The sequence below is a fragment of the Chengkuizengella axinellae genome, from assembly GCF_030730905.1.
In the GTDB taxonomy this organism is placed as follows: Bacteria; Bacillota; Bacilli; order Paenibacillales; family KCTC-33759; genus Chengkuizengella; species Chengkuizengella axinellae.
On the sequence record NZ_JAVAMP010000018.1, the window covers coordinates 1 to 57,671 of the forward strand.

At 33.4% G+C, this 57,671-nt stretch carries 61 protein-coding genes and 2 pseudogenes (1 of these 63 running past the window's edge); 13 read left to right on the top strand and 50 right to left on the bottom strand.

All coding sequences use genetic code 11. The annotated features are described in order from the left end of the window. Positions 1-164 precede the first annotated feature (164 nt). From Q5Y73_RS21680 to Q5Y73_RS21715, 8 genes are all read right to left on the bottom strand, one after another. The gene (locus Q5Y73_RS21680; RefSeq protein ID WP_305994017.1) at positions 165-311 is read right to left on the bottom strand and encodes a hypothetical protein; all 147 of its coding nucleotides are present in this window, start codon (positions 309-311) and stop codon (positions 165-167) included. 57 nt (positions 312-368) lie between these two features. After that, complete coding sequence (locus tag Q5Y73_RS21685) at positions 369-1,121, bottom strand: hypothetical protein (RefSeq protein ID WP_305994018.1); 753 nt, start codon at positions 1,119-1,121, stop codon at positions 369-371. Between the two features lie 557 nt (positions 1,122-1,678). After that, a complete protein-coding gene (locus Q5Y73_RS21690; protein WP_305994019.1) occupies positions 1,679-2,632 on the bottom strand; it encodes an NAD(P)-dependent alcohol dehydrogenase in 954 nt (317 codons plus the stop codon). A 362-nt stretch (positions 2,633-2,994) separates the two neighbouring features. Next, positions 2,995-5,640 (bottom strand): winged helix-turn-helix domain-containing protein, encoded by a 2,646-nt coding sequence (locus Q5Y73_RS21695; protein ID WP_305994089.1) that lies wholly within the window; start codon positions 5,638-5,640, stop codon positions 2,995-2,997. Between the two features lie 431 nt (positions 5,641-6,071). Continuing rightward, positions 6,072-6,467: an NUDIX hydrolase gene (locus Q5Y73_RS21700; RefSeq protein ID WP_305994020.1), complete on the bottom strand. Its 396-nt coding sequence runs from the start codon at positions 6,465-6,467 to the stop codon at positions 6,072-6,074. 130 nt (positions 6,468-6,597) lie between these two features. Beyond that, positions 6,598-7,539 carry a 3-oxoacyl-ACP synthase III family protein gene (locus Q5Y73_RS21705; protein ID WP_305994021.1) on the bottom strand — a complete coding sequence of 314 codons (942 nt, stop codon included), beginning with the start codon at positions 7,537-7,539 and terminating at the stop codon, positions 6,598-6,600. 303 nt (positions 7,540-7,842) lie between these two features. Further along, the gene (locus Q5Y73_RS21710) at positions 7,843-9,309 is read right to left on the bottom strand and encodes a protein adenylyltransferase SelO (RefSeq protein ID WP_305994022.1); all 1,467 of its coding nucleotides are present in this window, start codon (positions 9,307-9,309) and stop codon (positions 7,843-7,845) included. Positions 9,310-9,708: 399 nt separating this feature from the next. After that, the gene (locus Q5Y73_RS21715; protein WP_305994023.1) at positions 9,709-10,131 is read right to left on the bottom strand and encodes a VOC family protein; all 423 of its coding nucleotides are present in this window, start codon (positions 10,129-10,131) and stop codon (positions 9,709-9,711) included. Positions 10,132-10,244: 113 nt separating this feature from the next. Here Q5Y73_RS21715 and Q5Y73_RS21720 point away from each other — a divergent pair, with 113 nt between their 5' ends. Both Q5Y73_RS21720 and Q5Y73_RS21725 read left to right on the top strand, forming a co-directional pair. Beyond that, positions 10,245-10,550 carry a DUF2087 domain-containing protein gene (locus tag Q5Y73_RS21720; RefSeq protein WP_305994024.1) on the top strand — a complete coding sequence of 102 codons (306 nt, stop codon included), beginning with the start codon at positions 10,245-10,247 and terminating at the stop codon, positions 10,548-10,550. Positions 10,551-10,891: 341 nt separating this feature from the next. Continuing rightward, positions 10,892-12,178, top strand: coding sequence for an MDR family MFS transporter (locus tag Q5Y73_RS21725; RefSeq protein ID WP_305994025.1), 1,287 nt, complete (start codon positions 10,892-10,894; stop codon positions 12,176-12,178). 51 nt (positions 12,179-12,229) lie between these two features. On the opposite strand, the gene Q5Y73_RS21730 is transcribed toward Q5Y73_RS21725, so the two are convergent. From Q5Y73_RS21730 to Q5Y73_RS21755, 6 genes are all read right to left on the bottom strand, one after another. Beyond that, entirely contained in the window at positions 12,230-12,805 is a 576-nt protein-coding gene (locus tag Q5Y73_RS21730; RefSeq protein WP_305994026.1) for an AAA family ATPase, read from the bottom strand. A 57-nt stretch (positions 12,806-12,862) separates the two neighbouring features. Further along, positions 12,863-13,342 (bottom strand): GyrI-like domain-containing protein, encoded by a 480-nt coding sequence (locus tag Q5Y73_RS21735; RefSeq protein WP_305994027.1) that lies wholly within the window; start codon positions 13,340-13,342, stop codon positions 12,863-12,865. A 218-nt stretch (positions 13,343-13,560) separates the two neighbouring features. Beyond that, positions 13,561-13,686, bottom strand: coding sequence for a hypothetical protein (locus Q5Y73_RS21740; protein WP_305994028.1), 126 nt, complete (start codon positions 13,684-13,686; stop codon positions 13,561-13,563). 415 nt (positions 13,687-14,101) lie between these two features. Then, positions 14,102-14,704 (bottom strand): VOC family protein, encoded by a 603-nt coding sequence (locus Q5Y73_RS21745; RefSeq protein WP_305994029.1) that lies wholly within the window; start codon positions 14,702-14,704, stop codon positions 14,102-14,104. A gap of 162 nt (positions 14,705-14,866) precedes the next feature. Beyond that, complete coding sequence (locus tag Q5Y73_RS21750) at positions 14,867-15,637, bottom strand: aminoglycoside phosphotransferase family protein (protein ID WP_305994030.1); 771 nt, start codon at positions 15,635-15,637, stop codon at positions 14,867-14,869. A 237-nt stretch (positions 15,638-15,874) separates the two neighbouring features. After that, complete coding sequence (locus Q5Y73_RS21755; protein WP_305994031.1) at positions 15,875-16,819, bottom strand: patatin-like phospholipase family protein; 945 nt, start codon at positions 16,817-16,819, stop codon at positions 15,875-15,877. Positions 16,820-17,102: 283 nt separating this feature from the next. On the opposite strand from Q5Y73_RS21755, the gene Q5Y73_RS21760 reads away from it, so the two are divergent. Further along, positions 17,103-18,401 carry an MFS transporter gene (locus Q5Y73_RS21760; protein ID WP_305994032.1) on the top strand — a complete coding sequence of 433 codons (1,299 nt, stop codon included), beginning with the start codon at positions 17,103-17,105 and terminating at the stop codon, positions 18,399-18,401. An 81-nt stretch (positions 18,402-18,482) separates the two neighbouring features. Here the strand turns inward: Q5Y73_RS21760 and Q5Y73_RS21765 are convergent, their stop codons facing one another. From Q5Y73_RS21765 to Q5Y73_RS21810, 10 genes and pseudogenes are all read right to left on the bottom strand, one after another. Next, the gene (locus Q5Y73_RS21765; RefSeq protein ID WP_305994033.1) at positions 18,483-18,908 is read right to left on the bottom strand and encodes a VOC family protein; all 426 of its coding nucleotides are present in this window, start codon (positions 18,906-18,908) and stop codon (positions 18,483-18,485) included. 199 nt (positions 18,909-19,107) lie between these two features. Then, entirely contained in the window at positions 19,108-19,527 is a 420-nt protein-coding gene (locus Q5Y73_RS21770; protein ID WP_305994034.1) for an HXXEE domain-containing protein, read from the bottom strand. Between the two features lie 210 nt (positions 19,528-19,737). Then, positions 19,738-20,232, bottom strand: a complete 495-nt coding sequence (locus Q5Y73_RS21775) for a hypothetical protein (protein ID WP_305994035.1) — start codon at positions 20,230-20,232, stop codon at positions 19,738-19,740. Between the two features lie 13 nt (positions 20,233-20,245). After that, the gene (locus Q5Y73_RS21780; RefSeq protein ID WP_305994036.1) at positions 20,246-21,007 is read right to left on the bottom strand and encodes a hypothetical protein; all 762 of its coding nucleotides are present in this window, start codon (positions 21,005-21,007) and stop codon (positions 20,246-20,248) included. 53 nt (positions 21,008-21,060) lie between these two features. Further along, positions 21,061-21,501 carry a GNAT family N-acetyltransferase gene (locus Q5Y73_RS21785; RefSeq protein ID WP_305994037.1) on the bottom strand — a complete coding sequence of 147 codons (441 nt, stop codon included), beginning with the start codon at positions 21,499-21,501 and terminating at the stop codon, positions 21,061-21,063. A gap of 172 nt (positions 21,502-21,673) precedes the next feature. Then, positions 21,674-22,327, bottom strand: a complete 654-nt coding sequence (locus tag Q5Y73_RS21790) for a metallophosphoesterase family protein (protein WP_305994038.1) — start codon at positions 22,325-22,327, stop codon at positions 21,674-21,676. Positions 22,328-22,407: 80 nt separating this feature from the next. Beyond that, positions 22,408-22,503, bottom strand: a pseudogene (locus Q5Y73_RS21795) (NAD(P)-dependent alcohol dehydrogenase); the annotation flags it as partial. A 105-nt stretch (positions 22,504-22,608) separates the two neighbouring features. Continuing rightward, the gene (locus Q5Y73_RS21800) at positions 22,609-23,343 is read right to left on the bottom strand and encodes a toast rack family protein (RefSeq protein WP_305994039.1); all 735 of its coding nucleotides are present in this window, start codon (positions 23,341-23,343) and stop codon (positions 22,609-22,611) included. A gap of 73 nt (positions 23,344-23,416) precedes the next feature. After that, the gene (locus tag Q5Y73_RS21805) at positions 23,417-23,893 is read right to left on the bottom strand and encodes a DUF4386 domain-containing protein (RefSeq protein WP_305994040.1); all 477 of its coding nucleotides are present in this window, start codon (positions 23,891-23,893) and stop codon (positions 23,417-23,419) included. A 797-nt stretch (positions 23,894-24,690) separates the two neighbouring features. Next, entirely contained in the window at positions 24,691-24,834 is a 144-nt protein-coding gene (locus tag Q5Y73_RS21810; RefSeq protein WP_305994041.1) for a hypothetical protein, read from the bottom strand. 76 nt (positions 24,835-24,910) lie between these two features. Between Q5Y73_RS21810 and Q5Y73_RS21815 the strand changes: the two genes are divergently transcribed. The 3 genes from Q5Y73_RS21815 (at position 24,911) to Q5Y73_RS21825 (ending at position 26,565) form a co-directional block, all read left to right on the top strand. Continuing rightward, positions 24,911-25,387, top strand: coding sequence for a DUF4489 domain-containing protein (locus Q5Y73_RS21815; RefSeq protein ID WP_305994042.1), 477 nt, complete (start codon positions 24,911-24,913; stop codon positions 25,385-25,387). Positions 25,388-25,590: 203 nt separating this feature from the next. Then, on the top strand, positions 25,591-26,055 hold the full coding sequence (locus tag Q5Y73_RS21820; protein ID WP_305994043.1) for a DUF4489 domain-containing protein: 465 nt from the start codon (positions 25,591-25,593) through the stop codon (positions 26,053-26,055). A 27-nt stretch (positions 26,056-26,082) separates the two neighbouring features. Further along, positions 26,083-26,565 (top strand): DUF4489 domain-containing protein, encoded by a 483-nt coding sequence (locus tag Q5Y73_RS21825; protein ID WP_305994044.1) that lies wholly within the window; start codon positions 26,083-26,085, stop codon positions 26,563-26,565. 75 nt (positions 26,566-26,640) lie between these two features. On the opposite strand, the gene Q5Y73_RS21830 is transcribed toward Q5Y73_RS21825, so the two are convergent. From Q5Y73_RS21830 to Q5Y73_RS21860, 7 genes are all read right to left on the bottom strand, one after another. Next, positions 26,641-28,170, bottom strand: a complete 1,530-nt coding sequence (locus Q5Y73_RS21830; RefSeq protein WP_305994045.1) for an acyl-CoA carboxylase subunit beta — start codon at positions 28,168-28,170, stop codon at positions 26,641-26,643. Between the two features lie 45 nt (positions 28,171-28,215). Beyond that, positions 28,216-28,998: an enoyl-CoA hydratase gene (locus Q5Y73_RS21835; protein WP_305994046.1), complete on the bottom strand. Its 783-nt coding sequence runs from the start codon at positions 28,996-28,998 to the stop codon at positions 28,216-28,218. Between the two features lie 2 nt (positions 28,999-29,000). Next, positions 29,001-29,906: a hydroxymethylglutaryl-CoA lyase gene (locus Q5Y73_RS21840; RefSeq protein ID WP_305994047.1), complete on the bottom strand. Its 906-nt coding sequence runs from the start codon at positions 29,904-29,906 to the stop codon at positions 29,001-29,003. A gap of 26 nt (positions 29,907-29,932) precedes the next feature. After that, complete coding sequence (locus Q5Y73_RS21845; RefSeq protein ID WP_305994048.1) at positions 29,933-30,145, bottom strand: acetyl-CoA carboxylase biotin carboxyl carrier protein subunit; 213 nt, start codon at positions 30,143-30,145, stop codon at positions 29,933-29,935. Positions 30,146-30,275: 130 nt separating this feature from the next. Continuing rightward, positions 30,276-31,631 (bottom strand): acetyl-CoA carboxylase biotin carboxylase subunit, encoded by a 1,356-nt coding sequence (locus Q5Y73_RS21850; protein WP_305994049.1) that lies wholly within the window; start codon positions 31,629-31,631, stop codon positions 30,276-30,278. Positions 31,632-31,805: 174 nt separating this feature from the next. Continuing rightward, positions 31,806-32,948 carry an acyl-CoA dehydrogenase gene (locus Q5Y73_RS21855; protein ID WP_305994050.1) on the bottom strand — a complete coding sequence of 381 codons (1,143 nt, stop codon included), beginning with the start codon at positions 32,946-32,948 and terminating at the stop codon, positions 31,806-31,808. A gap of 292 nt (positions 32,949-33,240) precedes the next feature. Continuing rightward, the gene (locus tag Q5Y73_RS21860) at positions 33,241-34,227 is read right to left on the bottom strand and encodes a phosphotransferase family protein (RefSeq protein WP_305994051.1); all 987 of its coding nucleotides are present in this window, start codon (positions 34,225-34,227) and stop codon (positions 33,241-33,243) included. 274 nt (positions 34,228-34,501) lie between these two features. On the opposite strand from Q5Y73_RS21860, the gene Q5Y73_RS21865 reads away from it, so the two are divergent. Together Q5Y73_RS21865 and Q5Y73_RS21870 are read left to right on the top strand one after the other, a co-directional pair. After that, on the top strand, positions 34,502-35,191 hold the full coding sequence (locus Q5Y73_RS21865) for an AzlC family ABC transporter permease (protein WP_305994052.1): 690 nt from the start codon (positions 34,502-34,504) through the stop codon (positions 35,189-35,191). After that, the gene (locus tag Q5Y73_RS21870; RefSeq protein WP_305994053.1) at positions 35,184-35,498 is read left to right on the top strand and encodes an AzlD domain-containing protein; all 315 of its coding nucleotides are present in this window, start codon (positions 35,184-35,186) and stop codon (positions 35,496-35,498) included. The genes Q5Y73_RS21865 and Q5Y73_RS21870 overlap by 8 nt, the downstream gene beginning before the upstream one ends. A 27-nt stretch (positions 35,499-35,525) precedes the next feature. Here the strand turns inward: Q5Y73_RS21870 and Q5Y73_RS21875 are convergent, their stop codons facing one another. Continuing rightward, on the bottom strand, positions 35,526-36,335 hold the full coding sequence (locus Q5Y73_RS21875) for a hypothetical protein (protein WP_305994054.1): 810 nt from the start codon (positions 36,333-36,335) through the stop codon (positions 35,526-35,528). A gap of 219 nt (positions 36,336-36,554) precedes the next feature. Here Q5Y73_RS21875 and Q5Y73_RS21880 point away from each other — a divergent pair, with 219 nt between their 5' ends. Then, complete coding sequence (locus Q5Y73_RS21880) at positions 36,555-37,088, top strand: dihydrofolate reductase family protein (protein ID WP_305994055.1); 534 nt, start codon at positions 36,555-36,557, stop codon at positions 37,086-37,088. A 100-nt stretch (positions 37,089-37,188) separates the two neighbouring features. On the opposite strand, the pseudogene Q5Y73_RS21885 reads toward Q5Y73_RS21880, so the two are convergent. From Q5Y73_RS21885 to Q5Y73_RS21935, 11 genes and pseudogenes are all read right to left on the bottom strand, one after another. Further along, a pseudogene (locus Q5Y73_RS21885) lies at positions 37,189-37,507 on the bottom strand (DUF4180 domain-containing protein). 25 nt (positions 37,508-37,532) lie between these two features. Then, positions 37,533-39,266: an aromatic amino acid hydroxylase gene (locus Q5Y73_RS21890; RefSeq protein ID WP_305994056.1), complete on the bottom strand. Its 1,734-nt coding sequence runs from the start codon at positions 39,264-39,266 to the stop codon at positions 37,533-37,535. Positions 39,267-39,448: 182 nt separating this feature from the next. Beyond that, positions 39,449-41,011 carry an ATP-dependent acyl-CoA ligase gene (locus Q5Y73_RS21895; RefSeq protein WP_305994057.1) on the bottom strand — a complete coding sequence of 521 codons (1,563 nt, stop codon included), beginning with the start codon at positions 41,009-41,011 and terminating at the stop codon, positions 39,449-39,451. 57 nt (positions 41,012-41,068) lie between these two features. Further along, positions 41,069-42,220, bottom strand: a complete 1,152-nt coding sequence (locus tag Q5Y73_RS21900; RefSeq protein WP_305994058.1) for a homogentisate 1,2-dioxygenase — start codon at positions 42,218-42,220, stop codon at positions 41,069-41,071. Between the two features lie 13 nt (positions 42,221-42,233). Beyond that, entirely contained in the window at positions 42,234-43,142 is a 909-nt protein-coding gene (locus tag Q5Y73_RS21905) for a fumarylacetoacetate hydrolase family protein (protein WP_305994059.1), read from the bottom strand. After that, the gene (locus Q5Y73_RS21910) at positions 43,139-43,765 is read right to left on the bottom strand and encodes a flavin reductase family protein (protein ID WP_305994060.1); all 627 of its coding nucleotides are present in this window, start codon (positions 43,763-43,765) and stop codon (positions 43,139-43,141) included. Before Q5Y73_RS21910 ends, Q5Y73_RS21905 begins: the two co-directional genes overlap by 4 nt. A gap of 42 nt (positions 43,766-43,807) precedes the next feature. Next, positions 43,808-44,923, bottom strand: a complete 1,116-nt coding sequence (gene hppD, locus Q5Y73_RS21915) for a 4-hydroxyphenylpyruvate dioxygenase (protein ID WP_305994061.1) — start codon at positions 44,921-44,923, stop codon at positions 43,808-43,810. A gap of 100 nt (positions 44,924-45,023) precedes the next feature. Continuing rightward, positions 45,024-45,617: a histidine phosphatase family protein gene (locus Q5Y73_RS21920; protein ID WP_305994062.1), complete on the bottom strand. Its 594-nt coding sequence runs from the start codon at positions 45,615-45,617 to the stop codon at positions 45,024-45,026. Between the two features lie 292 nt (positions 45,618-45,909). Beyond that, complete coding sequence (locus Q5Y73_RS21925) at positions 45,910-46,863, bottom strand: GGDEF domain-containing protein (RefSeq protein WP_305994063.1); 954 nt, start codon at positions 46,861-46,863, stop codon at positions 45,910-45,912. A gap of 183 nt (positions 46,864-47,046) precedes the next feature. Beyond that, a complete protein-coding gene (locus Q5Y73_RS21930) occupies positions 47,047-47,805 on the bottom strand; it encodes a TSUP family transporter (protein WP_305994064.1) in 759 nt (252 codons plus the stop codon). Positions 47,806-47,969: 164 nt separating this feature from the next. After that, complete coding sequence (locus Q5Y73_RS21935) at positions 47,970-48,941, bottom strand: MraY family glycosyltransferase (RefSeq protein WP_305994065.1); 972 nt, start codon at positions 48,939-48,941, stop codon at positions 47,970-47,972. Between the two features lie 324 nt (positions 48,942-49,265). Here Q5Y73_RS21935 and glxB point away from each other — a divergent pair, with 324 nt between their 5' ends. Next, a complete protein-coding gene (gene glxB / locus Q5Y73_RS21940) occupies positions 49,266-49,649 on the top strand; it encodes a methylglyoxalase (RefSeq protein WP_305994066.1) in 384 nt (127 codons plus the stop codon). Positions 49,650-49,683: 34 nt separating this feature from the next. Here the strand turns inward: glxB and Q5Y73_RS21945 are convergent, their stop codons facing one another. The 6 genes from Q5Y73_RS21945 to Q5Y73_RS21970 form a co-directional block, all read right to left on the bottom strand. Beyond that, a complete protein-coding gene (locus tag Q5Y73_RS21945) occupies positions 49,684-50,676 on the bottom strand; it encodes an NAD(P)-dependent alcohol dehydrogenase (protein WP_305994067.1) in 993 nt (330 codons plus the stop codon). A 186-nt stretch (positions 50,677-50,862) separates the two neighbouring features. Next, entirely contained in the window at positions 50,863-51,549 is a 687-nt protein-coding gene (locus Q5Y73_RS21950) for a DUF4386 domain-containing protein (protein WP_305994068.1), read from the bottom strand. A gap of 54 nt (positions 51,550-51,603) precedes the next feature. Beyond that, complete coding sequence (locus tag Q5Y73_RS21955; protein WP_305994069.1) at positions 51,604-51,846, bottom strand: hypothetical protein; 243 nt, start codon at positions 51,844-51,846, stop codon at positions 51,604-51,606. A 6-nt stretch (positions 51,847-51,852) separates the two neighbouring features. Then, positions 51,853-52,149 (bottom strand): hypothetical protein, encoded by a 297-nt coding sequence (locus Q5Y73_RS21960; protein ID WP_305994070.1) that lies wholly within the window; start codon positions 52,147-52,149, stop codon positions 51,853-51,855. Positions 52,150-52,199: 50 nt separating this feature from the next. Next, positions 52,200-52,607 (bottom strand): zf-HC2 domain-containing protein, encoded by a 408-nt coding sequence (locus tag Q5Y73_RS21965; RefSeq protein WP_305994071.1) that lies wholly within the window; start codon positions 52,605-52,607, stop codon positions 52,200-52,202. Beyond that, positions 52,604-53,179 carry an RNA polymerase sigma factor gene (locus Q5Y73_RS21970; RefSeq protein ID WP_305994072.1) on the bottom strand — a complete coding sequence of 192 codons (576 nt, stop codon included), beginning with the start codon at positions 53,177-53,179 and terminating at the stop codon, positions 52,604-52,606. The genes Q5Y73_RS21965 and Q5Y73_RS21970 overlap by 4 nt, the downstream gene beginning before the upstream one ends. Positions 53,180-53,711: 532 nt before the next feature. Here Q5Y73_RS21970 and Q5Y73_RS21975 point away from each other — a divergent pair. From Q5Y73_RS21975 to Q5Y73_RS21985, 3 genes are read left to right on the top strand one after another with little or no spacing between them, the layout of a single operon-like run. Then, on the top strand, positions 53,712-55,175 hold the full coding sequence (locus Q5Y73_RS21975) for a spore germination protein (protein ID WP_305994073.1): 1,464 nt from the start codon (positions 53,712-53,714) through the stop codon (positions 55,173-55,175). A gap of 20 nt (positions 55,176-55,195) precedes the next feature. Continuing rightward, a complete protein-coding gene (locus Q5Y73_RS21980) occupies positions 55,196-56,287 on the top strand; it encodes a GerAB/ArcD/ProY family transporter (RefSeq protein ID WP_305994074.1) in 1,092 nt (363 codons plus the stop codon). Between the two features lie 14 nt (positions 56,288-56,301). Next, positions 56,302-57,372: a Ger(x)C family spore germination protein gene (locus Q5Y73_RS21985; RefSeq protein ID WP_305994075.1), complete on the top strand. Its 1,071-nt coding sequence runs from the start codon at positions 56,302-56,304 to the stop codon at positions 57,370-57,372. Here the strand turns inward: Q5Y73_RS21985 and Q5Y73_RS21990 are convergent. Next, positions 57,369-57,671 carry the final stretch of a PP2C family serine/threonine-protein phosphatase gene (locus tag Q5Y73_RS21990; protein WP_305994076.1) on the bottom strand. Its footprint extends 435 nt past the window's final position, so only the last 303 of its 738 coding nucleotides appear in the window; the start codon falls outside the window, past its right edge — the gene reads right to left on this strand; the stop codon is at positions 57,369-57,371. The genes Q5Y73_RS21985 and Q5Y73_RS21990 overlap by 4 nt on opposite strands.

Here is a 57,671-nt window from a genome sequence, read left to right on the forward strand (position 1 = left end):
CTCCTTTTCTCTATCTCACTTTCATCGTATTTTTAAAACAATAATAAAAGAGAACGTGCCAATATAAAAACATCTCAACAATGATCATTGTTGAGATTAAAAAAAGCTACTTATTTAGTTTAAATTTTAAGCTAATATTAAGAAAGTTGATCAATATTAATTTATCAGTGTAAAATCCCAAAAGGTTTAGAAAACTCTACCCACAACTTCCATCTATTTTCGCCATTTAATGGTAATGGATTCCCTCCATATTTTTGTACCAAATTATTTATTACAACATTACGTCTAAAGTCTTTGAAGCCTTTTTGCATATGTACTCTCTCCGGAAATCATTAAACTATTTCAAATGAATTCAACGGTGATTATCGCTAAGATCTTACAACATCACAAGATATTTGTAAAGGCACGTCTTTGAACATGAGGAAAACAATACAAATATAAACGCACTCATCATTTGCTATTGCTGTAAATGCATTTCCATTAATATCTGTTACATCTACTTCTATCTCATTATTTGGATATACATGGTTGTATGTTGGCAAAGAAGGTAATAAGGTTTTAGCTATTGATAAATCCGATGAATAGTAAGGTACATTCTCATCATTTAATTCTTTTTCTGAAACATTTTTTATTATAGATTCTATTTTGTAATCCATATTTCTGCTACTGAATACAGGAATTGAAAATTTTTGTTCATTTTCATTTTTTTGTATATTTGTATTTGGTATATGTGAATTTAAGTTTTTGTTATTTTCATCATATTTTTCTTTTAGTAATTTCTTAATTGTTATTTCTGTTCTGATCCCTTCGAGGTTTTGTTGGTAATAAATCAAATAAGCAACCATAACAGAAGCTAATACACCAGAAATACTCACTATTTCCCCTACATTTAAATTAGTGTACTTGTCTACAAATTCTAAAAGTTCTGGTGATAGAATTAAAACTATAATAATTAGGAAGAAAAAGTAAGTACTTATTAAATGAGTTCTATTGAATACGATTTGTTTTTTTGTTTCTTTTTCTGATACTGTTTTATTAAACGCGTCATAATTATATACTCTAAATTGCCTAAAAATAAAAAAATAAATAAATACAACTATTCCTAATATTATTTTTATCATTAAAACCTACCGTCCCTTATAAGAATTTAAAAGTCAATATAATACGTACTATTAATCTATCATTTCTTATAATTATAAACAATAAAAAAATACTATATGGAGTGTCACTTCATATAAAAATCTATTTTAGTGTTGATCTAGCATTTGATTGTAGTCAAAAATGAAAGGAAACTCGAAACGAACTACTATAAATATAATTGCAAATACTATAAAATGATTGAAATTAGTTTGAGCATTCAAATCACCTGTTGTTAATTTATTCTTAAAGATAGACGCCAATATATTTAGATTTTTTTCCTATTTTAACACGCATTCTAATATTTAACTATTCTTCCACCCTCAGATTTAAATTGTATCACTTACAATCTCTTATTTTAAATTCAAACCACATTCTACGGCAAAGAGAAGAATCCATTTTGTAAGAAAGATTGGTCAAAATGGATTCTAAATTTGTGGTATAGTGCTGAAAAAAACAAAAGCTGAGTTTAAAATAAAATTACCTTTTGTTATTGAATTATTAGATATTGTTGTTAGTTATTCTAGTTATCTCAATATTATTATACAGTTATTACTACATTTCCCTTTTTATGTCCTTTGTCTACATATTTATGAGCTTCAACTATCTCTTCTAATGGATAATCCCTGTCTATAATCGCCTTTACATGTTCTGCTTCAATTAGCTCGTTGAGTTTAACAAGATAAGAAGGATGTATCTTTAGAAGCCTATCATCTACTGACACGTATTTCCCATTCTGTCTGAGTGCTTTTTTGCATTGTATTTTTAATTTTGAGCTTTTGTTTTCTCCAACAGCATCAAGGATAAAGTCATAACGTTCTAATTGGTTTATCGATTCCTCTTTAGTGTAATCTATCACTTTATCAGCGCCTAGAGATTTCGCTAATTCGATATTTGATGAGCTGCATATTGCAGTGACTTCAGCACCAAAGTGCTTTGCGAGTTGTACAGCGTTAGTTCCTATTGCACCCGATGCTCCATAAATAAGCACTTTTTGTCCATTTTGAGTATCTCTGTCTTTCATAAAATGCATGGTCAGAACTCCTCCATAAACTACTGCTGCAGCTTCTTTATGGCTTATATTGTTCGGTTTTAGCATCAGCTCCCCTTGGGCAGCTTCTTTCGCGGATACACATTTGTATTCAGCATATGTTCCACGGCTATTTCCTGTAAAGCCGTATACTTGATCACCTTTTTTAAATTGCTTAATATCTTTGCCTACTGATTCAACGACTCCGGAGAATACCAGGCCGATAATAGGATTTCTTGGTTTTGAAACACCTATAAACAATCTCATCATAAGTTCCATTATTTGCTTTTTAGGAAAACTAGGATTGCCAGGCATTTTAAACCCCCGGATTACACAATCACTTGCAGTTACAGCTGTTGCGTGTATTTTTATGAGTACTTCATTGTTTTTGGGAATGGGTTTTTCTACTTCGTTAAGTTTAAGAACTTCAGGTGGTCCATATTTTTGGCATATAATCGCTTTCACAATATCTCCTCCTTAAATTATTCATAACTATTCATCAATTACTTCGTACTCATCATTAGTTTTCATATATAAAATTACCCCTTCACGAATGACTACGAACTAGTCTCATTGTGTTTCCACTTCTATTTTCTCCAATTTTGTTGATTTCGATAAGCCTTGGACTCAGCAATTTACAGCATGATTCATTTAAGACTATAACTATTTTAATTCTATCCTTTATAATCGCATAGACACTTTAGTGTTGTTCTAGAGTGTTATTTTTCCAATATAGAAGTGTAAGGTGCTCATTTAACGATATACGAACTGGACTAAACTGAAGGAGATAATGAAACCTTGTTTTTTTACTGTATAATTATAAAAACTTACAATAAATCCATTTCATGTGCTTTGGCTACAGCCTCAGTACGCCTTTTAACTTGGAGTTTATCAAATATTCTTCGATTATGTCCTTTAACAGTGTCTAAGGCTATAAAAAGTCTTTCACTAATATCTTTGTTTGAAAGCCCCTGTCCTATCAGCTTTAAAACTTCTATCTCACGTTGGCTCAAAGGTTCAAGGAGAAGCTGAGAGTAGATCTTATTCGCTTGTTCTTCGTAACTAACCTTCTCAAGCTTAAATGCATTTAACAAGAGCTCTGTATATTCTGGCATTATCTTTTTAGTATGTGCTTTGATCAATAACCTCTCCATGAGTTTTCCTTCATCAAGAAAAGTACGAATAAATCGACCTGATTTTGCCTCTAATAGATTGTCTGTTAGTAATTGTAATGATTTATCTATTTCACCATTGATATAAAGAATAACTGTCTTTAAAATCTTAATATTTAACATTTTATCTTTTATTTCTTTATGATTTATCTCTTGATAGAAAGCATCTAACTCATTCAGAGCTTTATCTATGTAACCTTGCGAAAGATATACTCTAGCTCGGCTAATCGGGAGTTTGTGGGTATCAGCTAATTTTTCTGCTAATAGAAGGTTCCCCTGTTTTAATAACAATTGCACCTCTGTCTCGCTAACTTCTGAAATTCGACCTTCTAAATTATGCTGAATAACAACCTGTTTTATTTCGTTTAAGACCATTGATGAGCCGTCCATATCTCCTTTCGCAAGTAATGTTTGGACATAGATAAGATTACTCGTGATGATTTGATCAACATTTTCTATTTGTTTAGCTAGTTGTGTACTTTTCTCTATATGTTCAATGGCAGCATCTAAATCGTTCCATTCATAATAAATACGAGCTAAGCCTTTGTATGCATTATACGAGCATGATGATGGCGTATCATCTTTCATTTTTAGAGCTTGCTGGTATGTTTTGAAAGCTTGCTCAAGAAGATTTTCTTTTGCTAATGTGTTTCCAAGTCCTATTACAGATAATATCTCAATGATTTTATTACCAGACGAATGGCTTATAGAAATTGCTTCTGTATAAGCTTGTTTTGCTTTTGAAAGTTTTCCCTGTCGCTCATAGGCTACACCTAGCTTACAGGTGGTAGCAGTTCGGACAGCCAAGTTGTTGGGACTTATATTCTCCAGTGCAATTAGAGATTCAGATATAATGATGTCTACTTTATTTTGCATCGTAGCAAGAAATGCTCGTATCGCAGCAATATGCCCAACAAGGTTCCGAGTTTTCATATTCATTTCAAATCCTTGCAAGGCCGCTTCAGCAGCTAGTAATTTAGGTTCAACCTCGTTAAGCTGACTAGACATCGAGAGTACTGAAGCATACATGACCCATAATGTAGGGTTTGCATCCATTGTATCCGTTGTTAAAGATTTTAGCCATTTCATAACAGGAACGATTGCTCCACGAAAGTGAAGAGGAACCCCTTGCCCCAATAACAAACGCTCAGCTCGTTCTACATCACCAGCTGCTGCAGCATGTTGAAATGCTTCAATCTCATAGTTGTTTTTTTCATACCATACACTTGCGCGTATATGTAATTGTGCTATATCTACTTTTTTATTCCCTGCTGTATGATCAAGATCTTGCAACAACTTTTGTTTTAACAATTCTGCAAAAAGATGATGGTACCGATACCAGCGACGCTCATTATCCAATGGAATAATAAACAAGTTCGATTTTTCTAGAAACTCAAGTGTTTCCTGTCCTGTAAGAGGATCGTTTTCCATAACAGCATCACACAAAGAGCCACATAAACGATCTAAGATCGATGTTTTAAATAAAAAATCCTTGACATACACTGACTGTTGTTTAAGAACTTCTTCAATTAAATAGTCCATAATGAAAGAGTGATTACCTGTAAACGTTTTGATAAAACTCGAGGGGTCATCATGTCCGCATATTGAAATCCCAGCTAATTGAAGACCCGTAATCCATCCCTCCGTTTTAGTTACTAAGGCAACGATATCTTTATTTGAAAGTTTCAAATTCATAACTTGATTAAGGAAGTTGGTCGCTTCAGAACTGTTAAAACGCAAGTCTGAGTTCCTTATTTCTGTCAACTGATCTCGCGCACGTAAACGCGCCAAAGGAAACTCAGGATCCTCACGAGTAGTTATGACCAAATGCATCTGCGGAGGCATGTTTTCTAACAGGAATGTCAGAGCATGGTTTATAGGTTGAGTATGAATTGCGTGATAGTCGTCAAGTACGAGAATAAAGTTATATTGAACTGAAGTGATTTCATTGAGAAGAGAAATTAACATGACTTCCATTTTGGGTGGTTGGGGAGATTGGAGTAAACTCAAGATTTCCTTACCTAAATCTTCCTCCAAAGTCTGTAATGCTGCAATGATATAAGTGAGAAAAGAATTAGGGTTATTATCCCGCTCTTCTAATGAAAGCCATGCTGCAGAACAATTACAGTTTGCAATCCATTCACTTACTAACGTTGTTTTCCCAAAACCTGCATGAGCAGATATAAGAGTCAAATGTCGATGCATTCCATCGTTTAAATGCTGGATTAAACGGTTTCGGGCAACTACCTCTGGCCTAGCTTTTGGGATATTAAGTTTGGTAGATAAGATAGTCTTATTCATCACTGTTCATCACTGTCTCCCTTCAGTTATTACACTAGATACCACCTATGGAGGTTGGCTAAATCGTTTCTAAATCAATGTTAACTTTAGATTATTATAAAAACCATAAATTTACAATGTTGTTTTTACATCTTCAGATGTGTATAAGATAGTATTACAGCTTCCTTCACAATGACTTCCTATTTTAGCATCTATTCTTATTCTTTTTTACTCAACATTAAGTCCTGAAAAATTAATAAAGGCACTTTTCTAATTAGCGAAAAGCGCCAGATCGCATTATGATGACGGAGATTCAATTACCGAAATAGAGCAAAATATTGAAGTGTTTGTTTCCAGTTCTATTCTCTTAATAAGCCTTTTTCGTTTAAATAATATTGAACTCCTGCCTTATCTACCCAGCTTAACTTATCCTCTTTTAGAAGAGTAAATAACTATTCCAATGTAACCCATCTTATATTATCTGTAAAATCCCCCTCCTCTAATAGCTCACCGCTTGCTGTACATTTAAAGTATACCCCTAAAGAATTAACTGGCCCTTCAATTGTCTGATAGACTGCATATGGTTTCATACATTCAACGATAAAACCCTCAGCTGATTTCGTTTCAATTCTATTTATCGGATCAATTATCGAGTCTAATTCTAAACCTGTCTCTTCTTTAATTTCTCTCTTTAAACCTTCAATAAGTAATTCGTATTTCTCTACCCGCCCACCTGGCAATTCAATGGGTGTTCTTTTCTCATCTAATCTTACTCGTCGTTGAACTAATATTTCTTCTCCCCGAGTTGTTTTTCTAATAATTAATGCCCTTACATTAAAATAAATCATATGAAACAACCTTTCCAATTGATTAGTCAGTCTAGAAATAATCCATTACCAAGTATAAAAATATTAGGTTTTTTGAGTCCTGTTTATAATAGTTAGTTATCATTAATAAAATGACTAATATGAACAATCTTTATTTACCCCACCTCAGTGCGATAGAACCCCACCCAAGTCCTGCTCCATAACCAACAAGAACGACCAAATCTCCATCTTTTATTTTCCCTTCTTTTACTTCTTCATGTAATCCTATTGATATTGTCGGAGCTGATGAATTTCCATAGTATTGAACCGTTTTTGTATGTACTTTTTCTAGAGGGAAACCGAGCGTTTCAGTTCCTTTTTCTATGATTCGAAGATTAGATTGATGTGGCACAATAAAGTCCACTTCGGATAAGGTCAGATTGGATACCTCTAATACTTTTTTTACAGCTTCAGGGAATTTATCTATTGCAAATTCGAAAACAGCTCTCCCATTCATAAAAATATTTTTGTTTTCATTGAGGTGCAAGTATTTTCCCCCACTTCCATCCATTTGCATGTTGATACCTAAGATTCCTTTTTCTTTTGGAACTTTTCCTACAACAACCGCTGAGGCTCCATCTGCAAATATGAGTGCAGTTTTTTTGTCTGTTGGATCAAGTAAAGAGGAACATTTATCAACGGCAACAACTAGTACGTTCTTATAAAGACCTGTTTGAACATATTGTGCGCCCGTTGCAAGAGCTGTAATAAAACTTGAACAACCAGAATGCAAGTCTAATCCAGCACATTCTGTTGCCCCAATCCTATCTTGGACAAGAGCTGCTGTAATATGGGTGTCATGTGTGTTTGTTCCGATAATAACCATATCGATTTCGCTTGACTCAACACCAGCGTTTTCAATTGCCCTTCTTCCAGCTATCTCACTCATATCCGTAAGTGATGTTTCAGAAGATTCATATCTTCTTTCTAATATTCCAGTTTTCATTACAATCTCTTCTTCTGTAATACCAAATCGTTTTGCTATTTCTTCGTTCCCAATGACTTGTTTTGGAATATTCACTCCAATACCTAAAATACCAACATTATAATCCATTTCCCTTATTCCCCCAATATATGTATTTATTCGACATTTTTATTTTATCATAGGAAATTGTGGTATTTGTAGAATAAATAGAGAGAATCTTACTAATTTTTTAGAATGGGTTCCTTATCCATTTTAAGTTTTAGAACAAAAACTCCTATCGTAGTCTCTAGAAGAGGTTTCTTAATCCTTCTTATGGGGTAGGTAGACTTTGTTGAAACTTAGAATTTGAATAATAAATTCTTAAGTTAAAAAATAGAAAGCCTAATTTCTCTTAAATAATGAGATATCAGACTTTCTATATTGAAGAAAGGCTCATGTACCGCAAAAGGTTCGGTAAGGCCGGGTTGATGGGTCAGGCAGTTTGCTGTATTCAGCCTGCTCTGAGGAGTGCTCGTAGGGGTTTGACAGGACATGAAGAAGTTGCTCCATCACACTGATATCTCCTTGATTCTCTGCAGCTTCTAATGCAGCTTCTACTCGGTGATTACGAGGGATTATCGCAGGATTGCTGTTCTTCATCGATTGTTGTGTGGACTCTTTCACTTCTTGCTGCCTGCTTAGTCTCGCTTGCCACATCTTATGCCAATCAATAAATTCTGAGCTTTTAAATAGTTCCATATCCTTCAGGGTATTAAAGGTTAACGCTCTGAACGTATTGGTATAGTCCGCACGATATTTTTGCATTAGATTTAGGAGATCATTTACAAGAGATTCATCTTGCATCTCTTCGTTAGAGATCCCAAGCTTTGCTCTCATTCCTCCTAACCAATTTTTTTGATACAAATGATTATAATCTGAAAGTGCATCTTGAGCCAGATGAATAGCCTGTTCATGATTATCATGCAGAAGTGGCAAAAGAGATTCAGCAAAACGAGCAAGATTCCAACCACCAATATACGGCTGATTACTGTAGGCATAGCGACCTTCCGTATCAATGGAACTGAATACTGTTGCCGGATCATAGTAATCCATAAAGGCACAAGGGCCATAATCGATGGTTTCTCCGCTAATGGTCATGTTGTCAGTGTTCATTACTCCGTGGATAAAACCAACTAGTTGCCACTTTGCAATTAGCGAAGCCTGACGTTTGATCACTTCCTTTAACAATGAGAGATATTTATTCTCTTCAGATTCAACGTTTGGAAAATGTCTTTGTATTGTATAATCAGCTAGTATCTTTAGATTCTCTTCTGTTCCCCATTGTGCAACGTATTGAAAGGTACCAACTCTTAGATGACTAGCAGCAGTTCGTGTCAAAATTGCACCTTGTAAGTTGATTTCTCTGATTACTGACTCACCGGTTGTCACCACAGCCAGACTACGGGTGGTAGGTATACCGAGCGCATGCATTGCTTCACTGATAATATATTCGCGCAGCATCGGACCAAGTGCTGCTCGACCATCTCCCCCACGGGAGTATGGAGTTCTACCTGAACCCTTAAGTTGAATATCTACTCGCTCACCTTGGGGGGTGATCTGTTCACCAAGCAGCATAGCTCTTCCGTCCCCTAACATGTTAAAATGTCCGAATTGATGTCCAGCATATGCTTGAGCTAGAGGCATAGCACCTTCTGGAATTTGGTTGCCAGCAAGTATTGCTATCCCCTCTTCGCTTTGTAGCTCCTGTATATTCAGTCCGAGATCTTGTGCCAGCGGCTTATTGAGTACGATCATTTTTGGTGAATGTACTGGATTTGGGCTTAGGCTGGTATAAAATAATTTTGGCAGTTGAGCATATCCGTTATTAAAGTTCCATCCTGTTCCTGTTCTTTTTGTCATCATATCCCCTTTTTCTTTTTCCTTTTTATGTATCCTAACATTTATTTTTCGAAAACCAAAGCCATACTATGTAATTTGTCATAAAAAATCTATTTAGACTTTATAGGAATTTCCTGATTCATTTATTTTTTCACTAATCCCAACTTATCTGTTCTGATGTGGATATGTCAAATGCTACAAATTCCCCGTTTTCATAAAACCTATATCTGATGATAAAAGTTTCCAATTGAAATGTGTTAATGATAACTTCTAATTTCTAAAAGGCAATTCACATGGATAATAATCATTTGTATCTCATTAATTAAAAAGAACCTCACTAGTCTACAAGATAGTGAAGGTTCTCTTAATATTATTAAATGTATTTTTTCAATATTCTACTTTAAGAAGTTCATCAAAAAATTATTTAGAAGTTGTTGGTAGTGTGTAGTTTAAATCCCATATGACATTAAAAGCATCTTTTACTTTGGCGAATTTAGCTCCCCAGAACGTATCTTGAAGTTCCATCAATATAGTCCCTTTTTCTGACAGACGGGAATAGATGGTTTGAATCTCTTCTTCACTACTTAATTCTAGAGCAAGTGAAATATTGTTACCAGCAGTAATAGCTTGATTTTGGAATGCATCAGAAAACATAAGAGTTAAATTTCCTTTTTTAAATCTACCATGCATTACGAGATCATCTGATTCTGGTGGTGTTGGGAAATCAGCTTCACCAAAAGTTTGGATATCTGAGATTTCTCCATCAAAAATGTCTTTGTAATATTGTAGTGCTTCTTTTGCATTACCATTAAAAGTTAAGTATGGGGTTGCTTGAAATTTCATTTTACACACTTCCTTTCAATATTTGGAATTCCAATGTATATTATATCTAGAGACAATAGAAAGAACAAGGAAATATTGATATTTAATAATATGCAATGGAGGGTATTTAAATAGTGAATATTGATGAGGAAGTAAAGTTTAAAACTCATGTTCTAAATAACTTTATAGATTCAAATGGCAAAGTGAAAAATATACCAAGTAAAAAAAAGAAGAAATTAGTAGTATTAGAATATTTGGTAGAGAAGTTGCACTCTAGAAAAGAATATTCTGAACTAGAAATAAATGAATATATCAAACAATTTCATGAAGATTTCGCTACTATAAGAAGAGAATTTATCATTAATGGCTTTATGGATCGTAATTCTGGAATATATGTTGTGAATCCAGATGAAGAATGGACAAAATGGCAAGCATTATAATTTCTTGTTGAAAATTTACAGTTTATTAACTCTATCTTCATAAGCATGTCTTCGATGAAAAGAACCCCCATTAATTTACCTTTGTAAGTGGAGGTTCTAGTTGTATTACTTAGTGATTGTACTTATATATTATGATCAAAAACGATTAGATTTCCATTCGATATGATATATCAAATTTAATTTAAGTTGTTTTATACTATTAAAAAGAATTTATCTCTTCGTTCTGAAATTAATTTTCATACATCAAAAGTAGTACGTGATATACATACTTTTGACATATGTAATTCTATTTTCACTTCACTATAATCAATAACAAACGTTGAAATGAATGAGGTGTCATGATGAAGTGGAGAGATTGGGATACAAATTTAAAGGTGCGTTTATACGGGGAAGGTGTCATCAATTTATTGTTTTGGTTATATTTTCCTTTTATGTCCATTTATTTTGCAAAGTTCTTTGGGAAAGGTACTGCTGGATTCTTGTTAGTTATTTCACAATGTATAAGTGTTGCAGCTAATCTATTTGGTGGATACTGCGCTGATAAGTTCGGTAGAAAAAGAATGATGGTTTTTTCACATTTAGGAACATCTGTAGCCTATTCAATCTTTTTACTTGCTAATTCTCCGTGGTATGAATCTCCTATATTCACTTTTATAGCTTTTTCAATGTTAGGTATATTTGGTGCTTTATATTCCCCTGCAAGTCATGCTATGGTTGCAGATGTAGTACCTGAAAAGGAACGCTCACATGTTTTTGCAGTGTTTTATGTTATGGTGAATATCTGTGTGGTGATTGGTCCTGTATTAGGTGCTTTTTTCTTTTTTTCTTATAGATTTGAATTATTAACTTTAGCGTTTATTACAAGTGTTATATTTACATTTACGCTTCAAAGACTAATTCGTGAAACAGCACCGGGTTTAGTTGATCTTTCTATACAAAATAGTAAAGATAATGAGAAATGGTATTCCTTACTTAAGGAACAGTTTAGAAATTATCGAGTTATTATAACTGATAAAACATTTTTTTTGTTCATTATTGCAGGGATCTTATTTTCATTGACTTTTATGCAAATAGATTTTCTGCTCCCAGTATATATTTCGGAGACTGTCACCAAGCAAACGCTGTTTAGTATTAAACATTGGACTTTAGATATTTCAGCTGAACAGGTGTATGGCATTATTTTAGCAGAAAATGCTCTGCTTGTAGTATTGTTTACAATATACGCTACGAAGTTTTCAAATCGATTTAAACCCTATAAAGTTTTTATGTTTAGTTCATGTATGTATGGCATTTCAATCTTCTTGTTTGGTCAAACAACACAAATATGGGGTTTGATTTTTACAATGCTTTTATTTGTCATAGCTGAATTAATGGTTATTGGTGTTCAAGCTTCTTTTGTAGCAAAGTTAGCGAAAGAAAAAATGTTAGCTCAATACTATGCAGCTGCAGGTTTACGCTTTACTCTTGGAAAAACACTTGCTCCCATGTCTATCCCATTAGTTACTTTAATTGGTTATCGATGGACATTTATTATCATTGCTTTGATAGCCTTTACAGGAGCAGGTTTATATTATATGATGGCTATTTTAATGAGGAGAAAAGAAAGAATTCATATAAAAGGAAGATAAATATGTCAACCTTCTCTCATAGCGTAGTAAATTTGTTTCTCCAATTATTAACTAATTTAAAATCTCAAGATTATAAGCTAATTTCCTGATCTTTCTAATAATTGATCGTACTGCATCGGGGTGTTGTATTATAAACAAATGATTAGCTTCATCTTTTAATGGTGCTGTCACATCTTCTTTATTAGCCTCTTCTCCTTGACGAATCAACACTTCCTCAAATGTTGAAGCCGTTCTTAATACTGCTTTACTTCGATTACTTTTTGCAATACGCTCTTTAAGGATATGCTCTGGAACATCAAAGTTAACAAGGATACTGGTAAATCCCTTATTATGATATTGTTTCAGTAGTTTTAATCTACTCTTACGATTTCGATTTGAGTTACAAAGAATTAAATGGCAATTGGTTTCATCAATAGCATATTGAACTATCGTTTTTGTGAGCGCACATTTTATCAAATTAGGTTGTTCTTGTATCGGTAATAGTACTGGATAATAAGTGTTGAGAAATTCAGCGTGGTTATCTTGGTCTATTACAACTGAGTTTTGCATTTCTTTTTCTAATGCTTTTGCAAATGTAGTTTTACCGCTATGAGTTTTACCGACGGTCATAATTACTAATCGATTCATGAGTGCTACTCCATTCTCTGAATGAACAAAATGATATGAATAAATAGAATAGAAGAATTAAATCTTTTGAATTGGAAAATAGAGAGATAATTCACCATTAGTATCGTTGGGATTATAAAATTCATGTACTGCCCCTACGATATTGAACTCATGCTGAGGTAAATACTCATTCATCATATATTTAAAGATATCTTGATATGTATCTTGAGTGCATTTTGCAACAACATATTTATATGAAGGAATTACCCATTTTCTCCAGTTATTCGGTGCTTCAGCAAAATCTTTAACCTCACATCCAGCTAAATATTTACCTTCTTCTTTCCAACCTTCAAAATTTTCTTCAACATCACTCATGATACCCCAAATCCCAACGATGCTGCCTGTAGAATCAAGTTTAGCTAGATTGTTTATTTCATTGAAATTACTATTCGCTTCTTGCCATAATTGTGGTATCCATTTGGGACCTTCTTTAGCTAGTCCTTGTCCAAGTTTTCCGATAACTGTAAAAGATTTCTTCTCTATTATTTTAACTTCCATATGTTTCTGCCTCCTTTAGAACATATATTCCCATGAATATATATTATGTGATAAATGATAGATAGTCAACATTAGAAGGATTCGGTTAGGCTAGGAGTTTTGTGAATTGATCTCAGCATATGGTTTTATTTGGGTATCATTTTTGAAAAATCAAATAGCATTGCTTTATAACCTCTCAAATAACTTCACAGCCTCTTCTCACATTATGTAAATAATTCCTAGTTCGTAGCTTTAAAATAAGTAGTAACAACTGATACCATTATAACTTCCACTCCCATATTAGCGATTAAATTATAATTCTTATCTACAACTACTGCTCCAATTGGATATGTATTTTCCTTCAAGGTTCATTCGACTTCTTTAATGCTAATTCTAAAAGTACCTATCCTTACCCGAAAATTATAAATGTCCTATAAGGTTCACCAAAGGACGAGAGATCTTTAATGAAACTTTCCGACATCTCAAACGTATCTGAATATTAAGGCTACAGTTACAATGTAGGGAGGTGAGTTAAAGTGTTTGTACGAATTTTTCGAAAATCTAAACCAGGCACTCAATTTGCCATAATGACAGGGACAATTTTATTATTAATTGGTGGGGTGATTTTGCTTGTAAGATGAGCCGAACTTTTTGACATTAAATAAAACAAAATTTTACTTGAAAGTAATTATAATTAACGCCTATTTTAAAAGTGAAGTACTATCTAGTATTGTTTTTAAAATTATAAGGGAAACTGAATAAAATATTATGTACAAGTTATTAATGAGATATATTTATAACCTCAACACCATTCGGATCAATTTTGCTTGTTGAAATTCCTTGAATCACAGCTTCTTTAACAGTTACCATATCACCAAGTAATGAAGTAACTGACTTCATATCAGTATTAAATAATAATGATAAATCCTTTTCCAATCCTTGATCTTTTACCATGATATTTAGTTGAACAAGTGTGCTATCATCTTGATCATTAACGACATCCATATTAGTTTGGAGTTCAATTTTAAATCCATAAGGTGTAGTTATAAACGTTCTTCTATCTCCTTCATCAATGCTCCAGTTCATCTCTTTTGCTCTATCATAAATAGCATTATATTCTTTCTGAGATACCAAGAAACCAATATGATCAAACATTACTTTTTTTCCATATCCAAATGTAATGTTTATACTTCCCTTTCTAACTTCAATCACACGAAATAAGATATTGTGATCTCGAAAATCATTCCAATTTAATGGTGGGTTAAATTTCTGAAATTCCCCTTGGAATTTCCCTACTCGTAGTGTTACTTCAAATCCAAGCTCTTTGTAGAACCTTTCAGTCTCTTCTACATTAGGTGTCCAAAAATGATAATGAAATAGCATGAATTCACCTCTTAAATTTATTCACTTTGCTAAAAACCTTCCTGTATTCGTAAAAATAAAATGCGAATTAGTTCAAATAACATATGATTAGTTTAAATACTTCAACTTTCATAAATCAACCTTGAAAAGCTATCCTGCTCTCAAGGTTGATTTCTTCCACTTCTATCCGTTTGATATCCCTTGAATGATCTCGTGTTCGTTTGTCTTAAGATAATCAATATCATTCTGATATAATTGAAGATGACCTTTTTCTATATGGAGCTGAAAATCTTTGTTACCATTCCTTGCTTCAGAACGCATAAAATCTGTTAGGCTTTGTAGTCGTTTTACTAAAACTTTTACCATGGAACTTCTACCTTCAGAGTCTACCCCATAAGTGTCGAGAAACAGTTTTGCCTTTCTTATTTGTTCTTTCAGGTTGCCGTGGGAATCAAACGGTACCCAACGATAAATGGCATAAGCAATATCCCACATTCTTGGTCCTGGATGGAGCGTGTCGAAATCTATTATACCTGCAGCTTCATTGTTTACTATAGTAACGTTATAAGGTGCATAATCTCCATGACACATGACTTCAGCAGGATTAGTTGCAGGTAACATCCACTGCTCATCATTAGTTAGTTTTGATACATATCTTTCACTATATTTATGAAACTTTAATAATAATTTTGATGAGGAAACAATCATTGAGTCCGTTAAGAGTGCCTCAGGCAGTGGATAATTATACACATCACCTGTCATAAAAGATAGAATTTCCTCATTTTTTTCATTTATACCATATGGTTTTGGAACAAAGTCAGCACCTTCTTCATGAAGATAGTTTAAAAAAGAATGTACATCTTTTGTCCATATATTGGATGGGCGAACAACAGTTTCTCCTAATTTATGAATTTTTCCTATTCTACCACCAGTAAGTTCTTCTTTATTGTTCATTTAGTCCTCGCTTATATATTTATATTTGAATTTCAACTTCTTTATATTACCATAAAAAACAAATGTATAATTCCTTTTCCAATTTGAATAGAAAGATCATATTCCACATCAAGTTCTTCAAATCTAAAGCCTAACTTTATCGGTATATGTAATTTCTTCAAATTCTTCATTAATCAGTGTAACAAATAAATTAAAGAGTTAAAAAAAATAATTGTGTAATGACATTACGACACAGCGCTACCAATACTTCTTGAGAAACTTGACTGCAGAATCTAAATTAGCTTGATTAGCTACAGCAAAAAAATCATTCAGATTATTTTGAAATGTAAATCCAATTGAAGTAGGTGCAGTAGGGTTTAAACGAAATGATTTGGCTCCAAGCAATTGGAAACTTTGGGTAGCTGCGCCCTCTTCTGTTCCTTCTAGGAAAGAATAAAATAGAGGCATCACAGGCTCTTTTGCTTGAAGCGGTTTTAGAATGGATCCCCAATTTGCTGGAAGATCACTCCTATGTTTTGGGTAGAGATTGTTCGAACTTACCATGCCCCATCCTTTAGTGCTTCTTTCAATACTATACTCAATTTTACCCGTACCAATTGAAAACAAATAAATGTTTTTCAGCTTCTTTTTAGCAGTTCCAACTGCAAATGAGACTGCTAATGTACTAGGATTGCTAGCAACAACCACCCCATCCAAAAACCCTTGATAGGAACGAAAAAGAACAGGAGATGCATTACTTCTTGTCACTACATCACTCACAAGTTCATTCATATGGGGTGAGTTGGGAAAATTATGATAATAAACGGGTGTCCATGTTGCTAAATCGAAGGAAGGAATAATCACCTTTTTACGTAAGTCTTTTAATTTTAGATCTTGAAAAAAAACTTGAGATAGCTTTTGAAGACCTTCAATTTCAACAGCTTGATTAAAATAGAAGCCTCCGGCCCTGATATTACCAAATGCTAATTCTACATTCCGCTTATTATTAAAGAAGTTATATATCTCATCCACTGTTCTTCCACTTGCTAATGCAGCAGCAATAAATGATCCAACAGACGTACCAGCAAATAAATTAGTTTTCCTCACAAATTCTCTACGAGTTTGATGAAGACGATATAAAAGTCTTGCACTTATAGCTCCTCTTAAAGCACCTGCATCAAACGTCATGATCCTATAAGCCATATTACTTATCACCCTCTTCAATGGTTTTTTTTCTTAAGTAATCAATATGCTAAAAAGAACACGTTTTTCCAATTCTATTTTGCAGATCAAATGATTTCAATGTGTTCTGCATCTTTAATATGTTAGTATTTGCTTTTTACAATTGTTCAAAGTATAATAATATATCCGAAAATTGATATATGTAATGTTCTATCATTGAATAGTTGTAAAAATACATGGCTAAGAATACTATCATTACATAATAAAGAAAGATAAATATAGGAGGGAAGGAACATGGAAAAAAATGACAAATAATAAAGAATCTACAGCCTTTAAAAGTCAACCAAGCTGGTTACAAAATTATATTGATTCTCCAGAAAAACAAAGAGAGTTATATCGACGGACTTTAATTATCATCGTTTTATCACAAATATTAAGTGGTGCAGGACTTGCAGCAGGTCTTACAGTCGGAGCACTTCTTGCTCAAGATATGTTAGGTTCAGATAGTTATGCAGGGATTCCAGCGGCTTTGCTTACATTGGGTTCTGCAGGCTCTGCTTTTCTTGTAGGACGAATTTCTCAGAAATTTGGACGTCGTTCAGGACTTTCAGCAGGATTCTTGGCTGGTGGTCTAGGTGCAATCGGAGTAGTTATTTCAGCATTAACTAATAATATTGCTCTTCTTTTTGTTTCTCTACTAATCTATGGTGCTGGTACTGCAACAAACTTACAAGCACGTTATGCAGGTACTGACCTTGCAATTTCCACTCAACGAGCAACAGCTGTCAGTATCGTGATGGTTTCAACCACCTTAGGTGCTGTTGCTGGTCCTAACATGGTGGATGTAATGGGAAGTTTTGCAATCTCAATTGGAGTCCCAGCTTTAGCTGGTCCGTTTATTCTAGGAGCAGCAGCCTACATCCTTGCAGGTTTTGTACTTTTAGTTTTACTACGTCCAGATCCACTTATAGTGGCGAAAGCAATTGAAGAAAAGAAAATAAGTAATGGTGTTTCTGACAACAAATTATCTAATCAAGGAACGAAAAAAAATAGAGGAATTGTTGTTGGGGCAACAATTATGGTCTTAACTCAAATCGTCATGATTTCAATTATGACCATGACGCCTATACACATGAAGCATTATGGGCATGGTTTGACGGAAGTAGGGCTCGTAATTGGATTCCATATAGGAGCTATGTTTCTACCCTCTCTTGTGACAGGTATCCTTGTAGATAAATTTGGTAGAACAACAATGGCCATCGCTTCAGGGCTCATATTATTTGCTTCTGGAATTCTGGCTGCTGTTGCACCAGTAAATTCTATGTTATTACTTATTACCTCTCTAGTTTTACTTGGACTTGGTTGGAACTTGGGATTGATTAGTGGAACAGCCCTCATCGTAGATTCAACTAATCTATCCAATCGTGCAAAAACGCAAGGATCTGTTGATGTCTTAATTGCTTTGGCTGGAGCATCCGGTGGGGCTCTATCTGGGATCATTGTAGCTCAAAGTAGTTATGCAATGCTCTCTTTTGCAGGAAGTTTTCTTTCATTATTACTAATTCCTGTTATTATATGGTCTCGTAGTAATCAAAATAAATAAATTAATAATAAAGCCTAATTTCTCCATATCTTATATGAGGAATTAGGCTTTTGTTATTCACGGAATGTGCTTTAGTGTAATTTACAAATTGATTTTAGTGTAAATTTGGAATGTAACTCCAAATTTGTCTGTTACAATACCATAAGAAGGACTAATCGGCGTTTGTTGAATTGGCATCTTTACTTGACCGTTATCCTGCAATGCTTCAAAAATTCGTTGGGTCTTCTCCTCATCATCAGTAGAAATACAGATTGTAACTTGATTTCCTACTTGATGGGGTTGACCTGGATGTGAATCAGAAACCCTTAGAATGGAATCTCCAATTTTTAGGGAAGCGTATCCAACAAACTCCTTAGCTTCTGCTGGAATAGGATAATCAGAGTTTTCACACATTTCTCCTAAAGATTGGTTAAAGAGAATTTCAGCATCTAATGCTTTTTCATAAAATTGAATGGCTTCCCTCCCATCTCCATTCATTACCAAATAAGGGGAAAGTTGCAGTGACATGAATAATCAGCTCCTTGGATTTTAATATTTTACTCACTTTTTTATGTTATACGATTCATTATGACATATTAGTTGTTAGGCACTGTTACGAATTCTTTAAGAATAGGCTTCAAATTTTTACTACATTTTGATAATACAATAAAGAACATATGTTTGCAACTAATATTTGTTATTTTTGGATATTTTCTAAGTTTTTGTATCAAATTAAGCGGCTTAATAAATAAATAGTATAAGGAGTTACTAAGAAAATGGCTGTATATAGACCTGGCGTGTATGTTTTTAGTATCCAAGTTTGTAATATATGGGCTAAATTATGTATTAAAACAAATATCAAGAATGAAAGATATAAAATCGAACTCCATGCACTTTCTAAATTTTGAATTTTTATGAAAGTAATAGTAGACATTGTTAAGAAAATGAAAACATCTCTTTTTGCAAACGTATAGGAATTAACATTCCAAAACTCCCAAATCTTCTTGTGTATCCTTTTACTATTCCCTTTGATCTTGTATTCTGTTCTCTTTGCCCATTTCTCAACAGTAATAATCTCTTCAAAATCATGCAGCATAAATATGACTACGAATAACCATATAGCATTATATAACTCAAGTTGAAACATTTGTTCTCTCCCCCTCAATTATGAATTTACAAGAAGTAGAAAAATACCTCGCTGATGAACGAGCTTGAATGAAAGATAAAAACATCTAATTAGTGCTATACAGTTCTAGTTATTTTTGTCAATAGTTTCTAATTTTCTACACCATATATTTTTTGTATTAAGGAATGATTGTTTTAACGGATATTGAATGAAATGCAGAGTATGTTACTTTTATTTCATTGTAGAACGATTCAGTATAGGTCCTTCATTGTAGATCACTTTTTTTTCAAAGAATCCATCATGATTATATTTATACTGAATTAAACTTAACGTTGTTCCTTTAGTTTCAAACATAATTGTATTTTCATCTTCACCTTCATTTACTATATAGAGTTCAGCAAGTCCTTGTACATGGTCTTCGAATAAAGCGTATAAATGATGATTATCTTCTACTATTAACTGCCAGTAATGACTATCATCCCAAAGGTATTCCCCTATTTTTTCTGGATTTCGTATTGGAGCGGGAGATATTAATAGTTTAATATGTTCTATTTCCCCATCATCATCAATATCCTCTTTCATATCTGCAGCAATTAAAGTATTTTCATAGGTTGTAATATCCCCTTCTTGAATGATACTTCTGTTATTGACAGTTGTTTCTGTAGAGCAACCTCCTGCTAATATTAGAATTATAAATAAATATGTTGCTCTCTTGATATGGATCACCCCTTCTATGGTTTTATTTTGGTTGTGATTTATATATTTCTAAAGCTGTATATAAAACATTCTTATCATATCCGGTTAGTCGATTTATTTTTTCAACCCATTCTTCTATGGTATTTAGCTTTGGTTCTTTTAATAAACCTTCAGTAGTACTTAAGAAGCTTTCCCAGTTGTAAAATTCCCAGTGGGCAATTTCTGATTTGTACGGGACTCTACATTCAAATAAGGGTTTAGGTTTAATTATACTTTGGGAGAATTCAGCGGCTTTCATGAGGGAATTTATCTCTATTGGTTGAGTATCAAAAATTTGTTTCGAAACTTTTCCGTTTGGTCTATGATATAAAATCTCTAAACTGTTCTCGTCTGTGTTTACTTGAACTTTTGTAGCTGGGAAAAAACCATCAAGTTTTTCTTTGTTGAAATTTTCGTTATCTGTTTCTATTAAGATAGGTTTTAACCATTGATCTCCTAAATCGCAATAAAATCGATGCCCAAATTCATCTAGTGCAATGACTGCAACGTGAGCATCTTCAGTATTTAAGTTATGAGCTATAGGATAGGCTTCAATCCCATCCTTTTTAAATTCATCTAGCAACCAAATTGTTAAATCAAAGCAATTCCCTGTAATTCCAAATTGTTCTCTATGCTTTTTCATTAAGGAAACATCTCGTTGTTTTTTACTACTTCCTTGTTTATAAAGCCAAGCTTTAGTTAACGTTTCCATAGGAAAGTTGTCAAATTTTTTCCAGGTTCTAAGAATATCTTGTGACGGTAACATCGCAGCACCTACTTTTCTAGTGATCATTGTTTATAAAGATATAGTCATTATTATTAAAGATCCAATTTCAAGAAAATTTCGTCCTCAGACTCAAGACCAGTCTCCGTTACATTAAATCCTACACTGTTATATAAATGTATCGCAGTAGAATTTTTAGGATGAATACTTATCCATATTTCTTTATTGTCAAAATTGGTTTTTATTAACTCTATCACTTTTTGAAGTGCTGATTTCCCATACCCTTTTCCTTGCTCCTTTTTATCAATCATAAATCTAGCAAGATTCATATCTCCATCGTCATCTAGTATATAAGCAGTAAATCCTATTATACTATTATCATTATATATCCCAAACATATGCATGTTTTTCTCGAATTTAGATTGTGCAATAGAGTATGCATTTGAAGGTACAAAACCGTTTTGTTTTTCATGAACATCCAAATTCACACATTCTTCCCAGTTTTCTTTATTAATTTCTTTTAAATGTATACTCATTTATATACCTCTTTTATTAGTTTTTATGTAATGTTACTGAATCGCTATCACTATAAGGAAAAATCAACCATTAAAAAGATGATAAGAATGATAATCAGCGCTTTAGTATAATGCATAGATTGAGTATCATATCATACATATTTTGACACATTCAGTGGTATGTCTTTCTAATTTATATAATATCCTTAACGTCTGTTTTTTCCTTTAAAAATTCTATAATTGTCCCATTGGATTTCACTTTAACACCAGTTAAATATCCATATCCCTGATAGGCAGCACCTGTGTCAATGTTCCATGAATTGCTAACTTCATCATACATCGGCTCTTTGCAAGGCGTGTGACCTATAATTTGTAATTTGTTTAAATTCTTTAATTGATTTCGATTCCAAATGACACTTAAATTACTGGATTCTTCAAAAGGATTAGCAGCTTCCTTTGCAATACCTGCATGACTAATAAAGAGATCCGAATTCTCCCAAAACAATGGCATCTCTTTAAACCAATCCATATCATTTTTAATATTTCTATTATTTAATTTATATTGATATAATGTTTCTTCACCACAATGATTTACCCAATGAAGGTTTGGTGCTTTCTCTATATGTTGAATGAATTCAAATTCATGATTACCTTTTAGAAATATAACGTTATTAGGATGTTTTTGTTTTAAGTTTCTAGCCAAATGTACTGTTTGTGGAGTATTTTTTCCCCTGTCAATTAAATCGCCTACTTGAACTAGTATTTCATTATCTTTATCCAATTTATTTAATAGCTTCTTAAAAGTGTAAAAACATCCATGTATATCCCCGATTATAAATATGTCCAAGAATAAGTTCCTCCTAAAGCGATCATATTATGAATTTCATTATACCTCTACTTTCTATAATTAACATAGAGATTGTGATTGATTAAAACTTCATTTTCTTTAGGAGTAGGTTTTTCTACCTCTTCTAACTGAAATGCATCAGGTGATCCATATTTTGAACACACTATAGCTTTCATGAATTCTCCTCCCATCATTTACAATTGAGTTGAACAGGTTAAAATGGCCACGAATCTAATTGTATGATTGGATTAGATTCGGGACCAAAATGAGGATACTTCACTTTATTTCACTTTAAACATAACTTCGCCCATTCCTAGTTCAGCATTAATTTTTATATGATCACTTTCAGAAGCATCGTAGGCATCATTCACATAAACACCATTCCCAAGTGATTTCAACTTTATAAAATCAGTAGCAACAATTCCTTTTTCAGTTTTAATGATTACTCCAATATCTGATGGAAGAATGATGGTCGAACTACCTAGACCTGTTTTAAAATTAGCATTAAACCCTTCCTCCCATTCTCCACTCATATCTATAGTTACTTCACCTACACCAGTTTCAACCTCTAAGTTTTGAATTTGTAGACCTTTCAAATCCAATTTCGTTTCTGAAACCCCTGCCATAACCTTTAAATCTAGTGGTATCTCATTAGTCAATTTAAAATCCCAGCTATTTTCCACACCACCAATATTACGAAATCCGAAATCACCTTCATTTTGTTTGATTTCAACCTGACCTCTATTTTGGGTGAGTTCATATGTGACTTCAGGTTCTAATTTTTTTACGTTATATTCTATACTCCCATCTATCCATTCAGTAGCTCCTTTTGAAACTTGCAGTTCTCCAAGACTAATCTGTAGAGATATATCTAATGCTGTGGATTGATCTTTTTCTATTGTAATCGATTCTTTTTCCAAATTACTATGAACGGTAAAATGTTCAACAACCTCATTACTGCATCCAGCTAAAACTAGCAAAAAAACTAACATCATTCCTAAAAACTTCTTCTTCATGTTAATCACTCCTTTTATTTCTATTTTTTCCTCAATTCTTTTTTCATCAATTGAAAACATTGAGTGAGTCATATCAAGATTTCTTACCGTGTTCTTTGATCTTTACCCCCACAATCAAAAGCCATAAACAAAGGGAAAACTCCCCTAAATCAGCAGGAACTGTAACAATCAGAGAAATTAAAGATAAGCTGTTTGGATAAAGAGAAGAGATAAAGAAATCTATTAGATAACCAAAACATCCTAACATCAATAAAATACCAATCATTTTTGGAATGAAACCAGACTTATAAACTAAATAACCTAGAGGGAATAACCAAAGACCAAAAAATATTTGAGCGATAAGGTATCCATAAGAGTGCAGTTCAAGGAAAAACATTGAAAAACTATGAAGTTGGCTAGTTTCGAATACACTTAAATAATCTGAATTGTTCAAGAGTAATAGGGGGGCAATATGATTAAGCATATTCACACTCAAAACTGAAACAGCGATCAATACACATAACACCATCAGCATTGCATGGTTTTTGTTTATGTTATTTTTTGTAATCATGTTAAATCGTAATTACCACATTTCCTTTTTTGCGTCCGTTATCAACATACGTATGAGCCTCCACGATTTGTCTGTAGCTAAAATATTCAAAAAAAAATGGATTAAATCATCCTCATTCAGTAAGAGTTCATTTGTATCCTCACTAATTTTGTACTATTGTTTTATTGTTTTAGTGATCTAGTTAGATAGTACACTATGTTTAATTAATTGTCAACTTTATACAATTCAAAAAAAGACGTATCACTACGCCTTTCTGTTTAGGTTTTATTATAAAATTATTATTTTCAAATGAATTATAATGTGATTACTGTCGCTTTTAAGCTTCTGGAAGCAGCAAAGATAAAAGATGGTCCTGTACCCGCTACCGGTATATTTGTACAAACAAGTTTGTATGTCTAAATGTGCTATTACCAGCTGTTGCATAATCCATTAAAGCATTGATGAAAGCAATACGAGTCTTATTACGTAATATTTCATATGTTATTTGAAAAGTTGAAGCATTACCATTCGATGGAGTACTTATGAAATTCCTTCTTCCTGTTCTTTTAAGAGATCATTGTGCCTGTCTATAAAATTTTTAAATATATAATAGTCTTCCCCTCTACTAGGAACCATTTTTTCAAAACAGATTCTATTTTCAAGTTCAAATTTGTATATGTAATTTTAAAATAAAGTTGCACCGTTTTAAAAAAAGATATACCGAAATATTAGTGATAAACCAAACCACTGATTTTTGTGGTTTTAAAAGATAGATAAATCAAAACTCATGAATTAGACAGTTATTCATGAGTTTTTTTTCAAACTCTTTCTAATGTAATTGGGATTTCTTGAGCATAGTCAGCCATACCAAAAGTTTTAGAGTATACTTCCTCCCCTTCCATACCTATATATACTGCCCCTGAAAAATCATAAAAAAATGTATTTTGGACCAGTTTCTTCATAAAAAAACATTCATAAATATAGGTTAAAAACATAAAAATGATCAAAGAAACTCTAGAATTAATGAAGGAGAAAACAATGAAAAAAAGCTTACCTTTTATAAAAGTTGGTGCAGTTTTTAATCCTGATTTACCATATGAATTAGATGGTAGTGACTCCCCAATTATCCTAGGAGAAGTAACTGTTCATCCTGAGCGAGTGGAAAATGCATGTGTATTCATCAAATTTTCAGAGTTTATAAACTTCACACTATTAGGATTGAACCCTTTGATTCAAATCAGTTATAGACTTGTTAAGGAAACTAATAAGCTAGTATACCCTCAGATTTTAGAAGAGTGGGACTTTCAATTTGAGTCTAATGATATTTTGGAAGTCGCAAATATAGAGACGAATCAACCTACTGTTCTGAGCTTTTGTGATTGTTTAAAAGTTGAGTATACTGAGGCAATAACTTATCGAATAGAAGTCGTTTATATAAAAACAAATCATGTAAAAAGCTTTGGAATTACGAACAAAAGTATAACAGCTACTGTAATAAGCGGATCTTCAGACTAGTACAGGATGTACTGATATCGTTAGTCACAGGACGTGACTGACTTTAGACTAGTGCCGGATGCACTGATCCTGCTATTACCACATGGACGTGGTAGTTTTAGCAGGGATGTAAACCATATCTTAGGTGAAATGATGCTGTAAGACTCCCCTTACAGCATAAGAAAGTGATAAAACTACTTTACAAATGATAAAGGAGAAGGAAAATGGGAAATAAATATCGGCATCCCTTTATAAAAAGTGGAAAAGTGTTTCAACCTGTATTACCGCTCCAGCTATCACAGGACGATCCTCTGGTTGCTTTAACTCAAGTTTCAGTAAATGCAAATGAGATAGATAAGCCTTGTATACTAATTAACTTTTCTGGTTTTATGACTACTTTTTTAAGAGAAGAACGATACGGAGAATTTATATTTAGTTTAAAAAGGTTTTGTTTAAATACTTCGCATTCGGAAACTTTAATAGAATGGCCTTTTACAAGAGCCTTTGTAAATGACACTAATATTAAAGAGCCTATCGTATATAACTACTGCGATTGTCTGTCTGAAAAAAATGGGTTCTATGCGTATCAATTTGGACTCACTTATATTAAGCTATCGGAAAAGTCCTCCTTTAACATAACCAAAAAAAGTATGACCGCTCAAGTATATAGTGACAATGAAGTCCTTTAAGAAAAAAACTTGTAAAGGAGATATACCATGTCAAATAAAGTGTGCAGCCCTACTTTAAAATGCGGTAAAATATTTAGTGTGAATCTACCATCTGAATTAACTATAAATGATCCACCTATAGACTTAGCTCAAGTAAAAGTGAACATTGAAAACCTTAAAAAACCATGTGTTCAATTGAATTACTCTCAGAATATACAGTTCGAGGTTTATGGACTTAATCCTTCATTTAGCATCGTGTACAGGTTAGTTCGTACGAATGGCAAAACGGATGGAACCATTTTCTTAGAAGAATGGAGTCTTACATTCTCAGAAGTTTATGCTACTACCATTCCAAACATCAATACGATTGAGCCATTAGTTGTTAATTATTGTGACTGTATATGTGTTAAAGGTGTAGAAAGTTTCACTTACACTTTACAATTAGCTAAAGTAACTACTACCAATTGTAATTATAATATTACGAATGAAGTTATCTCTGCAATTGCTATTTGTGGTACTGATAGTTCTTAAGAATAGAAAATAGATAAGAATAGAATCCCCATATTTAAAATGGGGATTCTTTATGTTTACGATATCCTTTATGAATTATACGGGATATACTGGGTGTTTTCGCTTTGAGAACACAGTATATTTTGTCATATAGGTTTCAAATCGTCTCATTAACTCATCTCGTAGTGAATTTGCTGGAACGATTCCATCTATGATCATTTCGGATGCTAATTTGTATATATTAATATCCTCACGATATTCTTTTCGTTTATTTTGGATATAAGCAGGTCTATCCTCTTCTGGTAATTGTGCTATTTTGTTTGCATAAACGGCATTCACAGCTGCCTCAGGGCCCATTACAGCAATTTGTGCAGTAGGAAGTGCGAGACAGCAATCTGGCTCAAAAGCAGGGCCTGACATTGCATATAAACCTGCACCATATGCTTTTCTAACAACAATGGATATTTTTGGCACGGTGGCTTCAGATATGGCAGCAATCATTTTAGCTCCATGACGAATGATCCCTGCTCGTTCAACTTTGCTTCCAATCATAAACCCAGGTACATCTGCTAGAAATAAGAGTGGGATATTGAAAGCGTCGGCTAAAGTAATAAATTTAGCTGCCTTATCAGAGGAATCTTGAAAAAGAACCCCACCTTTGACATTAGGTTGATTTGCAACAATTGCAATGGATTGACCATTCAACCGTGCAAACCCAGTGATGAGTTCAGAAGCAAACTTTTTTTTGATTTCAAAAAATGAATCTTCATCAATGATTCTATGAATGAGATCGTTCATATTAAATGGAGCATTTTGATTATGAGGGATAATCTCTTCAAGTGTTTTGTCAAATTGTTTTGGTAGGACAGGCTTTTTCATCGGAGCTTTTTTAGCATAATTTGGAGGAAAATAAGTCATATAGTTTCTGGCTAATGTGATTGCTTCTTCTTCTGATTCTGCAAGTATATCTCCAACACCTGAGACAGAGCAATGCATCTTAGCTCCACCCATTTCTTCTAAAGAAGCTTTTTCGCCAATGACCATCTCTGCCATTCTAGGTGATCCTAAATACATAGAAGCATTTCCTTCTACCATGATGACAATATCGCAAAAAGCTGGGATATAAGCACCACCAGCAGCTGAAGGTCCGAACATAATACATACTTGCGGGATCTTCCCTGATAATTTAACTTGATTATAAAATATTCTACCTGCTCCCCTTCGTCCTGGGAACATTTCTACTTGATCTGTAATTCTAGCGCCTGCTGAATCAACCAAATAGATTAGTGGCACTTGCAGTTTCTCAGCAGTTTCTTGTATTCTCAAAATCTTTTCTACCGTTCTAGCACCCCATGAACCAGCTTTAACAGTAGAATCGTTAGCCATCACACAAACCACTTGACCGTGTATTTTACCAATTGCTGTGACAACACCATCTGCTGGTAAGTCATCAGCCATATGATTAGCAAATAAAGCATCTTCTATTTCAACACCATCATCAAATAATAATGATAAACGATGACGACAAAAAAGTTTCCCCTTTTCAGCATTTTTTTTATGATATTTACTTGCTCCACCTTTGTGTATTTCTTCGATTCGGTTATGTAAGTCTTTTTCTAATGACATCCTGTGCCCTCCCTCAACTTAATTTTAAATGATAATCTTGGATATTCACTCTCCTTTATATATAGGTTTTCTCTTTTCCTTAAAGGCTTGAAGGCCTTCTAATCTGTCTTTTGTAGGAATTGTCATGTCATAAGCATGTTGCTCAAGGGCTAAAGCGGTATGTAGATCTACTTCACAGCCCCTATTAATAACTATTTTAGCTTGTGATACTGCTATTGGAGCATTTTGAGTAATTTGTATAGCGACTTCATGCGCTTTATCCTTTAACTTATCTTTAGATACAACATATTCTACTAAACCGATTTTCTCAGCTTCTACTGCCTCAACTTTTCGAGCTGTATAAATCAGCTCCTTGGCTCGTCCTTTACCAATTAATCGTGGTAAGCGTTGTGTTCCTCCTGCCCCAGGTATAATCCCTAATGAAGTTTCCGTCAATCCGAATTTTACATGCTCTGATGCAATTCGAATATCGCATGCTAAAGCTAACTCAGTACCTCCACCAAGTGCGATCCCATTTACAGCAGCAATCACAGGTTGAGGCAGTGCTTCTAATTCATTGATATTATTTCTAATCAGTGCTACAGTCTTACGAACCTGTAAACTATCCATTGTTGCACGTTCTTTTAGATCAGCGCCTGCACAAAATATTTTTCCACCGGCTCCTGTAATAATGACGCAACGAATATATGGATCATATTTAATGTCCATGATGGTTTCTTTTAGCTCATATAACATCTGTAGTGACAATGCATTTGCAGCTGCAGGACGATTTAATTGAATGTAGGCAATACCTTCTTCTGATTTTGATACTACTACTTGTTTATCCAATGCTATCCCCCCTTTGCCATTTTTGCTTGCAGAAGATGGCTTGGCAGCACTCTGCCTATTTTTTCTTGAATATATCTGGCGGCTTTAAAGAGTCTATCTTGATCAATTCCTGTTGTAACATCCATTCCCTCAAGCATATTCACTAAATCATCTGTGGCAACATTTCCTGATGCACCCGGGGCATACGGACATCCTCCTAGACCACCAACTGCACTATCAAAGATGGTAATTCCCATTTGTAAGGAAGTTAAAATGTTAACTAAAGCAGTTCCATATGTGTCGTGAAAATGCATGGCTAAACTTTCAGCGGGAAAACGTTTGAGCATCACTTCCAATAACTCTTGTACTTGTTTTGGAGTAGCGACTCCAATTGTATCGCCCAAAGAGAGTTCGCGAATTCCCATATTAAATAAAGAATCTGATATTCTAATAATGGAATCAATATCTACCCTGCCCTCATATGGGCAACCAAACACAGTAGAAACATAACCTCTGACCGTTTTGCCAGCTGAAAGTGAATCTTTCACTACGTTTCTTAATACTGGAAAAGTATCTTCAATCGATTTGTTGATATTTTTTTGATTATGAGTTTCACTTGCAGACATAAAAATAGCTGCTTCATCTATATTCGCTTCTAGTGCACGAGCAAGCCCTTTTTGATTAGGAACAAGTGCAGCATAAGTCACTCCTTGAATGCGATGAATGCGCTTTGCTACTTCTAAAGCATCAGCTAGGGTAGGAATCCATTTTGGATGAACGAAAGAACTGATTTCAATATATTGAAGTCCTGACAAAGATAATTGATTAATCCATTGGATTTTATCTTCTGTTGAAATCATTTTTTTTTCATTTTGCAATCCATCACGAGGTCCAACTTCTTGCAATGTTACTTTCTCCGGCCATTTCACTTACTAGTCCCCCTAACTTTTGCTGGCTATTCTATCTCTAACAAAACATCCCCTTCATTCACAAAGTCCCCTTCATTTACTTTTATTTCTTTCACAGTTCCAATTGATGAGGATGTTAATGATATCTCCATCTTCATAGATTCTAAGATCACCAATTCCTGTCCTTGTTCAACTTTATCCCCTTCTTTAACAACGATTTTCCATACACTTCCTGCCATGTTTGATACAAGCTGCCCCATTTTAATCCCCCCGTTTAAAACAAGAATTATTAACTTACCTAAAGGTAATCAAGATCTTACTGCTAAATTCTTGTGTTCATAAATTTACATCTACATTCCCTTAAAAAATTGTGATAAATGCGTTACCTTATCAAATAGAATTAGAGTTATTTTGAAGATACTTGGTAACAAAATCCGTTGTTGTATCTCCATTTTTAAAAGCTTGATGAGCTGTTACTTCTTTTAACATTGGGATATTCGTTTTAATTCCGTTAATTTCGTATTTAGAAAGAGCATCTTCAAGCTTAATGATTGCTTCCTCTCGATTGTTTCCCTTTACGATAAGCTTCGCAATCATAGGATCATAAAAAGGTGTAATAACGGATTGTTCCTCAATAGCTAATTCATGACGTATATTAGATCCTTTGGGTAAAGATAAATTTGTAATTTTTCCTGGAGAAGGGAAAAAAGTTTTCGGATCCTCAGCGTATATTCGTACTTCTATCGCATGTCCATTACGTTGAATTTCTGACTGAGTAAGTTTCAAGGCTTCATTGGCAGCAACCCTAATCTGCTGCTCAACTATATCAATACCTGAGATTTCTTCCGTAACAGGATGTTCTACTTGGAGGCGTGTATTCATTTCTAGAAAATAAAAATTCTTGTTTGAATCTACTAAAAATTCCATAGTCCCGGCGTTGCTATATCCTATGGACTTGGCCGCTTTAACAGCTGCAGCTCCCATCTTAAACCGAGTTTCTTCATCTAATATTACTGAAGGAGCTTCTTCTACAATTTTTTGATGACGACGTTGGATTGAGCATTCACGTTCCCATAAGTAAATGGTATTCCCAAATTGATCAGCAAGAATCTGAATTTCAACATGTCTTGGATTTTCTATCATCTTTTCAATATACATGGCTCCATTTCCAAAGAAGTCAGTTGCACGTTTTTGATTGCTTGCAAAAGCTTTTTGAAGCTCTTCATTGTTTTGAACAGCCTGCATTCCTATACCACCGCCACCAGCAGAAGCTTTTAACATGACAGGGTAACCAATTTCATTGGCTATTTTGACTGCTTCGTCAGCATTAGATAGTGGGTATGCTATACCAGGAACAATAGGTATACCCGCATTCTCCATTGCTTTACGAGCTTCTATTTTGCTTCCCATCTGATGAATTACTTTAGGTGATGGTCCGATAAATTTAATTTCTGCTTCATCACACTTTTTGGCAAAGTCTGCATTTTCAGAAAGAAGTCCATACCCTGGATGTATGGCTTCAGCATTTGATTCCTTTGCAATCTCTAGTATCTTCTCTATGTTTAAATAGCTTTCATTTACTCTAGGACCTCCGACAAAAAATGCTTGATCAGCGTGTTTTACATGCATTGAATCCTTGTCTGCTTCTGAATAAATAGCAACGGTTTGAATATTCATCCATTTACATGTACGTATGATACGCATTGCTATTTCTCCTCGATTTGCGATTAGTATTTTTTTAAACATCGTTATCACCAGTCCTAATTCATTTACTAATTGCTGCTTTACCTGAGTTCTATTTGACTTAAAGTGAATAGTGATTAAAACTATTCTTGTGAGCATGTATTGTTATCATAAATATATTTTTACATTGAAAGTAATATGAATAAGATATGTCCCTCCCTTAAATAATCTGCAAAGTTACAACCCTAGTTGTCTAGCTATGACTAGTCTCTGAATCTCTGAGGTACCTTCTCCTATTTCAGTTAGTTTTGCATCTCGTAAATATCGTTCAACGGCATACTCTTTAATATATCCATAACCGCCATGTATTTGGATGGCTTGATTGGTAATTCTTGAAGCGGCTTCTGAGGCATACAGTTTTGCCATGGCAGATTCTTTGCCAAATGGTCGCCCTTGATCCTTTAACCATGCGGATTTATATATCATATTCCGTGCTAATTCAAGCTCCATCGCCATATCTGCCAATTTAAATTGGATCGCTTGAAATTTTGAAATTTCTCTTCCAAATTGTCTTCTTTTAGTGGCATATTGAAGTGCCGCATCATAAGCTGCCTGAGCTATACCTAGTGCTAGAGCTGCAATTGAAATCCGACCACCATCTAAGGTATATAGAAACTGATTGAATCCTTTTTTTGGATCTCCAAGTATATTTTCCTTTGGAACTCTTACATCTTCAAAAACTAATTGTGAAGTATTGGAGCCGCGAACCCCCATTTTGTCGTAATTACTGGTGATTGTAAAACCGGGTAAACCTGTTGGTACAATGAGTGCAGAAATGATATTATTCCCTCTATCGTTCTTACCTGTGACAGCGGTTACAATCACTGTTTTGGCATATCCAGCATTTGTAATGAAGCTTTTCTCTCCATTAATTACATATTCATCCCCATGTATAACTGCTTTGGTTTGAGTACCTCCAGCATCAGAACCAGCACCTGGTTCAGTTAAACCAAAAGCACCTAACGCCTCTCCCGAAGCTAGTGGAATTAAAAATGTTTGTTTTTGCTGCTCCGTTCCAAAGTAATATATGGGGGCTGCTCCAAGAGAGATTGCAGCAGCATAACTAAGACCAGTGCTTCCACATGCTCGGCTTATTTCTTCTACTGCTATTGCATAAGATAGGGTATCTCCACCTGATCCACCATATTTTTCAGAGAAAGGAATTCCTAACAAACCTAAATCTCCCATTTTCTTGAATGTATCGATTGGAAATTCTCCAGTTTTATCAATATGCTCAGCTTTTGGTGCAATTTCATGATCTGCAAAGTTTCTAACCATCTCTTTAATCATTTTTTGCTCGTTCGTTAAATCAAAATCCATCCTAATACTCACTCCTCCCATGATGGTGCTTAGATGAAAAAAAATCATACAACACTATATTAACTATGTTAAAAAATGTTAAATATTCGTAGAGTAGCTTCATAGCATGGATATTTACAGCGTTGCAAATTCAATGTGTTAAAGAATTATGGAACCATTGATAACTTTCTATCTAATCTTATGAACAATATCATATTAGCTTAGACTTGGATCTACGGGTTGGAATGAAAAAGAGCGCTTTATGTGCGCCCTTGCTCTAGTAAATATGGTTTTAGAAGCACTAGACTCATAGCTAATTTGGCTTTTTTGATTCAATTATTATTTCTTCTTTCATTATTCTTTTTATTTCCTTCATTTTAAATTCGGCTATTCTCATAATACTTTTTACATTAGTGTATCCTTGAAAATATTTTTCTATCTCCCAAGCTAACATCATCGTTGTATGGTCGATATAAAGAAAATCAAAATCTTTTCTATAGTCTTTCTCTAAGATATTGAGATTTCTTAGTTCCAAAAGTGAATGATAAGAATGAATAACAAATTGAATTAATTCAGGTTCATAAACATCCTGCAGCAAAATCGTTATATCTCTCAGCGGTGATCCAACAGCAGTCCATTCCCAATCTATAAAATAAATCTGATCATCACTTTCAAATATATTTTCTAAATGAGGATCACCATGAGTTATAACCAAAGGGCATTTTACCTTATAATTAGTTAAATCTAATTGGTCATAAGCATATTCTATCGTTTCTATCCATTCCGTTTTTGCCCATTGTTGTTGGGTAATTAATTTCTTTAGTTGATGTATGCACCAATTCTGCCATTCAGAAGTGATTTGATGTTTAGGTAAATCTTCAGACTCTACGTCAAACCTAGATGTATGCAGGACGGATAACCTTTGTAAAATATGTTCAATCAGCTTCCTCTTCTTTTTTAGAGATGCTTTTTCAAAAGTGTTTTTCAGAGGAGACTTTAGGTCATGCATCAGAATGGCTTGAGGAAAGGAGTCCCAAATTTCAACCAATTTACTATATGGACTAATAAGATTCGACAATTGTTCGTATATAACAATCTCGTTATTTCGATCTCTTTCAAATTCCTTATAGATGTAATTTCTTTTTCTTTTTTTATCGTCTAACGCTTCAATTCGATAAATATTCCCCGCATGTGATCCCTCAATTAATTTTCTATTTAGTAGTGTCCATTTTTTTTCATTTATTCTTTCTTCTAAATGCATCAATATTCTGCCCCCATTTATATAATGAAAAACCGTCATCTTGATACGTCCTAAATTGAATCTTTTTACCATTAATTATACTTAGCTCCATGAATTATCACCTGTTAGCTTTATTAATATTTAAATTTATATATTGTAATTAACTAAAAAATAATTATAATATAAATTAAGGTTAATTATAATTTATAATAAATATATTTTAATATACAATTATAATTCGCAATACTTTAGTACTTTATTGTTTTTTCTTATTATATATGAAGTATGTTCGTTTTGATTTATTAATATTGAATTATTTACAGGAGGTATACAAGTGGATAAAAATATGAAAACGATAAAAACGGGTCTTTTAGAATCATTACCATTATCTATAGCGATCTCTACATATGGATTATCTTATGGTGTATTGGCAAACGAAGCAAATTTGGGTTTGTTTGCTGTGATGGCAATGTCTTTGTTTGTGTTCTCAGGTTCTGTACAAATGGTTGTAGTCGCAATGATATCGGCTGGCAGTAGTTTTGGTAGTGTTCTTATTACTTCCATTTTGTTGAATTTGCGTAATTTATTATATGGTGCAGGACTTGCAGAGGGTCTTGCACCTGCGAAGAAATGGAAATGGTTATTAGCATTTGGTGTTTCAGATGAACCTTATGTTTTAGGCAGCTCAAGATTTCATAAATATGGGCCAGACCCACTATATTTTGGGGTTGTAACAGGAACATTTTATTTGGCTTGGATTGTTGCTTCTTTCATTGGAGCGATTATTGGAAATGAGATAGATTCTCAAAAATGGGGACTAGATTTGGCATTTCCAGTAACTTTTGTTGCCCTGCTTATTCCAAGTCTTAAAGAAAGACCTATAGTAGCAACAGCTCTAACGGCTGTTTTGATAACCACCGTTCTTGAATATTTATTCCCAGGTAATCAATTTACAATTATTATTGCTGGAATCGTATCACCATTAATAGGTTTATATTTAAAAGGAGGACCCAACAATGCTTAACCATTGGTTTCTTATTGGATTTTTATCTGTTACAACATATCTTTCACGCATTATCGGTTTAGAATTTATGGCAGGACAACAAATGAGTCCTACCTTACGTCTTTATTTTCAATATGTTCCTATTGGAATCATTACAGCACTAATTATGAAACAGGTTTTAATTCCTGGAGAAGGACAATTAAGCATTTCAGTCCCAGTCCTTGTTGGATGCATTTCTACAGCAATTGCCATAAAAGTTATTAAAGTGTTTCTTCCTTCTGTTGCTATTGGAGTACTGTTTGGATTACTAGTACGTCATTTTTTATAATATAGAAACGATGACATCCGAAAGTCATCATTTTAGACTTTCCTTATAAAAGAACCAAATATTTATAAAGTTTTCCAATCTAGATTGATAGGATGGATTTAATGATGAATACAAAATATCATAACTTTTAACTGCACTATAAATTAATCTCGCAATATAATTAAATGTGCGATCTGATGTTTTATCAAATAGGATATCTTCATTGTTTAAAACAGTTAAATAATTCAATTCTTCAGCATAACCATATCGGTGATAATTTGTATTATATTCTTGATCTCTTAAGATCATTTGAAGGACTAATCCTTCTTGTGTAAGCGCATGAGACAAATGTGAAGCTATAAGATAATCTTTTCTCATTAATTTACCTAACGCTTGTACAGCTGTAAACCAAAAACCATCTACTTTTTTAGAATCCTCACTGATTCGATTATGTGGCAACAAAGGAATTCCATCAACACAATATGCAGAAATAATAAGATCAAATCTTACTCCATTTCTTTTACATATTCTGATGACTTCGCCTCTCTCCTCTGTACAATAATGTGATATTCCTAATATATCATTATTGAAGCCGATCCTACCTAAGTAGTCGGCATAGATCGGTTGATTTGAATGAAACTCTTTGGGATGTAAATTCATCTTAATTTCAATATCTATATCACTATAAATATCGTGAAAGCATTTATCAATCGCTTTTCTAATAGAAGACTCATCTTTTATGGATTGAATTTGAACTTCTTTTATTAATATTATATTTATTTCAGGGAGTTTAAAAAGAAACTGCAGAACCTTCTTTGCTTCCTGAAGCAAAACTTCTTTTGTTATCGTTATTTTCATACATGTTCCTTCCTCAAGTTATTTTTTGTTGAAATTAACTTCTTATTTTATCACATGATAATGGAAATTTGTAGGTTGTTGTTTGGGAGAATATTGCTTGCATTCTACAAGTGATAAAAATTCAAATTAAAGAATAGAATGAATATGCCAAGAAAGAAAATTCATAGGGAATTTTCTTTATGCAGAGGTGTATGTATATTAGAATGGAGGCAAGAAATAATGAGAAAAATCATATATGATATTGCGACCACTTTGGATAATTTCGTTGCAAGAGAAGATCGAACAGTCGACGGATTTATAATGGAGGGACAACATGCAGAGGAATATATAGAAAGAATTAAAGAGTATGACACCGTTTTAATGGGAAAGCACACTTATGAATTTGGTTTTTCGTATGGAATTGAACCTGGAGAGCCTGCATATCCAAATATGATGAATTATGTTTTTTCTAGATCCACTCACTATCCTACTGACAAAGGAATTAAAGTGATTAGGGATAATCAGATTTCTTTTATAGAAGAACTAAAACAAACACCTGGGAGCGATATTTGGTTATGTGGAGCAGGAACATTTGCTGGTTTCTTGCTGGATCATCAATTGATTGATCAACTAATTCTAAAGGTGAATCCTATCATGTTTGGGAAAGGAATTTCATTGTTCGGGGATATAAGGAAAGAATTAGAACTAAGTTTAATAAATTCCAAAACATATGAAAATGGAGTTATACTTCAATGCTATGATATCAAGTACTAATGTGTGAGTATTAAATCTTATTAGAAAGGAACCCTCGTTTAAATGATAACGAGGGTTATCAAAACTTTAATAGACTTGAAGAAAAATATCCCACCTAGATTTAAGCCTTACTCAATTTGTTTACAGCCTCATCTTGATCTTTCAAGAAAAATAAATCTTTTCCTTCATTACTTTCTCTTATAAAGTGTTTTAAACTATTGCTAGAATACATTGAATAATCACCTACTACAGCAAGTTTCATTTTATAATTAATAAACTTTTGAAATATTTCTCCTGCCTAAAATCATACGATTACATCCTGTTTCATAACGTACTGTTGCCATTAAATCTAAAGCGGACTGAACATCTGTTATTAGTATTTTATCACTATTTACAATAGCAATCTTAACATTATTTTCAACTATTTTTGTGATTATCATAATTGTCCTCCGAATATCATGTAGCTTAAACTAGCTTTAACCCATTAGCAATCAGATTTTGTAATGATTCATCCTTTATTTTTAATTGAGTTAAATCCTGTCGCAGTTTGTTTTGTAATTCTTGATGAGTATCATGTTCTGATAATAATTCTAATACTTCTAATCGCAATAACCAGTCGTTTGAAAAGGATTCATCCAACTCATTGACAATTTCTAACAGCCTTTTTCCATCTATGACGTTGTCATATTCACCCTCTCGAATGTTACGTACTTTTTGATATAATTGATCTAATGGACTTAATGAGATTTCTTTCTTATCCTCAATTTCCTCTATATCTTCAACTTCAAAATAAGCTTCTGGATCAGCTGCACCTGCGTAGACAGATTTTATACATTCCCCTACAGCCATATCATACATTCCCCATTCAGGTTTAAAAAGCTCTAAATCATCAAAGTTTACAGTAGCATTCTGAAGTCGAATAAGGACTATTTTATTGTTTTTCTTAATAACTTCATGAACTAAACCTTCTACCTTGACACCGCTTTCAAAATGAAGTGTACTTTGGTGTCCAATCACAATATTATGAAGAGCTAACTCCTCGTCTGTTAAATCTTCTAATGCTTTTTTGATACCTTTTAATTTTCCAATAGGGGATCCAAATCCATCAGCGTGGACATCTTTTCCGTGGTTATGAAGCAACTGATGATCGTGTGATAATGTAGTCCCACTTGTCGTTTGTAGGTAAATTGCTTCCTGATTTTGATCTTTTATGATTTTAGAAAAAATACCACTTATTTGTAAACTGGAACTATATTCCGCTGTTGCAATTGCACCTGATCTAATTGCTTTTTCTAAGCTTTCAGTGCCACCTACGTTAAATGCCATACGTTCTGCATATTGTTTAACAGCATCGATCAGTTGATCAAAGTGTTCACATACAAATAATTGAGGTTGTTTTGTTGTAATATCGAAACTCGTAGAGATTACCTTTTCTAATTCAAAAGGTATTTTATCTACTTCATCTGATAAACAACTGCTGCTTTCCCCTACAGAAGACAATAAACCGGCACCATATATTTTCGGATTTTTTGTGTCCCCGATTAAACCGTATTCCACTGTCCACCAATATAGTCTTGAAATCTCTTCAGCTTCGGAAAGGTGTTTCACTGCTTTCTGTTTTTCTTGGAGTATATGTTCCGCTTCAGCAATTTCTTGTTTGGTGGAACTTCCTTTTTCCAGTAAATTAGATAATGTACGGACGGCATCAAACACTTCGTGTTCTTCTTTTGTAGCTATCGCCTTACGACCAATCTCACCAAATAGTTTTACATAAGCTGCATATTTTTCATCACAAAGAATAGGCGCATGTCCTGCAGCTTCATGTATGATATCTGGCGCTGGTGTATATTCAATATTTTCTAATTTTCGGATATCAGTACCTACTGGAAGCAATCCATGAGCTTGAAAATCAAAAAAGATCACCCCTGGAATATAACCATCTATAGCTACAGCACCCCATCCAAATGGTTGTAAGCTGGTATGCATTTCTTCTACTTTTGGTATCCGCTCAATTTCCATTCCTGAAGCGGAAACACCATTTGTATATGCTGTATGTGCAACATCATGGAAGAAATTTATGTTTTGTCTCATGACATATCTCCAAACAGCATGATTAATGGGGGTGTATTCATCATATTGTTGTTCGATTACATACTCTCTTAAGTGTGCGGGAATGTCGCTTTTTTTAAGAAACTTCATTAGTATTCCTCCCTTACAAGTCATAATGCTGTTTTTCCAACCTAAAACCAACAACATTTCTATTTATAACATTATAGATTCTTTCTTCCTAGTTATAATTCAATAATTGAAGTAAAAACCCTTTTTGGAATAGAATAATTTACTATATTAATTAAATTTTAAGAAAAATTGAATCTAATCATTTATTTCATTTGACGTTTTAATTTAATACCTGACTTTTCTCGATCCCATGAATTCCCAATTCCTTCTTGCTTCAATTTGTATTTTTGTGTTCTTTGTGTCGCTGTTTTTGGAAGAGATTCTTTAATTTCTATATAACGAGGAATCATAAAGTAAGCCATTTCTTGTTCACAATAACGAATGAATCTTTCGTAATCAATACTTTGAATATCAGGTTGCAATTGCAATACAACCTTTACATCTTCTTCACCAAACTCTGAAGGTACTCCAATGGCTGCAGATTCAAATACATCAGGAAATTGATTAACAACTTTTTCTATTTCATATGATGATATATTTTCCCCTCTATATCTTATACAATCTTTCAATCTATCTTTGAAATAAAAATATCCATCCTCATCCATAAACCCCCTATCTCCAGTATGAAACCATGCACCTTCCATAGCCTCTGATGTTTTTTCAGGCATTTTTAAATAGGATTGGAAAATGGTATGATCCATTTTTTCTTTCACTACAATCTCGCCATCTGAATTTGGTGGTAACTCCTTATTATTTTCATCAAAAATCTTTACATTGACATGTCTGACTGCTTTTCCAATAGTCCCTACTTTTACTTCATCTGGAGGATTACACAAAGCAATGGTTCCAGTTTCTGTTAATCCATAACCTTCAATAACTTTAAAACCATATCGATTCTCTATTTCTGTCCATATTTCTTTTGGTGTAGCAGCTCCAAATGCTCTGTCTACAGAATGAATTTTCTCAAATTGAGTTTGTGGTTGTTTATACAAAATGGTGAGCATTGAACCGATGTAGTTGAAAATCGTTGCTTTACTTTCATATACTTCATTCCAAAATTGTCTTGCACTAAAACGCTCAGATAAAACAAGTGGAATCCCTGCAACCAAAGCACCCATGACAGAAAGCTGTTGAGCATTGATATGGAAAAGGGGTAAACAAGTAAATAGAATATCGTCCTTCGTTATATTCATCATATCCTCTACAAACAAGCTACCTGTATGGATATATGAATAATGAGGTAATACAACACCCTTAGGGAGGCCTGTAGTTCCTGAAGTGTATAGTATAGCCATCGGATCCGTTAATTTAATGGATGAGACATTTTTTTCAAATGCCTCCTCTTGCATTGCTGCGGACATAAAGCGTTCTAAATCTACTGAATGATAAGGGTTATTAGTTAAAAGAGCAGCGTTTATAATTTGTAAATACTCTTTATTAGTGATGATCAATTTTGAATCAGAATGCTGCAGAATATATTGAAGACTATTTCCTTTTATATTTACATTGATAGGAACCATCACAGCCCCGAGCTTGGCCAAACCAAACCAAATCCAAATAAATTCAGGACAATTGTTTAACATAAGAGCTACATGTTCCCCTTTTTCAATTCCTAAATTCCTTAAATGGTTTGCAACTTTGCCAGATAATTCATCCAATTGAGCGAAAGTGTACTTATCATTTTTAAACTGTAAAAAAAGTTGATTTGGTATTTCTTTTGCATTTTTTGCAATGAGTTCTAAAGCTGTTTTCTCAGAGACTAACAATAAAACCTCTCCCCTTTCATAATTAAATTGTCCGTGATCCCTATAAAAATCCCCTCATTAAGTCCAACTAGACATATAGGAATGATCTTCGATAAGTGCAGCTTCAGATACAATTTTTAATGGTTTGAAGGTGTCAATCATGACAGCGAGCTCTGCTGTTTCTTTTTTACCAATGCTTGCCTCAATTTTACCTGGATGTGGTCCATGTGGGATTCCGCTTGGATGAAGTGTAATTGAACCTTCTGAAATTCCATTTCTACTCATAAAATTGCCATCAACATAATAAATGACCTCATCGCTGTTCACATTGCTATGATAATAAGGAGCTGGAATTGCGTCAGGGTGATAATCATAAAGTCTAGGAACAAAAGAACATATAACGAAATTATGACCTTCAAATGTTTGGTGAACTGGTGGTGGTTGATGAATTCGTCCAGTTATCGGTTCAAAATCATGAATGTTAAATTTCCAAGGATACAAATATCCATCCCAACCAACAACATCCAGAGGATGATTAGCAAACGTATGTTCAGTCATCATTCCTCTTGATTTTGTTAAAACAGTATGCTGGCCCATTTGATTATATGTTTCTAATTTTTCCGGTCCGTGGATATCTCTTTCACAGAAAGGACTATGCTCTAGCAATTGGCCATATTCGTTTCGGTATCTGCGTGGAGTTGTAATTTGACTGTTTGTTTCAACGATGAGAAGTGTTTGCTCATTGTGAGTTTGAGGTACAACACGATATATTGTCCCGATAGGTATGACAATATAGTCCCCTTCCTTGTAATAAATACTACCGAATATCGTTTCAATCTTTCCTGTGCCATGATGAACAAATAATAACTCATCGCCATCACCATTTCGATAATAGTAGTCCATTGCTTCTAAAGGTTTGACAATACCTATGACTAAATCATCATTTCCTAACATATATTTTCGACCTAATATAGCATCTTTTCCACTTTCACATTTACCTGTTAACAGATGTCTATGTTTTAAAGGAATGTCTTCCTCATATTTCATTTTTTCTAAAGGATACATTTTCGTTCCCTTTACAGATGTGGGCATATTATAGTGATATAAAATAGATTGTGTTCCCGAGAATCCCTTTGTACCCATGACTTGCTCTCTAAAAAGCGTGTTATCTTCTTTTTTGAACTGTATATGACGTTTTTTTGGAATCGAGCCCATTTTACGGTAATGCAATGTACTCCCTCCCTTATTCAACAATGATATTTTTTAACTTTCCTAGCCCTGTAATTTCAAGCTCAACAATATCACCAGGCTCTAACCATCTGTGGATTTCTGTTCCCAGTTCTAATATACATCCAGTTCCAACTGTACCTGAACCAATAATCTCACCAGGGTATAATGTTGTATTTTGTGAAGCCCGTTCGATCATTTCAGCAAATGAATAGTATATACTGCTAAAATTCCCGTTAGATATTTGCTGCCCATTTACCTTTGCAGTCATTTGTAATTCATAACGATCTCCAACCTTATATTGCTCTAGTTCATCTGGAGTAACTATATAAGGACCGAGGGAGGTTGCAAAATCCTTTCCTTTTGCAGGACCTAAACCTACCTTCATTTCCTTTGCTTGTATATCTCTTGCACTCCAATCGTTCATGATGGTATAACCAAAAATATGTTGTTCTGCTTGATCTGCTGCAATATCTCTCCCTTTTTTACCTATGACACAAGCAAGTTCAAGCTCGAAATCTAATTTGGAACAATGTTTTGGTTTTTCAATTTTTTCTTCAGGTCCTTTAATAGCTTTGTGATTCGTAAAATAAAAAACAGGAATTTCATACCATTCAGGAACAACAGTTAAACCTCGTCGGCCTCTTGCTGTTTTTACATGTTCTTCAAAAGCATAGAAATCACGAACACTAGGTGGATTAGGTATTGGAGCTGAGAGAGTAACTTCTTCTAGAGGATATACATATTTATCTTGAGCTTTTATATCATTAATGATTGTGGAGTTTGTTTCAAAATTTTCTACAAATGAAAGCAAACTATTAGGCAGTTTCTCATTGCTAGCCCCATTCATATCAACAATGTTGTCCCCCTCTATCCAGCCAGCTCTATCATGTCCTGCTTTATTCTGGAAGGTGACATATCTCATTTGGAATCACCCTTTTTTATTCTATTTAAAATAAAAGTATCACTTGCCGCTCTCAAATACGATTGACCTGCCATTCTACCAATTGGATTTAGTTGCTGTGTATTTATTTTCCCATTCTCATATAGGTGATCTGCAATAGAAATTAGTTCAACTTTCCCAATAACTAAGCTTCCTGAACCAGGCTCTGATCCATAATGATGCAGCTCGTATAGTGAACACTCCAAATGAATCAAGCATTCCTTTACTCGAGGTACATTGACTTTCGATCCAGCTTCTTTGTTTAATCCAGAGATGATAAATTCATCGGTGTCAAAAGGAAATTCTGTTGCACATTCATTTACTTGATTAATGATATCTTCACTTACAATATTAATAATGAACTCCTTTGTTGCTTCAATATTTACCAACGTGTCTTTTTTGGCGCCATCACTCCCACGAACCATAGGCGAAAAACAGATGAGCATAGGCTCCGCGCTTATACAAGTGAAGAAGCTAAAAGGAGCGAGGTTTGCCCGTCCTTTCAAATCCACAGTGGAAACAAATGCGATGGGTCGAGGCAGCACGGACCCTATTAATAATTTATACGCATCTTTCCATGGAAGAGTACTGGGTTCAACAATCAAATGAATCACCTCCATATCGTCTATTAATTTGCAATGGTATGCTTATAAATTACCTCTTCTTGCTTGCTCACGCTCAATGGACTCAAACAACGCTTTAAAATTCCCTTCACCAAAGCCCCTTGCACCTTTCCTTTGAATAATTTCAATAAACAATGTAGGGCGATCAACAATTGGCTTTGTGAAAATTTGCAGTAAATAACCTTCATCATCACGATCAACTAATATTTTTAATTGCTTAAGCTTTTCTATTTCCTCATCAATTTTTCCAACCCGTTCAGATAACACATCATAATAAGAATCTGGAGTGTCTAAAAACTCTATCCCATTTTCTCGTAATAGTGTGACGGTTTGTATAATGTCATTTGTTAGTAATGCAATATGTTGTACACCCGCTCCGTTATTAAATTCTAAATACTCTTGAATTTGTGATTTTCGCTTCCCTTCAGCAGGTTCATTAATAGGAAATTTGATTCTGCCTCCATTTGTCATTACTTTAGACATAAGTGCTGAGTATTCTGTACTAATATCATCGTCATCAAAGTGTAACAGCTGCTTAAATCCCATTACATTCTCATAATAACTAACCCACTCTTCCATTTCTTCTACATTTCCTACTACATGATCTACAGCTACTAAACCTGTTTTTTTAAATGGAATGTTCAATTTAATCGGTTCGTATCTTGGTAAAAATACTCCATTGTAGCTGGTACGTTCGATTAAGCTATGAATGGTATCACCATAAGTGCCAATAATTGCTTTTTTTATCGAGCCCTTGTCATCTTTTATTACTGTAGGTGGTAAAATCTCGATTGCTCCACGTGCAACTGCTTCATTGTAAGCCTTTTCAATATTGTCCACAACTAATGCAACGTCCTTAACCCCATCCCCATGTTTTTTAACAAAGGATGAAATAGGACTTGTTTCTTCTAATGATCCAGTTAAAATATATCGAATATTGTTCTGCTGTAAAACATAGGAAACAGATTCACGATTTCCTGTTTCTAATCCTGAATAAGCAATCGGCTCAAATCCGAATGTTTTACAAAAATAATCACACGCTTGTTTTGCATTCCCCACGTAAAACTCAATATAATCTACTTCTTTCACAGGAAAAAATTCTTCAAGATCAACTTGAACATTAAGTTTATGTTTTTCCATTGAGTAGCCCCCATTCCCATAATAAATGATGTTATATTTTTATATTAGTAAATAATGGAATACTTCTCAAGAATGTACTGCAAAGACAAAACGCTGTAGTTTATTGAAGGAATAAAGGGTTATCTACTAATTTCCATAATCTTTTAACACTTTGAATTTTATTTTCTAAAAAAGTCAATTTATAAATATCAGGTTTAGTGGTGCTATTCCAAAAGTCGTATCCATATTTTTTATCATAATAGTTCAAAATGGCAGTCATAATGATACCATGTGTACCGATCACGATATTTTTTCCCTCATATTTACTTAAAAGTTTCTGAATTAATGGAATTACTCGTGTTTGGGCTTGTTTTATCGTTTCTCCTCCAGGAAGGCAATAGTCTAAGTCATCAAAGGACCTTTTAATTGCAGTTTGTCTTTCTTCATCTGGAAGTTTGTAGTTTCCTTTTAATGGCCTTTCTTTTAACTCTTCAAAAACTTGAATTTCTAGTTTATTATTACTTGATAAACCCTCAATGGTTTGAATCGCTCTTATATATGGGCTAGATACCATTATGTCTATATTCTCTTTTCCCATGATGTCAGTAATTAGTTTAGCGTCCAATTCTCCTTGTTTTGATAGTTTTCTAGTTCTTTCTTGTCCAAATCTAAATGGGGATTCTGCATGCCTTACCATGAATATAACAGTTTTCATCTTTGTCTCCTTTTTATATAGAGCTGATATTAATTTTATAAAATACTAATCAATAAATGATGTAATATATGATTTTAGAATAAATGCACATTTAAATAGTTTCTTTAGGGGAAGTTATTAGAAAACCTCAACAGTCATCGTTGAGGTTAGAAACATGTAAACTATTAAAATTGTAAGATTTATATGATGTCTTTTTCATTCTTATTACTGTTGAAAGTATTCCCCTCACCTAAATCAACAATATCTGCCAATTCATGCTTAAATCCATCTAGTCAGACATATTGTTATTTTGCTATTCACTAATACAATTCCGACCTTTTTCTTTAGCACGATACAATGCAGTATCAGCAGCTTTTATTACATCATTACTTAACATATTTTGATCATTCTTTTCGGCTATACCGATACTGACAGTTGCTTTTATTGTATGTTTAGCTGATTGACTATCTTTGGATGGCTCTTTATAGATGTACTCTTGTTTAGCGACCCTTTCTCTCAGATCTTCTAAATGAGAGTATGTTTCTTTAATTGCTTTCTTGGAAAAAATAATGATAAATTCTTCTCCTCCGTAACGATACGTCTTACCACCACCTGTTACTTTTTGCAAACAATTTGAAACCATCTTTAAAACTTCATCTCCAACATCATGACCATAAGTATCATTAATATTCTTAAAGAAATCAATATCTATCATCGCGACCGTATACTTACTACCAAGTTTCTTCAGGTCTTCATTAAGCATCCTCCTAGAAGGTATGTTAGTAAGTTCATCAATATATGCTATTGAATATGTTCTACTATAAATAGTTAATATTAATATAAACCCCGATAATAAAAAGAAGATATTCATACCTAAAACTATAGTGTTGGAATGAAACATATAGTTCATCGATAGAAAAGAGACAAGAAGCAAAATGCTAATTACAAAAGTTTTCACTTTATTGAATCGATAACTTAAGTATAGTAAAATTCCCAAGAAGCTGTAAGTAATGTATTGAAAAGTAACCCCATATATTGAATTATTATTTTCAAGATGTGGTGGTGGTGGAGCCCCAAGTGGTGGAAGTGAAATACCATCAGGGAGAGTTGGGACATCTCCATGTGGTGGTGGAGGAATTGGCCCCCTATGCGGAGGAGGATATACTCCTTCAGTAGGTAATACATTACCTTTACTTAGAAAGTAAATACCTAAAGAAAATAAAAAAATAACTAGATATGGAATCGTTTTTTTGAAAAAAAGTCTCACGTTATGTAAAAATCCTTTCATTAGATGTTTGAATTAAGACTTAATATATGATTTCTATTACTATTAAACGTAAATTTTACCAACTCCATTATACTGAATAGCAAGATTTATATCAAAAGAAAATATTACCATAGATTAATCCTTTTGTTCTAATACTTTCTATTTATTCTGTATTCAACAATACTATCCAAAGTTCCTCCAAAAAACTTGTATTGCCATTATAAAACACACTGTAATCACGACAGGTTTTATTATTGAAGCGCCTTTATCTAATACCATCTTTGCACCGATAAATGAACCTATAATTTGTCCAAGCATCATAACTAAACCAATGATCCAAGCTATATGTCCAAAAAAGATAAAGTAAATTAGAGCTGAAAAATTACTAGTGAAATTTAATAATTTGGCATTTGCTGTTGCTTTTGAAGAACTATATCCACATAATGCGATAAATGCCATTGCGATTAGGCTTCCAGTTCCTGGCCCAAAAAAACCATCATAAAATCCTAATAAAGGAGCAATTAAAAATGAAAAAAGCGAAAGTTTCATCCTCATTGGTCGATCTTTGTTGTCTATATTTGGAGAAAACAAAAAATAAATACCTATAAAAACAAGCATGAAAGGTAGTATCATTTGGAGATTATCTGCATTCATCTGTAAAAGAAGCCAGCCCCCAAGGATAGAACCCAAAAAAGTCATTAATATAGATAGTCTCATACTTTTAAGGTCAATAGCTCCTTTTTTTAAAAAAAACATTGTAGAGATGAAAGTCCCACTGCTTCCTTGAAGTTTATTGGTCGCGAGTGCGGTTGAAGGTGGCAAACCAGCTAATATCATAGAGGGTATAGTAATCAGACCTCCTCCACCGGCAATGGTATCAACCCATCCAGCTATAATCGCAACAATAAATAATAACAGAATAATTTCTATACCAAATTCCACTGCTTTGTCTCCTCTAAACCACATGATTTTAAAAACTACATAGTAAATCAATTAGAAATAGTTTATATGGATAATCCATTTGTGTCAATGAATTTGTATAGTTAAAAGAAGAAAACCTTTGGTAATATCTTACCTAAGGTTTTCTACAATTATGATTAGAACGATTAAACTGAAATTAAGATAATAATAATAGCAGTAAGGCCAAAGCATAAATTTAATAATGATAAAAATGCGACGACTTGTTTTTGATTTAATCCACTAGCCAAAAGTCTATAGTGTGCTTGTGTTGCATCAGCTTTATACACTGGTTTTCCAGCTAGAAATCTTTTTATTACAACAAATATGTTATCAAATATAGGAACCCCTAAAGCTAGTACCGGAACTAGTATAGATAATAAAGTAGCTTGTTTAAAAGCACCATCAAGTGCAATAATGGCTAGCATAAATCCAAGGAATGAGGCACCTGCATCCCCCATAAAGATTTTAGCTGGGGGTTTATTGTACTTTAAGTAGGCTATAGCTACTCCAATTAGAATAATCGCCATCAAAGCCGAGCTAGTTTGATTCATAGCAATGGCTACAATAAAAAGAGTTGTAGCAGAAATTGTAACCAACATGCCAGCCAATCCATCCATACCATCTGAAAAATTAATTACAGTAGTAACTCCAAAAATCCATAGAATTGTAAAAACAAACTGCAATATAATTGGTAAAACAATGTATTGATCAGTGAATGGATTCATAAAACCTTTAAATATGATTCCAGAACTGTATATCAAAATTGCAGCAATGACCTGTACAATAAGCTTGGGAAGTGCATGAAACTCTCTCCCCTTAGTTTTCATCCAATCATCAATAATACCTATACTGAGGATTAAAGTACCACCTATAAGAATAGAAAATAATTGATAATCATTATGATGATCTACTGCTATTAAATAGGTTACGAAAAATCCTATAAAGATAGCTATGCCTGCTGTTAGTGGGATAGGATCTCGATGAATTTTCCTCTCATTATTCATAACTGGTTTATCAAGAAAATCAATTTTAAATGCTAGAGATCTTAATGGAGGTATTAGAAAAAATACAATGAAAAAAGATAGAAAAAATGCTACAACATATATGATATCTACCACTCCTATTGTTTTTATAAAAACAATATAATTTTACAATATTTTTGGAAATAATTCCAGAACAAAAACTCTTTGCGTAGACTTTCATAGAGTTAGTTTTATGATTTATTTGTCAATATTTAACTTTAAATAAACAAGGAACTTCCAAGAAGGAAGTTCCTTGTTTTTAGTTGAATATATTCTTCAACGAACTAATTAAAATATGCTGAAATGAGAATAGAGTAATTTTATAAACAAACTTCAGACTAATGTATGAATTTTTCTGTTTTGAACCAGATTGTTACAGAGTACCATTCGTCGCGAATATCAAAGGAGGCTATAACATTTATGAAAGTCATTATTTCAAGTATCTTCGTACAAGAACAAGATAAGGCATTGGAGTTTTATACACAAACATTAGGTTTTGTAAAAAAGCATGACGTTCCCGTTGGAGAATATAGGTGGATAACTCTTGTATCTCCCGATGATCATGACGGTACCGAGCTTTTGCTGGAACCTAATAATAATCCGACAGCCAAAGAGTATCAAAAAAAAATATTTGCCGAAGGTATCCCAGCAACAATGTTTGGCGTTGCAGATGTTTTCAAAGAATACGAACGACTAATAAAAAACGGAGTGAAGTTCACTCAAAAGCCAACAGAAATGGGTGAAGTCACATTGGCTGTCTTCGATGATACATGTGGCAACCTTATTCAGATTGTGCAGAAGTGATTTTGTGACATAAGAACCTAGTTTTTTAAAAATATTAAATAGTTATAACAACATTGCTCTTTTTTTGTCCGGATTCAACATACCTGTGGGCATCGACAGTCTGTTCTAAGGGAAAAGATCTATCTATGATTGATTTAATCTTTCCCTTCTCAATAAGCTCTTTTAGGAAAATTAAATCTTCAGTCTTTTCATTAGACAACGCACAAATCACTTTCTTACGGCTGAACATTGAAGTCCACAGCATTTGAAAAAGCTGTTTTATCTTAAAGCTGGCTAAAAGATAAATTCCATTTTGTTTTAGTGAGTCTTTACAATCTAGAAATGAACTCTTGCCTAATATGTCAAAAATAAGATCGTAAGTTTCACCGTTTATCGTAAAATCTTCTTTTGTGTAATCAATAACCTTATCAGCACCGAGAGATTTCACAAATTCTAATCTTGAAGTACTGCATACTCCGGTAACTTCAGCACCAAAGTATTTTGCAATCTGTACCGCAGCTGAACCAATACCCCCAGATGCACCAATAATAAGTACTTTTTGTCCACTACGAATTCCTACTCTTCGAAGTAAATTCAATGCCGTCATTGCCCCATAGGGCACGACAGTGGCTTCCTCATAAGTCATATTCGTTGGTTTTTTAGTCAAATTTCCTTTTTCTGCTATACAAATATACTCTGCATAAGCACCCATTTTTTGACCGAGATATCCAAAAACCTCATCTCCTAGCTTAAATGATTTTACATCTTTACCCACTAATTCAACTTGCCCAGCAAACTCACTTCCTAGAATTGTTATCTTTGGCTCGCGAAATCCAAAGTATATCTTTGCAAAGACCCAGAAGAACAAAGGCATGTTAAATTTACGAGGAGAGATTTCCTTGAAATTTCGAGCCACTATATCTCCGTAATTTACAGATGTTGCATTTACTCTAATTAACACTTCATTGTTTTTTGGAATAGGTTTTTTCACATCTTTTAGTTTCAATACAGATGGCGATCCAAAATTTTCATATACTACTGCTTTCATCCCAATCATCTCCTTTAATACCTCATAGTTTAATAATCCAATTATCCACTTATTAAATCAGAGTATGTAACTCTAGAATATGACTTTATCACGAGAAAAATCCTTCCAAAAATACAGAAGGACTTTCTATTAATTTATAAGAAAACAACACAAATTGGGATCGGAATCAAAATGCACATATTTGTCTCATTTATAATTTGAATCATCAACTATTGGATTGAAACCTTTAATCAATAGATAAATAGCCAGAATCAACTCAAATATGGCTGTTGGTGCCATCATTATAAAGTAAATTGGTGTAATTATATTAATGAAGTCAAACATCAACAGCAATGTTGCAATTAAAACAAAAATAGACCCAATAAAACCCCAGATTGATAGCCATTTTGGAATAAGGTTCATACGATAAAAGCTAAAATATAGTATTAAACCACCTAAATTCCAAGGAAGTATCACTCCTAAATGATTCATCCCATCTCTATATACTCTAAGCAATTCTCCTATAGTTTGAAAATAAGATGGGTTTGGCTGCCCTTCTATTATAAAACGTTCACTTATGAATAATAGTAGCAGTAAAGATACAATTCCTACAAAAAGAAATGCTGCCCCTATAATTCTGAATCCGAAATATCCAAGGGCCAATCTTTCATTATATTTCTTAATGTTTGGATATAATAAAATCGCAATATACACATATACAGTAGCCATAACAAATTGAAAAAATGTAGCCATCAATACTTGCATTTTGATTGATGATAATTGATTAAGATAATCTGATCGCTCTAAGGCTGGAACCGATGATAATATACCAGAAATCAACCCTAATATTAATAATATTCCGAATATTATGGCTGTTTTTCTGTTAAGACTCATCATTCATCCCCCCTCATAGTGTACTGTTTATTTTAATTACTCTCCTTTTATTTTTTATCCTTTTAAAATTTGCTTCCAAACTTTCAGTTCCAAAGGTAACATCTGTTCATATGAATTTGTCAGGACTTCTCTAACTTCTAATGGAACTTCATCTTTTTTGAGCTGTTCATCAAATACTTTTACAGCATTTCGTTTACTTCTTTTTAACTTCATAAACAATAAGGATAGTTTATTTAAAAGCAATACAGAACCCAATAAAATGTGTGTAAATCCAATTGTATTCCTTATCCATTTCATTGGTTTCTACTCTCCTTGATGATGAGTATCATTAAAATTTTTCATTACATCTTTAAGCGAAAACATATAGTCTTTAGCCATTTGCACAGCTACCTCCTGTGGAATTCCTGCATCCACTAATTCCTTATACAATGAACCTACTGCTCTTCCCATATCACTTGCTGATTTTTGAGAATAAAGGGTATTTAATATATTCGTGATTAATTCAGGTACTTTTTTAGAAGCTACCTCTAATAATTCCGATACTTCCTCTACAGAAGGATCACCATGATGATCATACTCTCTATATTTATGATTAGACATTTGAATAACACTCCTTATATTTTTTTATAACTAGCCTAAGTCATTATAATTTAATTCTTTCTTATAACTGGTTTTAAACTATTTGTGAATTGGGAAACTTCACCTTTAAACGTTGTTGTTAGAGTATTAAAAATATGATTGACTACATCGAATGGATTCAGTATCTTATTATTTTTCAATTGCAATGACGAGTTAGAAACGTCTGTTTCTTCAAACTGATCCGTATGAATTTGGGCTTTAATTTTTGAGAATACATCTCCAGTAAACTGATCATTCACTCTCTCTTTATTTGATAGTTCCTCTACTTTTCTATTCAAATCAACGAAAAAAACGAGTTCATTCCTACAGTGATTACAGGTTGCTATATGCTGATAAGCAGTCACCTTTTCACTGCTGTTTAATGTTCCATTTACTAACCATGGGATGAGCTCCTGCATTTGAATACAAACGTCATTCATTGCTTCAATACCCCTTTCTCTAAACTTTTTCGCAAATGCTTCTTTAATTGGTATACTCTGCTTTTCACTGTTCCCTCTGGTATATTTAATAGCTCTGATATTTCTTTATAGGACATTTTCATGTAAAACACCAAATAAGTTAATTCTTGTTCATTAGGCTGTAAAGATTCCAGTGTCTTTTGAATTGAAATTTCATCTATTATATGATTCGAAAAATCTTCAGTATCAGGCAAGTGCTTTACATTTTCCAGTACTGTATTTTTTTCGTCATCGTATTTACTTCTGTAGCGATCCATTAGTTTATGTTTAGCGATGCTAATAATCCAAGTAGATACTGTTGATTTTTTATTATATTTGCCAGCACCTCTCCAAACCGCAAGAAAAACCTCCTGTAAAATATCTTCAATCATATAAGGATCATTGAGCCTTAACCTGAGATATCCCGTTACTTTTTGCATAAATTCTTTGTAGAGGATTTGAAACGAATCCATATCTCCTTTCGATACTTTTGCTACAAGCTGTTTCCGGCGCTTCTCCTCATTTATAACGCCGGTTGGTAAAAATCCATGCAACCACCTACTTTCAATCTCATGCTTTCATAAACTTAGTCGTTACATTTTTCAATAAGGTTCATTTTATTTAATACATTTTTATAAAATTGGATAACTATCTATTCGCTTCTCTGATTTAAATCCCTTTTGTTGATAAATTCTAGCGTAGAAAAAAAGAACCCCTATGGAAGGTCCTGTTACGATAGACAATTTTAGATAAAGTTATGCTAATTTCATAAAGAAGTAACAAAGGTACGATAACTAGAATATCAGAAACAAGTGTTCATCTAATCCTGCTTTACTAGCAGTAGATTCGTAATTTGAAGTACCAACTTGTTTTCAGAAGAAGGTTGTATTGGATTGAAATAACCTGATCCTTTATGCGTTTTAAATTCTAATAAATGATCTGCTGGATTTAGTGACACATAGTTTTACATTATTTATTGAATTGATAACCTTACAATTGCTCATACTAATGGCAAAATATAAACTTTTAATGTTAAAAATTGTATGCTCATAAGTTGTTTGTTTTAAATTGCTGGGGGGGATTCACTTGTTTAAATTCCTTAAAAAAACAATGGATAAAGATTCGCAGACTAAAAAACTCGATATTAAAAATAACCAAAGGAGAAACGACCCTCCTACCCGCGACTATATAGATGAAGAATTCACGGATTGTGCAGACATAACAAAGAAAGAACTCTCTAAAATCAATGTTTTATTCGTATATTTTGAATATATGATAGATAACGAAATGGCAGATAAAATCCTGTTTTCAAAGATAGAAAAATTAGAGGAAGAAGAAATCAGGCACTTTTTTCATAAAAATCAATTTCAAGCTTGTAAAGACAGTTACCAAGCAGTGAGGGCCATTTTAGACGGCTCTGTTCTTATTTTTCATCAAAATGATGCGTACATTTTTTCTGCTATCAACTTAAAAACACGTGCTATACAAACAGCGGAATCTGAAACCATTATTACGGGTTCACATGATGCCTTCAATGAAGAAATTAATACGAATTTATCCCTTATAAGAAGAAGAGTGAAAAGCGCTCACTTAAAGGTATTACGTTTTACAGTTGGGAAAATCACAAAAAACACGGTATATATTCTATATATCCAAGACATAGCTGATCAAGAGTTGATGAATGAACTAAAAACAAGAATAGATCGTATTGATATTGATGCAATTAATGATGTGAATATGTTAGTTCAACTATTTGAAGAATATCCAAACTCACCGTTTCCTCAGTTCTTTACGACTGAACGACCGGATGTGATGTCCTCTAAACTAACGGAAGGCAAAATCGTTGGACTTATGAGTAATAGTCCATATGCTTTTAGTGCACCGGCAACTTTTTTTGATTTTGTTCATTCTCCAGATGATTACAATCAACGCTGGGTAGCTGGCTCATTGATCCGTTTTTTTCGATTATTTGCATTTTTCATTACAGTGACACTGACTGCTTTTTATGTGTCTATTACTACATATCACTATGAGATGGTTCCTGAATTGCTTTTACCCAGTTTGATTAAATCTAGAAGCAATGTACCTTTCCCACCGATTATAGAGGCGCTTTTAATGGAGTTTACGATTGAACTTTTGAGAGAAGCAGGTGCACGCTTACCAACAAAAGTTGGGCAAACGATTGGGATTGTTGGAGGGATTGTAATCGGTTCAGCCTCTGTTGAAGCAGGAATTACTAGTAACATTTTAATTATCTTTGTTGCTATATCTGCTATATCTTCTTTTGTGATTCCTAGTTATGTTATGAGTAGTTCAGTTAGAATCATTCGCTTTGGCTTTATTTTGATGGCAGGTTTCTTAGGCAATTTAGGAATTAGTGTAGCTTTAGGTTTCCTAGTTATTTCTCTTACAAGCCTTACGAGTTTAAAAACTCCTTACCTATGGCCTATCTCACCTACACAGCCTAAGAAATGGTTGGATACCATTATTCGAGCTCCTTATTCAGCTTTAATAAATAGCAAACCTGGAAACACCAGAGGAAAAAAATGAATGTCTAAGGAGGATTTACGATGCAAGAAAAACTCCATCCTTTTCAAATCACTGTTCTTATTTATATGATTCAATCTGGAGTGACAATATTTAGTTTACCAAGGATAACAGCTGATGCTTTTGGAACAAATGGATGGATAGGCATTCTGATTGTTTCTTTATATTCTATGATAAATATATTATTCATTGCGATGGTTTTTCATTATGGTGATGGAAGATCCATCTTTAAAATATTTGAAGACATGCTGCCTAAAATTCTACTGCGTCCATTTTTTCTTTGTTTGGCACTTCTTTGGTGTATCCTTGGTATTTTAATTGGTAAAGATTTTGCGTTATTATTCCAGATGTTATATTTGCCTGACCTCTCCCCTTCTGTGTATATTTTGATCATGTTAATCTTCGTATTTATGCTTGTTAGTAAAGGAATTTATCAAATTGGAAAAACCACCATTATTTTTTTCTTCATGACGATATGGACCATTTTTTTAATGTTATATTTTATTAGCGAATTTGAATTTGATCGATTAACTCCATTCATTTTTAAAGGAGACAAGCAACTATTTACTCAAGGGCTAGAAGTCATAAATGCCTTTTTAGGATATGAGATAGTCATTCTTATGTTTCCTTACATTGCAAAATCAAAATCATCTATAAAAGCTTTTTTTTATGGAAATCTTATTACAACCTTCATTATATATCTCCCGCTTTGTTTTATATGCTTTGGTGTCTTGAGTTTTGATCAATTAAAAAATGAGACGTTTCCTGTATTAACACTATTCGAGTATTTTCAATTTCCATTTATTGAGAGAATTGAAAGCTTTGTGTTTAGTCTTTTTTCATTAAAAGTGTTAATCACTGTTGTAATGTTTTATTGGGCAAGTGATGAAGTTTTCAGATATGCCGTACCGAAAATCAAATCATCAAAAATATCCATACTCATTCTAATCATGATCTCCTTTCTCATATCTTTGATTCCAGATTACTTGTTGGACGTTGAGGCATGGTTAAACTGGCTTGGGAGAGCAGAAGCAGTAATTGCATTAGGCTTACCGCTTTCACTTTTATTTATTTTAGCTATTACTAAAATAAAACGAAAAAGGAAAATGTCATAGGATGGTGATAATTAATGAAAAAAGCGCTGTGTCTCCTTTTTATATTATTGTTATCTGGTTGTATGAATAATTATGGTATCGATGATTTAGCTATGTTGAGTGGAATTGCTTTTGATACTTCAGAGGAAGATTATCTTGATGTAACTGCAATGTATCAAGTTCCAACTGAGACGGATGTTTTTGAATACTTGCATGCAACTTCAAAAAACACAGAAATTGAACTCATGTCACAAACAAAAAGAGAAATCGCATTCGGTCAATTAAGGATTGCATTATTTGGAGAAGAAATTGCATCTGAAGGCATATATCCTATTATATTGTCTTTTCTTCGTGACCCTTCTATAGGTCCATTAGTAAAACTAGCTGTTACCAAAGGAACGGCCAAAGATATTTTAATTACTAAATTAGAAAAAGAACCAAATACAGGCTCTTATATTGAAACGATGTTAGCAAAATTCGATGAAGAATATGTCTTCCCTTCAGTAAACCTTTTAAGGTTTACAAGATCTTATTTTGACGATGGAGTTGATCCGTTTTTACCATTGATATCAAGTACAGGGAAGAATATTATTTTAGATGGATTAGTCCTTTTTCAAAATGATAGGTTGGTGACAACGCTTAACAAAGAAAAATCAATCTATATGTTACTTTTGGCTGAGGATTTTAAAAAGGGAGTAGTGGATCTTGTCATAGAATTTGATGATAAAAAGGAAGATATTCACTTATCCTATGTTCGCAATAGTCATAAAACGAAAGTAATGCGAGAAGATAATCAATTTTCTATCCATTATGATATTGAAATGTCCGGTAGTTTAGAAGGATATTCTGGGGATCAAACATTGAAAGAAGATACAGTGCAAAAAGAAATCGAAATAAAAATTAATAACGCATTAAATAGAGAAATGAAAGAAATGCTTCTGTTCCTTCAAAAACATAAAGTAGACCCTATTGGCGTTGGCGGAAGTATAAGAAATAGTTTATCATACGCTGAGTGGAAGAAGTTAAATTGGGAAGAAACATATCCAAATATTAACTTCTCCATTGATGTTAGTATGAAAATAAGAAATGTGAGTAAATTTAACTAAGTGACGCTAGGCATAGTTGAATTTTTATTATTAATCACCTTCCAAGAAATGATAGTTGTACTGTCTCGAACATGTTTGTCCTGAATGTCTTCTAGTAATTTTGTGACACCTTTCTGATTAGATACACCTTTAAAGGCTTCAAATATTTTCTCAGGATATTTATAGATTGTACCTGGACATTCAACTAATCCATCTGTCGTTAAAAATATATGATTTTCTCCTGTTCTTAATTCTTTAATTCCCGAGCTGTAACATGGGATAGATTTGTTGAACGTACTTTCTTCTCCTATCCATTCATA

What these genes read in the sequence shown, in the direction of transcription:
- Q5Y73_RS21830 (WP_305994045.1), bottom strand. Translation starts at nt 28,170, where the DNA reads ATGTCATTAGAAAAAGACTTACATAACCGAATCGAAGAAATACACAAA.
- Q5Y73_RS21985 (WP_305994075.1), top strand. Translation starts at nt 56,302, where the DNA reads ATGAAAAAAGCGCTGTGTCTCCTTTTTATATTATTGTTATCTGGTTGT.
- Q5Y73_RS21760 (WP_305994032.1), top strand. Translation starts at nt 17,103, where the DNA reads ATGACAAATAATAAAGAATCTACAGCCTTTAAAAGTCAACCAAGCTGG.
- Q5Y73_RS21850 (WP_305994049.1), bottom strand. Translation starts at nt 31,631, where the DNA reads ATGTTTAAAAAAATACTAATCGCAAATCGAGGAGAAATAGCAATGCGT.
- Q5Y73_RS21855 (WP_305994050.1), bottom strand. Translation starts at nt 32,948, where the DNA reads ATGGATTTTGATTTAACGAACGAGCAAAAAATGATTAAAGAGATGGTT.
- Q5Y73_RS21685 (WP_305994018.1), bottom strand. Translation starts at nt 1,121, where the DNA reads ATGATAAAAATAATATTAGGAATAGTTGTATTTATTTATTTTTTTATT.
- glxB (WP_305994066.1), top strand. Translation starts at nt 49,266, where the DNA reads ATGAAAGTCATTATTTCAAGTATCTTCGTACAAGAACAAGATAAGGCA.
- Q5Y73_RS21785 (WP_305994037.1), bottom strand. Translation starts at nt 21,501, where the DNA reads ATGAGTATACATTTAAAAGAAATTAATAAAGAAAACTGGGAAGAATGT.
- Q5Y73_RS21810 (WP_305994041.1), bottom strand. Translation starts at nt 24,834, where the DNA reads ATGAAGAAACTGGTCCAAAATACATTTTTTTATGATTTTTCAGGGGCA.
- Q5Y73_RS21815 (WP_305994042.1), top strand. Translation starts at nt 24,911, where the DNA reads ATGAAAAAAAGCTTACCTTTTATAAAAGTTGGTGCAGTTTTTAATCCT.
- Q5Y73_RS21955 (WP_305994069.1), bottom strand. Translation starts at nt 51,846, where the DNA reads ATGAAATGGATAAGGAATACAATTGGATTTACACACATTTTATTGGGT.
- Q5Y73_RS21765 (WP_305994033.1), bottom strand. Translation starts at nt 18,908, where the DNA reads ATGTCACTGCAACTTTCCCCTTATTTGGTAATGAATGGAGATGGGAGG.
- Q5Y73_RS21860 (WP_305994051.1), bottom strand. Translation starts at nt 34,227, where the DNA reads ATGACGGTTTTTCATTATATAAATGGGGGCAGAATATTGATGCATTTA.
- Q5Y73_RS21735 (WP_305994027.1), bottom strand. Translation starts at nt 13,342, where the DNA reads ATGGAAGTTAAAATAATAGAGAAGAAATCTTTTACAGTTATCGGAAAA.
- Q5Y73_RS21920 (WP_305994062.1), bottom strand. Translation starts at nt 45,617, where the DNA reads ATGAAAACTGTTATATTCATGGTAAGGCATGCAGAATCCCCATTTAGA.
- Q5Y73_RS21680 (WP_305994017.1), bottom strand. Translation starts at nt 311, where the DNA reads ATGCAAAAAGGCTTCAAAGACTTTAGACGTAATGTTGTAATAAATAAT.
- Q5Y73_RS21950 (WP_305994068.1), bottom strand. Translation starts at nt 51,549, where the DNA reads ATGAGTCTTAACAGAAAAACAGCCATAATATTCGGAATATTATTAATA.
- Q5Y73_RS21980 (WP_305994074.1), top strand. Translation starts at nt 55,196, where the DNA reads ATGCAAGAAAAACTCCATCCTTTTCAAATCACTGTTCTTATTTATATG.
- Q5Y73_RS21725 (WP_305994025.1), top strand. Translation starts at nt 10,892, where the DNA reads ATGAAGTGGAGAGATTGGGATACAAATTTAAAGGTGCGTTTATACGGG.
- Q5Y73_RS21820 (WP_305994043.1), top strand. Translation starts at nt 25,591, where the DNA reads ATGGGAAATAAATATCGGCATCCCTTTATAAAAAGTGGAAAAGTGTTT.
- Q5Y73_RS21960 (WP_305994070.1), bottom strand. Translation starts at nt 52,149, where the DNA reads ATGTCTAATCATAAATATAGAGAGTATGATCATCATGGTGATCCTTCT.
- Q5Y73_RS21965 (WP_305994071.1), bottom strand. Translation starts at nt 52,607, where the DNA reads ATGAATGACGTTTGTATTCAAATGCAGGAGCTCATCCCATGGTTAGTA.
- Q5Y73_RS21750 (WP_305994030.1), bottom strand. Translation starts at nt 15,637, where the DNA reads ATGAACAATAAAGAAGAACTTACTGGTGGTAGAATAGGAAAAATTCAT.
- Q5Y73_RS21880 (WP_305994055.1), top strand. Translation starts at nt 36,555, where the DNA reads ATGAGAAAAATCATATATGATATTGCGACCACTTTGGATAATTTCGTT.
- Q5Y73_RS21700 (WP_305994020.1), bottom strand. Translation starts at nt 6,467, where the DNA reads ATGATTTATTTTAATGTAAGGGCATTAATTATTAGAAAAACAACTCGG.
- Q5Y73_RS21695 (WP_305994089.1), bottom strand. Translation starts at nt 5,640, where the DNA reads ATGAATAAGACTATCTTATCTACCAAACTTAATATCCCAAAAGCTAGG.
- Q5Y73_RS21770 (WP_305994034.1), bottom strand. Translation starts at nt 19,527, where the DNA reads ATGTTTCAACTTGAGTTATATAATGCTATATGGTTATTCGTAGTCATA.
- Q5Y73_RS21870 (WP_305994053.1), top strand. Translation starts at nt 35,184, where the DNA reads ATGCTTAACCATTGGTTTCTTATTGGATTTTTATCTGTTACAACATAT.
- Q5Y73_RS21890 (WP_305994056.1), bottom strand. Translation starts at nt 39,266, where the DNA reads ATGAAGTTTCTTAAAAAAAGCGACATTCCCGCACACTTAAGAGAGTAT.
- Q5Y73_RS21745 (WP_305994029.1), bottom strand. Translation starts at nt 14,704, where the DNA reads ATGCTATTTCATTATCATTTTTGGACACCTAATGTAGAAGAGACTGAA.
- Q5Y73_RS21905 (WP_305994059.1), bottom strand. Translation starts at nt 43,142, where the DNA reads ATGAGATATGTCACCTTCCAGAATAAAGCAGGACATGATAGAGCTGGC.
- Q5Y73_RS21945 (WP_305994067.1), bottom strand. Translation starts at nt 50,676, where the DNA reads ATGAAAGCAGTAGTATATGAAAATTTTGGATCGCCATCTGTATTGAAA.
- Q5Y73_RS21875 (WP_305994054.1), bottom strand. Translation starts at nt 36,335, where the DNA reads ATGAAAATAACGATAACAAAAGAAGTTTTGCTTCAGGAAGCAAAGAAG.
- Q5Y73_RS21730 (WP_305994026.1), bottom strand. Translation starts at nt 12,805, where the DNA reads ATGAATCGATTAGTAATTATGACCGTCGGTAAAACTCATAGCGGTAAA.
- Q5Y73_RS21715 (WP_305994023.1), bottom strand. Translation starts at nt 10,131, where the DNA reads ATGAAATTTCAAGCAACCCCATACTTAACTTTTAATGGTAATGCAAAA.
- Q5Y73_RS21825 (WP_305994044.1), top strand. Translation starts at nt 26,083, where the DNA reads ATGTCAAATAAAGTGTGCAGCCCTACTTTAAAATGCGGTAAAATATTT.
- hppD (WP_305994061.1), bottom strand. Translation starts at nt 44,923, where the DNA reads ATGGAAAAACATAAACTTAATGTTCAAGTTGATCTTGAAGAATTTTTT.
- Q5Y73_RS21705 (WP_305994021.1), bottom strand. Translation starts at nt 7,539, where the DNA reads ATGGATTATAATGTTGGTATTTTAGGTATTGGAGTGAATATTCCAAAA.
- Q5Y73_RS21755 (WP_305994031.1), bottom strand. Translation starts at nt 16,819, where the DNA reads ATGGCTTATAGGATCATGACGTTTGATGCAGGTGCTTTAAGAGGAGCT.
- Q5Y73_RS21845 (WP_305994048.1), bottom strand. Translation starts at nt 30,145, where the DNA reads ATGGGGCAGCTTGTATCAAACATGGCAGGAAGTGTATGGAAAATCGTT.
- Q5Y73_RS21800 (WP_305994039.1), bottom strand. Translation starts at nt 23,343, where the DNA reads ATGAAGAAGAAGTTTTTAGGAATGATGTTAGTTTTTTTGCTAGTTTTA.
- Q5Y73_RS21710 (WP_305994022.1), bottom strand. Translation starts at nt 9,309, where the DNA reads ATGACAAAAAGAACAGGAACAGGATGGAACTTTAATAACGGATATGCT.
- Q5Y73_RS21805 (WP_305994040.1), bottom strand. Translation starts at nt 23,893, where the DNA reads ATGATTACAAAAAATAACATAAACAAAAACCATGCAATGCTGATGGTG.
- Q5Y73_RS21780 (WP_305994036.1), bottom strand. Translation starts at nt 21,007, where the DNA reads ATGTTACCGTCACAAGATATTCTTAGAACCTGGAAAAAATTTGACAAC.